Here is a 56693-nt window from a genome sequence, read left to right as displayed (position 1 = left end):
TTCGGGAACTCAACGATCGAATCGCTTCGACACCCCAGGTCACTCCTGGCACGGCTCGCCACATGGGCCTGTTCGTCGTCAGCGAGCTGGCCAAGCGTCACGACATCACCGTCACCCTTCGCCCGACGCTGGACCGGCCGCGCAATACGGGAATCACCGCATCGGTCCACGTTCCCGGAGACGTATTGACTTCTGCTGTCGAGCCTCGAGTCCAGCCCATTCCCACCCCGCCCCAGGCTGCTGGTCGGTGTGACGATCATTCGTCCCACGGTTACGCCGCAGTGGTTTCCGAAGCAGGAGCCGCCACGGCCGTGGAACACCCTCCCAGCCGGACACCAACATTTCCCGCAGACCGTGGTGCGCGACGACCGGAGGCACCCGCACCCGGCGCTCTACCCCGCCGTCGACCCGGTGCGACCGGAATCGTCACCTCCCCACGACCTCACGCCGAACCCTCACCGCCGGGAAGCCCGGCGGTGAGAGACGAACGTGCGCCTCGACATCGCTTGGATACGGTGCGGACGGCATCGTTCTTCCAGCCACGACTGCTTGCGCAAACGCCATCGGAAGACCCGACGACACAGACCCCAATCTTCGCCAGTATCGCTCCCCTGTGGCTGACTGACCCCGCCAAGACCGCCACCGACGTTTCGCAGCGGTGGGTTACGCGAGCGGATACCGGCTGGTCGGCCGCACGGCGCGCAGCGCTGGGTTCCCAGGCACCGGTCACAGACAGCGGCCTTCCGCAGCGCGTGCCCGGGCAACGCCTGGTTCCCGGCGGTGTCGACGTCGACGACCAGGCACCGGTTCGTGTCCGTACACCCGAAATGATCCGCGCACACCTCACCCGTCACCAAAGCGGTGTTCGCGCAGGTAGGACGGGCACACGTTCAGTCCTTGGATCACTGGACCCATGGCAACAGGAGGAATCTTCGTGACGAGACGTCGCACGTTGGATTGGTTGGTGTCGAATTTCGCCCGCGACGTTCCTCGCGTGACGCATGCCGTGCTTGTTTCGGCCGATGGTCTGTTGATGGCCGCGAGCACGCATTTGCCACTCGATCGGGCCGAACAGCTCGCCGCGGTGACATCAGGCCTGGCCAGCCTCTCGGCCGGGGTCTCGACGTTGTTCGAGGGCGGTGGTGTCTTGCTGTCGGTCGTCGAGATGCAGCACGGTTATTTGTTGTTGATGAGTGTCGGGGACGGCTCGCAGCTGGCCGCCCTGACTACAGCCGAGTGTGATATCGGGCAGGTTGGTTACGAGATGGCAATTTTGGTCGAACGGGTCGGATCCGAAATCGAGGCCATGCCTCGTTCGGCAGTTCGGTCATGATTCCGTCAGGATTACGTTCGCCCAGCCCTGAAGGGTCGAACTTCTCGGCCGGCCGGGTCACTTCGGCCAAGATCGTGATCGCGGGCGGGTTCGGTGTCGGGAAGACCACCCTGGTCGGGGCGGTGTCCGAAATCGTTCCGCTGCGGACCGAAGCGATGGTCACCGACGCCAGCACCGATGTGGACAGCGTCATGGCAACCCCACGGAAGGTGACCACCACCGTCGCAATGGATTTCGGGCGCCTCACCCTGGCAGACGATTTGGTCCTCTACCTCTTCGGAACACCGGGCCAGCACCGGTTCTGGTTCATGTGGGACGACCTTGTGCGCGGAGCGATCGGCGCGATAGTACTGATCGACACCCGCCGACTCGACGACAGTTTCGCCGCTGTCGACTATTTCGAATCCCGCCGGCTTCCCTTTCTGGTTGCTGTCAATGACTTCGATGACGCTCCGCGATACCCGTTGGATGACATCCGGGCCGCGTTGGCAGTCGCGGCCGATGTGCCGATCATCTGCGTCGACGCGCGCAACCGTGCCTCGGTCAAGGCTTCACTTCTCGAGATCACGACATACGCCCTCCAGGAGTTGAACAATCGAGTGTCTCATTCGCACTGACGTGATCAGGTCGGTTGCTTCTCCAGCTCGGCAAGATACTCGTCCAACACAGAGGACACCGGAGCGCCGATGCCATCCGTCCGGAGACCTCGTGCCAACCGGCTCACCGCAGGTCCGGCGTCGAGTACCGGTCGGACCAGCCCGAGTCGCGCGCACTGCTCGGCGAGTGGCCGCAGCTCCGTCAACGCGGCCTCCTCTCGTCCTGAGGCAGCCAACACTTCTACCTTCAGCAAGGCGGCATTGAGGAATGCGCGGGGGCGGGCCTGCAAATCGATCGACGCGACGAGGGCAAGCACTCGGGCGTACACCGCTTCCAGGTCCTGCACGTTGGACTGGGCAGTCAGGGCCTCGCGGATCATCGAGTCCTCGTCCAATTCCGAGGTGAGGACGACGATTCCGTTGTCCCAGTCGCTGCGAGGTCGGATCCCGCGGTCGATGGCGTGCGCCCTGGATGCCGCCCCGCCGAGCCCGGCTCGGACTCGTTCGTTGGCGATCCGCGCTTTCAGTCGGGGCAACCGCAGTCGTTGCGCCAGCCGGGCACCCTCGTCGAGACGTGACTTCGCCGCGTCCCTCTGCCCGAGCAGGCGCTTTAGTCGTGCACCCGTCCCGTAGGTGGCGAGCATGAAGTCGACGGTGCCGCCCTCCGCCCCCAGAGTGTGGCTGCGGTCGAGGAGACGGTCCGCTTCCGCGAGATGCCCCTGTTCGTACAGCAGGTCGCCGAGCAGGGCGGCGGTGAGCCGGGTGCCGTAACCAAGACCTTCTTCGGCGTCGGTGGCCAGGGCCATGGCGTGCCGGAAGCTGTCCTCCGCGGCCGGCAGATCGAGTTGTTCCCGTGCCGCTATCCCGGCCATGCAGTATCCGTAGATGACGCTGAAGGGGCCGTTGGAGCGCTGATGGTAGGGAAGCGCCCATTTCTGCCATCGGCGAGCGTCGTCGAAGTCGAAACGATAGATGGCGCGGAAGGAAGCAACGTCGGCAGCTCCGCACAGAACCCAGGGTCGCAGTGTGCTCGCCCGTGCCATGCATCCCTCGACGGCCTCGTCGAGACCGTCGATCTCGTCGTCGAAGACGGTGACGGTGGCCCGGATGAAGGCTGCCTCGACGCGCATATCCACCGTCGCGGGATCCTCACCTGCGGTGAAGAGAGCTGTTCCCGCGATGGAGAGAAATTGTTCCGCGTCGCGTGGGTGATGCAGCAGGGCGTGCGCCCACGCGAGCGCGATCTGGAGGCGGGGCCGGTCTCCGGTTGGTTTGGTCGGCAGTTTCGCGGCGAGGCCGAGGAGCGTTCCCATTTGCGACTGCTCGAGCAGGTCCATTGCGGCCTCTTCGACGAGCGTGACGGCGTCGTCCTCGTCGCCTGCGAGGAGGTAGTGGTCGACGGCCTGGCTGAGAAGGTGCCGGTCGGCGAACCACCCGCCTGCTTTCCGATGGAGCTCGACTACCCGGTCGGGATCCTCACGCTCGAGGCGGTGTTGGAGGAATTCCGCGAACAGGTGGTGATAACGGAACCAGTCGCCCTCGTCGTCGAGGCGTCGCAGGAACAGATCCCGTGACTCGATGTCCTCGAGTGCCGCTTGGCCTTCCTGGTCGCTGGTGAGTACGCGTGCCAAGCTGCTGCAGGTCTTCTCGGTGATCGAGGTTGAGAGGAGGAAGTCGAGGGTTCGTCGATCCAGGCTACCGAGGACGTTGTCGGCCAGGTATTCGCCGATGGCACGGTTTCCTCCGGTCAGGTGCTCGATCAACTCGCGGGGGTGCGGGTGATCGCGCAGTGCCAGCGACACCAATTGCAGTGCAGCCGCCCACCCGTCTGTCGACTGTTCGAGTTCGACGATGTCGGGTTCGTCCAGGGCGAGTCCCGAGCGGTCGACGAGCAATTGGGTCGACTCGTGAACGTCGAAACGCAACGCTGTGGAGTCTATTTCGATGAGCTCGTTGTGCACACCCATTCTGCTGAGTGGGAGACCGAGCCGGGTGCGGCTGGTGACGATCAGGTGCAGGTGGTGGCAGCCGTGTTCGAGCAGGAACGCCAGTGCCGATCGCGTGTCCTCGTTGGTCACGCGGTGCCAGTCGTCGATGACGAGGGCGACGTGGTGGTCGCCGGAATGGAGCCTGTCGATCAACGAGGTGAGGACATACCGTTCGCGGCTGGCGCCGTGGATCTCGATCTCCCGGACCAGTTCCCGACCGAAAGCTGGTTGCGCGACCGCAATGGCCTCGATCAGGTGGGTGAGGAACCAGATGAGCGTGTTGTCGTCGTTGTCGATCGTCAGCCACGCAGTGGCCACCCCCTCCCCTCGAAGTGCCTCGATGCGCTGGGCGGCGAGTGTGCTCTTGCCGAATCCCGCGGGTGCATGAATGAGCACGAGACGGGGGCGGCCGCTGCGGCGCAGGCGTTCGAGTAAGTGGGTTCGGGCCACCGCCGCCCCCGGTGTGACAGGTGGGCGGTACTTGGTGGATGCACTCGGCGGTGGCTCGAGCCGGGCGCCGCCGGCGGGTCGGTACCGCAGGTATTCCGAAACCCCGGCCCCGATTTCGTTCGAGGGCCGGAAGGGGCGGTCGTCGTCACCGGCAAGGGGAAGCGGCAGGTCGGCCAACGCGAGGCCGATCTGGTCCCCCGCCCCGCGGAGCACGGCGCCCAGCTCGGCGGCGGTGGCAGGGCGATCTGCGGGGTCGCGGGCCATCGCCGTCTCGATCACGGCGCAGACGGCGTCGGGGATGCCCTTGTCCCGGAGATCGGGCAGCGGCTCAGTGCCGATGCGCAGGAGCTGGGCGAAGACCTGTTCACCCCGACGACGGGCATAGGCGGGGTGGCCGGCGAGTGCGGTGAACAGTGTTGCACCGAGTCCGTAGACATCGGTGACGGTCGAGGCATCGGCGCCGCTGAGCAGTTCCGGCGCGGTATAGGCCGGAGACCCGGCCACCAGTCCGTCCCGGGTGGTCTCCTCGCCTCCGGTGATGCGGGCTATACCGAAGTCGGTCAGCTGTGGTTCGCCGTACTCGGTCAGCAGGATGTTGGCCGGTTTGATGTCGCGATGCAGCACTCCCCCGCGGTGCGCGGTTTCGAGAGCACCGGCGAGTTTGACCCCGACGGCGAGTACCTCGGCCGCAGTCAGGGGCCCGTGCGCGGCGATCCAGGATTCGAGGGAGTCGCGGCGATGGAACGGCATCACGATGTAGGGGCGTCCGGTGTAGGTAATTCCGGCTTGCAGGACGTGAACGATGTTCGGGTGCCCGGACAACCTCCCCATTGCCTGCTGCTCACGCAGGAAGCGCGCGCGATCCATGTGGTCCGGATCGGGACTCAAGACTTTGACGGCCACCAAGCGGTCGAGCGATGGTTGCCGGCATCGGTAGACAATGCCGAAGCCGCCGCGCCCGGCGATGCACGCGTCGTCAAAGCCTTCGGCTGCCAGCTCCGCGACGATGTCCGCGTCGACCTGGCGTTGGGTGTTTTCCGTGTCGTCCGGCATGGTTTGCCCTCAGCGCGTCGCGGCCGGTTCGTCGATGCGCCGCGTCCGGGCTGACCAGCGCTTACCCATTGGGGTCTCCTCGCGATGCGACTACCCCATTCTAGGTATCGACGGCCCCACCGGCGCCGGAAAAGAACCGGCGATATCGAGACGTGGCGATCCTGCAGTAGAGGCAACCGAGCACCACTGCTGCGGTTCCCACGACCCCGTAGGCCGTGCCCGGCATGAGAAGGACGTCGTGCGACCAGCGCGGAGACGTCACCGACCTGCTCACCAGACTGAGCTGGAGCTCCCCGGTGCCACTGAACACCAGGTAGGGCCCCATCAATCGACTCGAGTGCATCACCGCGAAGGCAAGCAGGCCGAAAAGGATCAGACCGAGGCTGATCGGGCGACCGGTCGTGACCGTCACGAGCAGTCCTGTGGTCGTGGATGCAGCCGCGAATGCTGCGCAGACCGTCTGCGCGGGTGACCAGTTCGGCGAAACCAGTCGATCCGGTATGTCGTGTACTTCCACCAGATGCCCCCGGGCGTGGTTGACGGCATGACTTCTCGTCACGTTATGAGGACGGATCGCTGGCCGGCACGCGAAGTTGTCATCGCCGGCGTTGCGACCCGGATCCGTACCTCGTTGTCCGGGATAGCCGAACCCGATCGTGGGCGCGTGGTGCGATGGCACAGAGTGTGTGGCATGCAACACTCCTCGGTGATTCGGATGAGCAACAGTGGTGGGCCGCGGCCCTCCCTCGCGGGCTCGGACCGGCGTCGTGTCGCGGTGATCGGTGGGCACGGTGGCCGAGAATTTGTCGAAAGCCTCGCCGACCGGTGCGGGGGCATCCTGTCGGCGGACATCTTGGTCTCGGGCCGCGTCGCCGACGAGTGGTTCGGTGTCGAGCGCGTGTGCTCGCAGCTCCGCACCATCGTGGTTCCGGAGCTGGAGTCTGTCAGCCGGGGCGATCTGATCGCCCGCTACGACGCCGTGGTGTACGCGTTCACCTCGTTCCGGGACAGGCCGCTGTCGGTGCCTGGGGCTGGACTCGAGGGCAGTGTGTGGGCCGATGACATCACCGATGTTCCGGAGCGGTTGCCGGATTGGTCGCGCGCGATTGTTGTGGGCTCGGGTGAGCGAGCGAGCGCCGCCGTCCGGGCGGTGGCCCGCACCGCGGGCCGACGTGGCGGACAGGAGATTGTCCTACTCGGAGGTTGCCTCCCCGGGCAGCGGGCTGTGGTCGACGGTCTACCCACGCGGCTCCAGGGTGTCGCAATCGACGTTCGTGGGCAGGGCCGGCTCCTCCAGATACGGGGTCGTGGCCGCGTCGAGGCGGTGGTGTCCGGTGAGCGCGATGGGTCCTCGCAGGTGCGGTCGGTGCAGCTGGTGGTCAATGCGACGGGTGAGCTTCCCGCGGTGATGGCGGGCCTGCCCACGCACTCGTCCGGGCTCATTGCGCACGAAGGGGGATGTATCTCGGGGACGGCACACGAGTTCGTGCTCGGCCCGTTGGAGAGCCGGGGCGCCACCTCGGAAGAGGACGCCCTAGCGGGTGGGATCCTCGCCGGCCGGGTTGCCCGGCGGCTGGATGATTGCCGGGGGGCGTGGTCGCATGTCGATCCGTTCGAGTGGCTCGAATTCCGGCACGGTGCCGTTCTTGCCGCCGGACGGTCACGCCCGTCCGTGATGGTGAGCTGAAGGCGTCCCATCGATCGGGATAGCCGCATGCCCACTCGTTCGTGCCGGTCACCGGCACGAACGAGTGGACCCGTGTGTGAGCTGCCGCACATACTCGGGATGCGACGGCACACCATGCGGTCGTGACAGTGAAAGGAAATGTTGTGGCGCCTCTCCAAACGGTTCAGAAGATCGGTCCCGTGCTGGATTTGTTCACCGTGTCCCGTCCCGAATGGGGCGCGTCCGAAGTCGCCGAGGCCATCAACGTGCCACGCTCGAGCGCACACGCACTGCTGTCCTCCCTGGTCGAGACCGGTCTGTTGCAGTCCCGTAACCGCGGCCGCTACCGCATCGGCTGGCGGGTGGTGGAGCTGAGTCAGACCCTCAAAGGCACCGTCGACGTCCGCTCCTGCGCCTCCCCGATTCTGCAGGATCTGGCGCACAAGTACGGCGAGACCACCCACCTGGCTGTCATGGAGCGGTATCGGGTGCTCTACGTCGACAAAGTGCTCGGCAACCATGTCATCAACGTCGCGGGCGCCCGGGTCGGCGCCCACCTCGAACCGCACTGCAGCGCAGTCGGCAAAGTTCTTCTCGCTCAGTGCGACCCCGGTGAAGTCGAACGCAACATCACCAACAAGCCACTGCGGCGACTGACCCCGTCGACGATCATCAACCCGGCTTCCCTGGCACAGGAGTTGCGGTCGGTGCTGCGGTCCGGGTGCGCCTTCGACGCCGGCGAGGCGGTCCAGGAAGTTCACTGTGTCGCGGCCCCCGTCCGGGACGAGATGGGTCTGGTGGTCGCGGCGGTGAGCATGAGCGTGCCGGCCAGCCGGTTCGTGCCGGCTCAGGCCGAGTTCAAAAGTGCGGTTATCGCTGCCGGCGCCGAGATCTCCCGGGCGATCGCGAACTCCACGGACCCTGTGGTGCGCACCGAGCGCGACGATCCGACGGTCGCGGCGGCGAGCTGACCTACCTCAGCCCGACCGCATCGACAGGTACCGCGACAAACTCAGGGCCGCGGTCCGGACGGCGGCCGCCGAATGGTCCAGGTTGATGCGAGTGTGCCATCCGGACACCGAGATTCCGGCGACGACCTGACCGCCCAATCCGAAGACGGGGCTGGCCACGCAGGCCACACCGGCCCGCGACTCCTCTAAGTCGTAGGCAACTCCGCGTTCGCGGATCCGCGCCAGTTCGGCGGCGAACCGGCCCGGCTCCACGATGGTCCGCTCGCTCAGGCGTGGGAGGCCGGTGGCGAGGATGTGCTCGAGAACGGTCTGGTCGGAGAAGGCGAGGATGGCCTTGCCGATGCCGGTGCCGTGTGCGGGCCACCGGCCACCCATCCGGGTCGGCAGCGGCGGGGAGTTCGGGCTGTGCAGCACCTCGAGGTACACCACGCAGTCATCGTCGAGGACCGCGAAGTGGACGGAGTGGCCCGTCGCCTCCTGCAGGTCGGCCATGAACGGGCGGGCCGCCTCGCGGAGGTCGCGTTGGCGGGGCACGTGCTGACCGAGTTCGAACAGTTTGAGCCCGAGCCGGTAACGGGTGCCGTCCCGCTCGAGTAGTTTCACCGCATGCAGCGCCTTGAGCATTCGCTGCACGCTGGACTTGGGCAGGCCGCAGCGGCGGGCGATCTCCGAGACCCCGAGGGCGGTGTCGGCGGCGCCGAGGGTGTCGAGCACGGCAACCGCACGGGCGATGGAGCCGGCGTCGCCGGCGGCGGTCGTTCCGGAAGTTCTGTGCCGTTTATCGGCACAATCGTCTTGCATAACGGCCCATGGTGCCCGAGGGTGGGAGTTCAGTGCAACAGGTCACATCCCCGGCGGAGCTGCGACAGCGACGCGGGGCGCTTCCGAGGAAAGCCCGAGGTCTTCATGTCTTCCGACCAGGTACAAGGCGCCGCGCAGCGGCTGCTGGAGGCGTACCGCAGCGGTACGCCGATCGATCCGTTGACTCCCGAGTTCGCGCCGGCGGACTTGTCGACCGCCTATCGCATCGCGCAGGCTCAGGTCGAGCAGTGGGAGAAGGACGGTGACACCGTCAAGGGGCACAAGGTCGGGCTCGCGTCCGCCGCGATCCAACGGCAGATGGGGGTGGACCAGCCCGACTTCGGCCACCTGACGGCGAGCATGTTCCACCTCGAGCACCAGCCGATTCCGGCCGCGACCTACATCCAGCCGCGGATCGAGCCGGAGACCGCGTTCGTCCTCGGCCGCCCACTGACCGGGCCGGGAGTCACCATCGCGGATGCCGTCCGTGCCGTGGAGTTCGTCCTTCCCGCCCTCGAGATCGTGGACTCCCGGATCCGGGACTGGAAGATCGGCATCTTCGACACCATCGCCGACAACGCCTCCTCCGGTGGAGTCGTCCTCGGGAGTCGTCCGGTGCTGCTGCGGGACGTCGATCTGCGCCTGACCGGCTGCACACTGCACATCAACGGTGAGCTGGTGGCGACCGGCGCCGGCGGCGCGGTGCTCGGCTCCCCGCTGAATTCGCTGGTGTGGCTGGCCAACACCGTCGGCCCGCTCGGGGTGACCCTCGAACCCGGCCACGTGGTGCTGCCGGGGTCGATGACCAAGGCCTTCCCCATCTCGCCGGGCGATTCCATCGTGGCCAACATGAGCGGACTCGGCAGTGTGTCCGCCATCCTCGGAGAGCGAGCAGAACAGTGACCAGCAACCAGCAGACCAGCGAACAGCGCTGGAGCGCCGGCCGCATCGCCGACATCCTCCTCGACGCCGAGGCCACCACCACCTCACGGACCTCGCTGTCCGCCGAGTGGCCCGGCCTCACATTGCCCGTGGCCTACGAGGCGCAGGACATCGCCCTCGCCGCTCGCAAGGCCCGCGGCGAGATCGTCACCGGCATCAAGCTGGGGCTGACCTCCCGGGCGAAACAGCGGCAGATGGGGGTCGACGCCCCCTCCGTGGCCTGGCTGACCGATGTCATGGCGTTGCCCGCCGGTGACCCGGTCCCCCGCAACCGTCTCATCCACCCGCGTGCGGAGCCGGAAATCGCGTTCGTGATGGGCCGTCGGCTGGCCGGGCCCGGAGTCACCGCAGCCCAGGCGTTGGCGGCGGTCGATCATGTATTCGGGGCGATCGAAATCATCGACAGCCGCTACGCCGGGTTCAAGTTCACCCTCGAAGACGCTGTTGCAGACAACAACTCGTCCGGTGTGTACGTCACCGGACCGGTGCTGCGGCGACCTGAGGATCTCGACCTCGCCCTCGAGGCGTGCTTGCTGGAGATCGAAGGACAGATCGTCGACACCGCGACCGGCGCCGCGGTGCAGGGTCACCCGGCCGAAGCACTCGCGTTCGCGGCCAACACGCTGGCCGAGCGGGGGCACGCCATCGAAGCCGGATGGGTCGTGCTGACCGGCGGAATGACGGACGCCGTCGCGGTCGAACCGGGTGCTCGCGTCGCCGCCCACTTCACCTCGCTCGGCTCCATCACCATTTCGGGAGGATAACCGCATGCCGTTCATCGACGTGACCATCGGACTGGGCCGTTCCCCGGAGCAGATCCGGTCACTGATCCACGAATTGACCGAGGCCGCGCACCGGGCGATCGAAGCGCCGAAGGAGAACATTCGGGTCGTGGTCCGCGAAGTCCCGGAGACGCACTGGGCCGCCGGTGATGTGACCATCGCCGAACGGCGCGCGGCACGCTGATCGGAGTGGCTGGACAATGCTGATCGACGGACGGGCGTCGATCAGCATTGCCGACACTGCGTTGTCCGCGGCGGCCGGGAACCGTAGACCAGTAGAGACACCACCGACTTTCCTCTGGGAGCCCCCGTGACCACAATTCATGCCGTCGACGCTGACACCGACCTCGACACCTACGATCCTCCGCGCATCGCCGACCGGATTTACCACGACCTGCTCTCCCCACCCGAAGTCCAGCAGGTTCGGCGGCGGGTACGACGGATCGCCGCGGACACCATCGCCCCGATCGCCAGCCGCATCGCCCGCGGCGACGAACGGATCGACGGCTTCCCCCGCGACGCCTTCGACTCGCTCGCCTCGGCCGGCGTGTTCCGGATCCCCTTCGACGGCGACGTCGGTGGCGACGACCTCACCCACCGCGCCACCGCGACCGCCGTCGCGGTCGAGGAACTCGCGTACTACTCCAACAGCGTCGCCGCGATCTTCGACGTGCACTGCATCCTCGCCGGCAACGCCGTCAATCAGGGCACCGGCGCGCAGCGGCAACGCTGGCTCGCCCCAGTGGTCGCCGGGGAGATCGTAGGATCGTTCGCCACCAGTGAGCCCGGTGCCTCGAGCGACCTGTCCCCGGCCGCCGTCACCACCGAGGCCACCCCGACGGCCACCGGCTGGGTGCTGCACGGCCGCAAGCGGTGGATCACCAACTCCGCCGTCGCCTCGTTCGTGGTGGTACTCGCCCGCACCGGCAATCGGCTCAGCACCTTCATCGTGCCCACCGATACTCCGGGCGTCACCATCGGCACCCCGGACCGCAAGCTCGGCAACAAGGGACAAATCACCGCGGACGTCATCCTCGACCAGGTGCACCTCGACGCCGACTCGCTGCTCGGCGAAGAGGGCGGCGGACTCAAGATCGCGTTGCAGACCCTCACCTACGGCCGGATCGGCATCGCCGCGGCCGGGGTCGGAATGGCCCAGGCGGCATTCGACCACACCGCTCAGCACCTCGCTCGGCGACACGCATTCGGCGGACCACTGGCGAGCAAACAGCACTGGCAGTTCCTGATGGCGGACCGGGCGACGGCGATCGAATCCGCTCGCGACCTGTACCTCAAGGCGGCGCTGCGGCTCGACTCCGGGATTGCCTTTCCCGAACCGGAGGCCGCGATGGCCAAACTGCGCGGGACCGAGATCTCCGTGGACATGGCCCGCGACGCCGTGCAGGCCTTCGGGGGGCTCGGATTCACCCAGTCCCTCGGCGCGGACGACATCGACGGGCCGGTGGAGGCGTTCTACCGGGACAGCAAGATCGGTGAGATCTACGAGGGCGCGAACGAGGTCCAGAAGTGGGTGCTTGCCCGACAGATCTTCGGACGCGAGATCACCGGCTGACCGGCAGCCGACGTGGTCGCGCGCCTCCCCGGGCGCACGGCCATGTCGCCGCGGCATCGGCCATGTTCGGGGTATCCGAACAACCGGCCGGGCGTTCCCCCCTGAGTAAGGACATCGTGAACACTGGATCGTGAAGGTCCAGAGGAAGAGATTCACTGATGGTCATGAAGGCGTACTCGGCGGAGTTCAAGGCCGATGCAGTCGCGTTGTATCTGTCCGATCCGAGCCACACGTTCGAGGGCATCGGCAACGACCTGGGGGTCAGCCGCGAGACCCTGCGCAACTGGGTGCGGGCCGAACGCAAACGCACCGGTACCTCCACGGCCGAGCTCCGGTCCGGTGGGGCGGCGCGGTCGGCGTCCCGGGCGGGCGAGGTATCGTCCGAGTCCGTGTTGGAGGAAGAGAACAGGCAGCTCAAGGCCCAGATCCGGAAGCTCGAAACCGAGCGGGAGATCCTGCGGAGGGCAGCAAAGTATTTCGCGGGCGAGACGTCTTGGTGAGCAGCCACTTCCAATTCGTTGATGACCACTGCGACACCTTTCCGGTGAAGTGGCTGTGCCAGATTCTCGAAGTCTCTCGCTCGGGTTTCTACCGGTGGCGGGCCTCCGCGCCGGCCCGGGCGGCCCGCGCCCACTCTGATCAGGAGCTGGTGGCGCGGATCCGCGCCATCCATGCCGATTCCGACGGCACCTACGGTGCCCCGCGGGTGACTGCTGAACTGCGCGATGCCGGGATCGAGGTCAATCACAAGCGGGTCGAGCGGGTGATGCGTGAGCACGGGATCGTCGGGGTGCATCTGCGTAAACCGGTCCGCACCACTGTCCCCGCCCCGGATGCGGCGGCGGTTCCGGACCTGATCCGGCGGGATTTCACCGCGAGCGCCCCGAACACCAAGTACGTCGGCGACGTCACCTACCTCCCGGTGGGTGACGGTGAATTTCTGTATCTGGCGACGGTGATGGACCTGGGCTCGCGCCGGTTGGCGGGGTGGTCGATCGCTGATCACATGCGTACCGAGTTGGTCACCGATGCGTTGCGGGCGGCGGCGGCCTGTCGCGGCGCCGCAGGGCTCGATGGGGCAATTTTTCACTCCGACAACGGGTCCCAGTATGCGTCGGTCGAGTTCGCCGACCTGTGTCGCGAGTTGGGGGTGACGACCTCGCGGGGCGCGGTCGGGACGTCGGCGGATAACGCGGCTGCCGAGTCGCTGAATGCGACGCTGAAACGGGAGACGCTGCAGGGCCGGAAGCGTTGGAACGGTGCGGGTGAGGCACGCGCCGCGGTCTTCCGGTGGATCACGCGCTACAACACCAGAAGGAGGCATTCGAGCCTGGGCCAGATCTGCCCGGTCGAGTTCGAACGGCGATCGGCTACGCTGGCCACCGCCGCATAAAATTGGTGTCCACATCTCGGGGGGAACGCCCGCCCGCCCGGGTACCTGTTATGCCGGATAATCCTTTCAGTGCCAACCGGTAGCCTTGAGCGTGTAACACTGCGTTCACCTGAGGAGGTGATCCGCGATGTCAACGCGTGACGATCAGGACGACAATGCCCCCGATGGGGAGACCCCGCCGCCTCCGGCGCGGCAGGAGATGTCCGGCGGCCGCGAGTGGTGGACGGACGCCCTCGCGGAGACCTACTGCGAGATGGACCCGCAGTGGGAGTCGCGTAGCGGCCGCTTCGAGGCGAGACTGAGCACTCGGCAGTTCGGCGACCTGTCCCTGAGTACCGTACGCGCCCACGCACATTCGGTTCTGCGGACACCGGCGATGATCGGCGACACCGATTCCGAGGATTACTTTCTGTGCGCGGTGACCGGGGGTCCCGGGCGAATCGAGCAGCACGACCGCTCGATCTGGCTCGACAAGGGCTCGTTCGCGGTCATCGACGCCGGCCAGCCGTTCAGGTTCGACTTTCCGCAAAGGTTCGAGCAGATCGTCGTGCGTGTTCCCCGGCCGCTGCTGCTGGGTCGGATGTCCGAACGGGACGTCGACCGCGTGATGGCACAGCCGGTGTCGGCCGCTTCCGGTGCCGGCGTCGTCGTCAGCAGGTTCCTGCAGCAACTCGCCGCCCTCGATGCCGCGGTGCCCGATGCGCCGGCCGCGGCGCTGTCTGCCTCCGCGTTGGACATGATCGTGACCGCCTTGGCCGATACCGGTGGGACGGTCAGCCCGACGCAGCAAGCCCACACCGCGGACCTGCACCGGGCGCAGAACCTGCTCAAGACCCGGCTCCACGACGAGAACCTGTCCATCACCGAAGCCGCCGCGGAGCTGGGAATCTCGCTTCGGTACCTGCAGAAGATCTTCCAGAGCACCGGAAGTACACCGAGTGAATGGCTTCTTCACGCTCGGCTCGAGCGTGCGCGCATGATCTTGCTGAGCACTGACATCACCATCGGCGACCTGGCGAGCCGGGTGGGCTTCAAGGACATCTCGCACTTCAGCCGGTCGTTCCGCACTCTCTACGGGATCAGCCCCGGGCAGTACCGCCGGCGCTGACTCGACAAAAAGGCCGCAGTCCCACCCCTCGAGTGCGGGACGGGACTGCGGCGTGGTGGACACTGTGGTCAGGGTTTCGTTCCCGCTCCGGCGATGGTGCGCCGGTACTTCAGGAAGGCCTTGTTGTCGTTGGCGGTGACACCTGCGACGAGCCCGGACTCGCCCAGCCCGTCCCAGTTCCATTTGCCCTCGACACCGGTGTCCACCGGGACGAAGTTGTCGACCATCGTGACGAACCCGGCCGCCTTGAAACTGACATCGTACTGATCGGTCCAGAACGTCGGTATGGGCGAGTAGGGGGCCTTCCCGCCGACCGCGGCGAACAAATTCTCCGCCGCGGCCGCACCCATGTCGGCAGCGTTCGACCAGTGCTCGATCCGGACCCGCTTCCCGACACCGCGGTGGGTCCAGGATGCGACGTCCCCGACTGCCACGATGTCCGGGTGCCCGGATGCGTGACAGAACTCGTCGCACACCACGCTCCCCTGGTCCAGTTCCAGACCCGACCCCGTCAGCCAGTCGGTGTTGGGAACCGATCCGAGTGAGAGCAGGACCAGATCGGCGTCGAGCATCTGGCCGTTGTCGAGTTCGACCCGTTCGACTCGGCTCCCCCCGTGGAACTGGGTCACCGAGGTGTTGCAGTGGATGTTCACCCCGTGCTCGCGGTGCAGACGCTCGGCGAACCGGCCGATGTCCGGTCCGAGAAGGGGCATCAACGTGGCGGCCCGCTCGACGATCGTGACCGATTCGACCCCGTTGACGCGCAGACTCGACGCGACCTCGCATCCGATGAAGCCGCCACCGATGATGACCACGTTGCTGGCGTGCTGGGCCGCGGTGTGCAGGGCGATCGCGTCGTCGAGGCCGCGCAGCACGTGAAATCCGTCCAGCTCCGGCAGCCCGGGCAGGGTGCGCGCACCCCTACCGGTCGCGATGATCAGTTTGTCGTAACCGATCTCGCCGTCGGTGAGACTGAGCCGCCGGCTCTCCACGTCCAGTCCGGCCGCGGCGTTGCCGAGGATCCATTCGAAGTCGTCAGCCGCGGTGTCGAATTCGCATTCCACCGGGGACATCGTTCCCGCAAGCAACTGCTTGGACAGGGGCGGACGATTGTACGGGCGATGCTTCTCGTCGCCGACGATGGTGATCAGCTCGGACGTGCCGGTCTCGCGGAGCCGCTGCGCTGCACGGAGACCGGCCAGGCCGCCACCGACGATCACTGTGTTGGTCACGGCTCAACCCTCGATGCGGATGGCAGCGACGGGACAAAGCTTGATTGCGGCGTTGACCTTGTCGCGGAGTTCCTCGGCGGGAGTCTCGTCCAGTAGGATCACCTCGTCGCCGTCGTCGTTGAGGTCGAAGACCTCGGGGGCGGCGATGACGCACTCCCCGTGACCATCACACATTCCGTACTCGATCTGGATCTTCATCTTCTCTTTCCCTTCCCTATGCGATAGGGACGACGTCGGAACGCCGGCTAGCTAGTTCTTGTCGGCCCAGGTGATGGAGAGTTCGAGCTCCCCGAGGCTGCGGATGATGTTGTTGGGCTGGAAGCGATGCTTACCGGCATGGAAGCGTTCGACATTGTCGGCGAGCACGTTGAACAACGTGATCATCTCCAACCGAGCCAACGGCTTTCCCAGGCACGCGTGCTTCCCTCGCCCCCACCCCAGGTGACCGGCCGGGTCACGAGTGATGTCGAACGAATCCGGGTTCTCGAACTTGCGCTCGTCCCTGTTCGCGGAGCCGTACATCACCACCACACGCGAGCCCTCCGGAATAGCCACTCCGGCGATCTCTGTGTCCTTCGTCGCGACCCGGGTGAAGAACTGCAACGGCGAGGCCAGGCGTACGATCTCGGGGATCGCGCTGGTCAGCAGGGAACGGTCCGCGCGCAGGCGATCCCACTGGTCCGGGTGCTGAGCGAACAGCAGCAGGCCGATCCCGATCGCACTGATGGTGCTGTCCACGCTCGGGTAGATGTAGTCGTTCATCACCCCGCGGGCGAAATCCTCGGGCCATCCCACGGCCGCACCGTTCTTGAACAGCTGATCCGCCCAACCACCCTCACGCACATTGCTCGGGAAGTTCTCGTCGGCGAACTCCATGTACCCCATCATCGTTTCCAGGGCCGGCTGCGTACGCGGGGCGTGCAGGGGACCGATGCTGTCGAATCCGGCGACACCCCACTTGAACATCTGCTCCTGGGTGACGCCCTCGACACCGACCAGATCGGTGACGATCTCGATGGGCATGGCCATCGCCACGTCCGCGACGCCGTCGAGGTTGTCCTTGCCCTTCAGGGATTCGACCAGGTTCTCGGCGAAGTCCTGCAGCCGCGGCTTGAGCTCTTCGAGCGGCCCCTTCTTGATGGGGCATCCCTCGACCTGACGGATCTCGTCGTGGTGCTCGCCCTCGGTCTGCAGGCTGGTCTCGGTGATGCCGTTGAAGAACTGGTTGAACCCCACGCCCTCACGGGATGTGAAGGTCTCCCAGTCCGAGAGCACCGCGGACACCTCGTCGTAGCGAGCGCAGGCGTAGTACCCATACTTTTCGAGCCACACCACCGGCCCGGCATCGCGCAGCTTCGCGTAGGTGGGGAAGGGATCTACGAGCACTTCGTCGACGTGGAGATCATCGTCGAAACTCGGAATACCGGCCGGCGGTTGCTGCTGCTCGACCGCTGCATCCTGCGTCATTGTTCTTCTCCTTGAATGTCGTCGAAAAGTAGGTTCTGGGTGTTCAGCCGCGGAGGTGCGCGGAGAGGAAGGCTGCCGTGATGCCCAGGTGATCGGGCTGATCGAACTCGGGGCCTTCGTGACCCGCACCGCCAAGCACGAGGAGGGTGGACCGGGCGCCGGTGCTGACCAGCGCGTCGTGCAGTGCGTGACTCTGCGCGGACAACGTGATCCGGTCACGATCACCGTGCGCGATCAGAAACGGTGGGGCCAGAGAGGTAACGCGACTGAGCGGGCTGGCGTTCCAAGAGATGTCCGACGGCGCCGAAACTTCATCTTCGCCGAGCAGCGCGTTCTCGAACGGCGGTGGGAGAAGATGACTTTCGATCCAGCTGCGGCCGGCGTTGGCGGCCAGGTCGGACGGTCCGAACCAGTGGACGACGGCGTCGACGCGGCTGGACTGATCGAGATCGTCGCCGACGACCCCTTCGAGTTCCTCGTCGCCGGGGGTCAGTCCGACCATGGTGGCCAGGTACGCCCCTGCCGATGCGCCCCACACCCCGATCCGGTCGGTCGAGACCCCCAGCTCGGCTCCGTGTGCGCGCAGCCACCGCACAACGGCCTTGACGTCGTGAATCGGGTTCGGATACAAACCCTGCGGCGCGAGCCGGTAATTCGCAGACACCACGGCGACGCCGTACGAGGCCAGTCGCGCGAGGCGGTCGTCGGCGCCGTCCTTCTTGTCGCCGAGCTGCCATCCGCCCCCGTGGAGGTAGATCACCGCCGGCGGGTTGTCGATATCCGGGCGGTACAGATCGACGGCGATCTCGAAGCCGTCCACCTCGGCGACGCGCAGATTGGACTGCACTTGAACGTCATTCATGAAGATGCCTTTCCAGGTCATTGGTGAATCGGTAAGGATTCGTCGTGCTCGGTCCTGACGGACCCGGAGCGTGTTGCAAAGGTCATTCGCCGTTGTTCCTGTGATTCACAACACTACGAGTCGTGATGTGGGTGTGCCATGGCGTCAGACGCACATCATTTGGCATTCAGGCGCACGGCTGCGGCTGCGGCGACCCGTGCTCGCGAAAATCGGTGCAAGGCTGCGATTACACACGACGAAACGCGACGGATCGGGAGGTCCGTCGCGTTTCCGGTGGATTCACGTGGGTGTGACCGGATTTCCGGTCACACCCACGTGCGTATCAGGACGCCGGAGCGCCGGCGACGGCGCGGGAGTGGTCGATCTCGTCCGGGACCGCCTGCTCGGCAGCCGCTGCGTCGGGGCCGGGACCGCCGGGGCCGAAGTGCGCGTACTTCTCGATGTGCTGGTCGAGTGAGAGCGGGCTCGGGGTGCCGTAGGTGAAGTAGGTCTCCCACGGAAGCTTCGCGCCGCCGATCGCCAGCCCGGTGTCGATGTCGGACATCTGCCAGGTCTTGGTCTCACCATCCGGGTCGAGATGCAGGTACCCGACCTCACCGAACAGTTCGATGCGGTTGCCACCGGGTTCGAAGACGTAGAGGAACTGGGCCTGGGTGATGCCGTGCTTGTCGGGGCCGGCTTCGATGCGAATGTCGTAGTCGCGGAACATCTCCACCGCGTCGATGTTGTGCTGGCCGGTGCCGTAGTAGAACGCGAGGTGGTGCATCTTGCCGCGTTCGCCCTGCGCGTCCCGCAGACACGCGACCTCGTGGCCGAGGATGTTCGAACTCATCCACGCGCCGATCTCGGTGTCACCGTCGACGACGCGTTCGGTGGTCCGGAACCCGAGGTGGCGCTCGAAGGAGTTCTTCACCGCGCTGACGTCGCTGGCGAGCAGGTTCAGGTGGTCGATGCGCTTGACGGGGATGCCCTGCAGCGGCTTCTTCGACGGGCGGGTGAGGATCTTGGACTGCAGCTCCGGCGGGGCCTGGTACTTCTCGACCTCCCACAGCAGTTCCAGGTTGTGCCCGTCCGGGGACTGGTAGGTGAAGGTCTTGCCGTACCCGAAGTCGCTCTCACGCCACGCTCCGTCGACGTTGGCGTCCTTGAGCGAGGCTGCCCGCCGTTCGAGCGCTTCCGGGGAGCTGGTGCGCAGCGCGGCGTGGCCGAGTCCGGCCTGGGTGGATTCGGTGACCTTCAGGCTCCACTGGTAGGGGTCTTCGTAGGCGCGCAGGTAGACCGACTGCCCCTCGGTGTGGGTGATGTACATCCCGAGGAACTTGGTGAAGAAGTCCACCGTTTCCTGCGGCTTGGGGCTCAGCAGTTCGGCACGGGCGAGATGGGAAATCTCGAACCGAGAGTCACTCATGTCGTTCTCCTTTATCGCGCCGCCATGACCGCGGAGGGCCGTGTTCGCCGGCGACGTTTGTGGTGGATACGGGACTCGGGCGGGGATACGTCCGAACCCTTGGAACCGGCGGTGACCGCTGTCGCGGTTGTGACTGCCTGTGGCCTAGAACACTACGAGCCATGCTGGCGTCGAGCCATGGCTCCAGGCGCACATCGTTTTGCCTCCAGGCGCACCGCGTCCGCCCCGGGCTGTCGGTCGCCCACCATCGCCACCACGGCCGTGACCAGCAAATTTCGGCCCGATCTCCGATTAAACCGGATCGGGGCGGTCCCACACCGGGGTGCTGTTCGGCTATTCCGACCATCGGACCCACCGCAACGCATCGGTGGTTGTCTCGAAGGGGACTTCGGTGGAGTGCGAGCGCGATTTACGCGCAGCCCGCATGCGGGTACTCCACCACATTTTGACGCACCAGGTTCTGTCGGCACAGGCAGATATGAGCGAGAGGCACACAATGAGTCGCAAGAGCGCCGCGATTATCGGCTCCGGCAACATCGGTACGGATCTGATGTACAAGCTGCTGCGGTCCGAGCACGTCGAACCCCGCTTCATGGTGGGCATCGACCCCGGCAGCGAGGGCTTGGCCCGCGCCCGGCAGGAGGGCCTCGAGGCCTCCGCCGGAGGGCTGGACTGGCTCCTGGCCCAGCCCGAGCTACCCGACATCGTCTTCGAGGCGACGTCGGCGAAGATCCACGCCGCCGCGGCACCGCGCTACGCCGCGGCCGGCATCACCGCCATCGACCTCACCCCGGCCTCCGTCGGCCCGTACGTGGTCCCCGCGGTCAACCTCGACGCACACCTGGGCGCCCCGAACGTGAACATGGTCAGCTGCGCCGGGCAGGCCACCATCCCGATCCTCTACGCCATCAACGAGGTCGCCGACGCCTCGTACGGCGAGATCGTCGCCGCCATCGCCTCCCACAGCGCCGGCCCCGGCACCCGGCAGAATCTCAGCGAATTCAGCGAGAAGACCGGCAAGGCGCTGGCCCAGGTGGCCGGCGCCGACCGCGCCAAGGCCATCTCGGTGATCAACCCGGCCGAACCGCCGATGAACATGCGCGACACCGTCTACGCCAAGGTCCGCAACCCCGACCCCGCCGCCATCGAGAAGGCCGTGATCGACATGGTCGCCAAGGTGCAGCAGTACGTCCCGGGTTACTCGCTGCGCCTGGTCGACGTCGACGGCGACCTGGTCACCGTCATGCTCGAGGTCGTCGGCGCCGGCGACTTCCTGCCCACCTACGCCGGCAACCTCGACATCATCACCGCCGCCGCCGTCCAGGTCGCCGACGTCATGGCCCAGCAGAACCTCGTCCAGGGAGCAGCACAGTGAATACCCCCGCCCAGAAGAAGATCACGATCGTCGACACCACCCTCCGCGACGGCATGTCCTCGGTGTCGCACCAGTTCACCCCGCAGAACGTCGCCGACATCGCCCGCGGACTGGACAAGGCCGGTGTCGGCACCATCGAGGTCGCCCACGGAATCGGCCTCGGCGCCTCCTCGATCCAGTACGGGTTCGCCGCCGCCACCGACCCCGACTACGTCCGCGCCGCCGTCGACGCCGTCGAGAACGCCGACATCGCCGCCCTCTACGTGCCCGGCATCGCGACCCTGGCCGAGCTGCAGAAGGCCATCGACGCCGGCATCAAGACCGTCCGCGTCGCGGTGCACTGCACCGAGGCCGACTGCGGGCAGCAGCCGGTCGAGTGGGCCAAGGAACAGGGCCTGACCGTGATGACGTTCCTGATGATGAGCCACAAACTCGACCCCGAACCCCTCGCGGAGCAGGCCGCCAAACTCGACTCCTACGGCGCCGACGTCGTCTACGTCGTCGACTCCGCCGGTGCCATGGTTCCCCAGCACGCCGGGGACCGGGTCGCCGCCCTGCGGCAGGTGATCACCGCGGACATCGGATTCCACGCCCACAACAACCTCGGCGTCGGGATCGCGAACGCGCTCACCGCCGCCGAAAACGGGGCGACCTTCATCGACGGTTCCCTGCGCGGGCTCGGTGCCAGCGCCGGTAACGCGCAGACCGAGGTCCTCGCCGCCGCCTTCGAGCGGGCGGGCTGGGACACCGGCGTCGACCTGTTCCCACTCATCGACACCGCCGAACACATCGTCGCGCCGCTGATGAAGGAACCGCAGATCGTCGACGAGACCGCCCTGATCCTCGGGTACGCCGGTGTGTACTCCACGTTCTTCCACCCCACCAAGCGGGCCGCGAAGAAGTTCGGCGTCCCCGCCCGCGACATCCTCATGGAACTCGGGCGCCGCGGTGTCATCGGCGGCCAGGAGGACATGATCATCGACGTCGCCTCCGAACTCGCCGGCCGCACCTACGAGACCCCGGCGCTGGCGGGATCCTGATCGCGTGAAGGGGTGCTCCGAACGAGGTCTGCGAGCGCCCCCTTCCTCAGACTTTCCGTGCCGTTGCCGTGCGCCTGGAGACCACACGATGTGCGCGTGAGGCCATGGTATGCACGGAACGTAACTCGTAGTGTCGTAAGTCACAGGCATTGTGTATGACATGCCGCGCATCGCCGCGGCCACATCAGGATCTGAAGGCTATTGGGTCCCAGCCTGATTCAACAGGAGAGCACATGACCGCAGTACCGGAAATTTCCGACGTCAAACACCTCATCGGTGGTGACTGGCGTCCCGCATCGGACGGCGCGACGTTCGAAACTCGCGACCCGCACGACGGCTCCCTGCTCGGCACCGTCCCCCAGGGAACGGCCGCCGACGGAACAGACGCCGTCTCCGCAGCGCGGAAGGCGTTCGACGACGGACCGTGGCCGCGGATGTCGCCGAAGGAGCGTGCGAAGATCCTGCACGCCGTCGCCGACAAGGTCGACGAACACCGCGAGGAATTGGCCCAGATCGAAACCCGCGACGGCGGCAAGAGCATCAACCAGTCCCTGCACGCCGAGATCCCGCGGGTCGCGCACAACCTACGATTCTTCGCCGACTACGTGTCGATGGCCGCCAACGAGGCCTACCCGGACGGCGACCTGCTCTCCTACGTCCTGTACCCACCCGCCGGGGTGGTGTCCGCGATCAGCCCCTGGAACGCACCGCTGATGCTCGCAACGTGGAAGATCGCCCCCGCCTTGGCGTTCGGAAACACCACCGTCCTCAAGCCCGCACCGCAGACGCCGCTCACCGCGCACCGGTTCGCCGCACTCGCCCTCGAGGCCGGCCTGCCCGAGGGCGTCCTCAACGTGGTCCACGGCTTCGGCGGCGAGGCCGTCGCCGGTCCGCTCACCGCGGACCCGCGGGTCGACCGGATCACATTCACCGGTTCGAGCGCCACCGGCGTAAAGATCCTGCAGGCGGCCGCGGTGAACCACACCCCCGTGTCCGCGGAGATGGGCGGCAAGTCCGCGAACATCGTCTTCGACGACGCCGACCTCGACATTGCCGTCCCCATGTCGATCCGCGCCATCTTCGGCGGCAACGGGCAGGTATGCCTGTCCGGTTCGCGCCTGCTGGTGCAGAACTCGATCATGGACGAATTCCTCGACCGGTTCGCCGACCAGGCCCGCAACCTCACCGTCGGCGACCCGAAGGACCCCACGAACTTCGTCGGCCCGCTGATCGAGGAGAAGCACCTCGAGAAGGTGCACGGCTACGTCGAACTGGCGCAGGAGGAGGGCGGCAAGATCGTCACCGGTGGGTCCCGGCTCACCGACGATGCCCGGGCCAACGGGTTCTACTACCCGCCGACCGTGATCACCGGGCTCACCAACGACTCCCGCACCGCACGCGAGGAGATCTTCGGGCCCGTCGAGACCGTCCTCGGATTCGACACCGAGGACGAGGCGCTGCGCATCGCCAACGACTCCCCGTACGGCCTCGCCGGGATGCTGTTCACCGACAACCTCAACCGTGCGCACCGGATGGCCGCCCGTTGGAAGGCCGGCACCGTCTGGATCAACACCTTCTTCGAACGCGACCTCCGACTGCCGTTCGGCGGCGAAGGCAGCAGCGGCCTCGGCCGCGAGGGCGGCCAGTACTCCCGCGAATTCTTCACCGAACCACGAGCCGTCACCATCCGGCTGCACAGCTGATCCCCCTGTCGTCCACGAGCGGCCGGAGCGGTACCCACCGCCCCGGCCGCTCGCTCTTCCTTCCGAGGAGAACACTGCCGTGACGACACCCGACCTCTGCGTCGTCGACGGTGCGACCGGTGCGATGGGCACCGAGATCACGCTGCGACTGGCCCGCCGCGGGCTGCGAGTCCTCGCCGTCGCCCGCAGCACCGAGGACCTCGAGAAGCTCGCTGCGGCGGAGGACTTGATCAGCCCGTGCGTGGCCGACATCGCCGACGACAGTGCGATCGAAACGATCTCTGCTCGGCTGGATTCGCCTGTCCGGATGGCACTGTTCGCCGCCGGCCTGCCGGTGCGGGGCTCCGCCGACACCATCCCACCCGGCGACCTGGCCGTGGCTGTGAACATCAAGGTGGGCGGACTCGTGCGGCTGTTGCACGCCGTCCGGGACCAGTTCGTCGACGGCTCCCGCTTCGTGACCATCGCCGGTTCCCTCGGCCTCGAGCCCGGCCCGCTCGACGCCGCTCCCGGCACGGCGAACGCCGCCGTCTTCAACCTCATGCGTCAGCTGAGTGCGTTGTACGGGCCCAGGGGCGTCACCAAACATACGATCGCGCCCGGACCGGTGGACACGCCACGGCTCCGTGCCTTCATCGAAACCGAGGCCACGGAAACCGGACGGGATCCGGAACAGATCTGGGAGCGGTACCGCGCGAAGACCACCCTCGGCCGCCTGCCCACCCTGGAAGAGATCGGCTGGATCGTCGAGACGCTGCTCGCCCCCGAGGCCGCGGTGCTGCACGGGTCGGTGATCAATGTCGATGCCGGAACCCGGCGCGGAATCTCCTGATCAACTCTGCCCGGAAGGTACTGCGGCTCATGCCCGTTGCCCACTGCCACCTCGTCGAGGGCGCGTACACGCCTGAGCAGCACCGAGAACTGCTCACCGCCGCGAGTTGCTGCTATGCCGAGGTCCTGGACTCCCCGATCGAACGGGTCCGGGCTTTTGTCGTCCGTTACCACCCCGACGACGTCGCCGTCGCGGGGACCCTCGTCGGAGCGGGTGCACCGCCGGCGCCGGACTTCACGGCGATCGTGCTCGCCGGCCGCCCCGCGACGCAACGGCAGGAACTCGCGGCACGGTTCACCGATCTGATCGTCGACCTCCTCGGTGCGCAGCGCTCGCTCGTGCGGGGACAGATCGTCGAGGTCGACCCGGCGAACTGGGTGATCGCGGGGACCGCCGCCGCGACGACCCGTGCCAGTGAGATCGCCGGTCGCGGCGGCGCGGCGCAGACCCCGAGCTAGGGCATCGGCGGCGCCTTCAGCCGCCGATGCCCTCGCGCCGTTTGTCGCGGGCGTTTTCTACTTGGGGACTTTCGGTAGGAGAAGAGAGATACGCAGCTTCGAGTCGATCGTCTGCCCGAGAGCGAGGGATTGGTCGAGCAGCGGACCGAGTGCCTCCACCTTGGCGTCGGCTTCGCTGAGCGTGGTGACGATCGACGCGGCCGGCGCCGCGGCAGCGTTGGCCTGATCCGTCGCCGCCTGTCCGGCACCGATGATGCCCACGAGCGGTGCGTCCGCCGCTTGCAGCGCGGTCCCGAGGGCGGCCAGCTGCTCCCCGAGCGAGCCGAGAGTCTGGTCGGCGCGGGTCAGTGAGTCCAGTACCCCGACCACATGGGGCATGCTGTTGTTGATCGCCGCATTGGCGGGCGGTAGTTGCTGTGCTCCATCCAGTGCTTGGTCGGTGGTGCTGTCGACGATCTTCGCCTGCGCCACTCCGTCCTTGAAGATGTCGTTCGAGATGTTCAGATCGCGGGTGACGATGAGGATGCCGGCAAGTACGGCGATGGTGAATGCGAGGGCAACTGCCCAGGAGAGCCGAAGCATCGAGGATTCCGCCTTTCGAAAGGATCCGTGGTGCGCCGTCATGCAGGGGGCGCAGACGCCGGTGTGGGTGCAACGCCCAGCGGGGGCAGATTCAGGTCGTTGACCGGCGGGCCGATGACCGCGAGAAGGGGGCCGAACTCCTGAACGTGGGCGGCCTCCTCCCGGATGACCGACAAGGTGGCGGCGATCGCCGAGGCCTTCGGGCCGAGTTCGCCCAGTGAGCCGCCCACCGTCGTCAATCCTTGATGAATACCTTCCAATTGGGTGGTCACCGACCCGACCGCGGTGGACAGTCCGGCCACGGTCGGACTCGCCTGGTCGGCGCGAGTGGTCACCGAGGCCACCAGGTCGGGCAGCGGTTGTGCGGTGGTTCCGACAGAGGAGGTGGAGCCATTGACCGTCTTCGCCAACCCGGAAAGTTCGCCGGCCTTGGTGGTGAGTCCTTCCAGATCGTTGGCGAGCGGAGTGAGCGTCTGGATATCGGTTGCCAGTTGGGCGTGCTTGGGAAGAAGAAGAGCGGACAGAGAATCGAACTGGCCCGCGGAATCGATGAGTTCGAGGCTCAAAGCCGAGGGGCGGCCCAGCGGATCGCTGATATCGCGTAACGCCGGGAAGAAGCCGTTCAGCGTGCACAGGACCACGGCCGGAACGACGCCCAGGACCAGCACAACGAGAGACCATGCCTTTTTCGAGATCATCGATTTCCTTCCGGTGCGGGGATGAACGCGTCGGAAGCGGGCACGAGTGCGAGTTTGTTCGCCGTGCGGGTCAGTTCCGAATTGAGCTGAGTTGTCAGGTCGAGTGCTCGGGTGAGTTCGTCGTTGACGGTCGATACCGTGATATTCGCGTCCGCGGAGACCTGGTGCAGCGAGGCGGCCGACCCTTGCAGGGTCGTCGCGACTGATTCGAGCTGGCCCGCGATCTGAGTGTCGCCCTGGCCTGCTGCGACGAGTGCCTGAGCGTTGGGCAGTAGCGCGGCGAGGTGGTCGACGTCCGTAGCTGCTGCGGAATTCAGTTGTGCCAGGACTCCGTTGAGTTCGTCGAGTTGCCTGCGCGCGGTGGCGGGCGCAGTGAGATCTGCGCGCTGGGCGAAGAACTCGTTCGTCACCCGGAAGTTATCGACCACGGTGCGTGCACTGTCTTGCACGAGGAGGCCCTTGTGGATGGTCAGCAAAACCATCCCGAAGAGGACGACGGCGGTGACGGCCGCGGCGCGGCCACACCACTCGGTGACGACGGCGTACCGCGTCTGTGTCGGCCCAGATGTACCTGGCGGATTGGTCGGCGGGCTCTTTCGCTCAGGCAGCGCCGAGGTCGGTATGTCGAAGCGCTGATAGCCGGCCAGGCCTCGGCGCGAGAGAGATGCTGGAGACAAAGTGTTGCCCTGTTGCATATCACGTCCAGTCGGAGAAGGGGGTGGGCGGTTCGGTCGGTGGCGGTCTATCCGGGCAGGGGCAGCATCTGGTTGATCGTCTGTGCCGCCGCCACCGACCCCTCCAGGTCGCTCACCAGACCCTGCACGATCGCGAGGAGATCGCGGCCCTGTGCACCGAACGCTTCGGCGGATGACACCAAGGGCAGCACCGTGTTCTGGACCTCACCGAGAATGGACTGGATATTCTGCAACTGTTCGTTGGTCATCTGCGCCCCTGACGTTCCCTGGGCGAGCATCGCCGCGGCGGGGGTGATGGCCTCGTCGAGTTTGGTCAGAAGCGGACCGAGCGCCTCTGTGGAATCCAGTGCAGTTTGGGCGGTGTGCGTGAGTTCGGTCAACTGCTGTAGTTGTCCGGTCAGTTTGTCGTTGACGTCGACGATGTCCTGAGAGACACCGATGCTGGTCACATTGACCTGCTGCTGATTGTCGAGTCGGTGATTGAGGTTGTACACGACGAAGGTCAGCAGTCCCAGGACACCGACTGCGACGATCGCGAGGACCATGCGTGCCGGGCCACCGCGGCGTCCGAAGAAGATCACAAGGGGTTCCTTACTTTCCTGACAGGTCGTTTGCGGACTCTTCCGCCGAGACGCGGGCGTTGTGCACTTTCTCGGCGGTCGACCGTGCATCGTCGAGAATCGAGGCGAGCGTGGCGCGGTTGCCGGTCAACGCCGCAGTCGCACCGTCGACTGGGGGCTGGAGGGTGTTGATCTGTGCGGTCAGAGTGTCGAGGGAGGCCACGAGATCGTCGACATTCGTACCGGCCTGGTCGAGAGTGTTCTGAATATCTCCGCTGATTTGACCGATCAGCGTATTCAGTTCCGCTGCGACGGTGGCATCGGTTTCTTGGACGCTGGCCAGTGCCGCCTTCATCTTGTCGAGTGCGGCGAACGCGGAGAGGGTGACCTTTTCGTGTTCGACGAGTTCGGCGAGCGCGGGGTTGTAGTTGTTGGCGGACACCACCGCCTGGTCGAGCCGATACGGTGTCGCGGTCAGGTCGTGGATGCGGGGGTAGAGGTAGAAGGCGGTGATCGGGATCAGGGCGAGCAGGACGATGCCCCGCAGAACTTTCGTCCGCGTGGAGGCGCGACGCGGTTCGGTGTCTGATCGACGAACCTGCACTGGAGAGGATGCAAGCGGGACAGTCAGTCGCTCGTCGAATTCCCTGCCGGCACCGCGGTGAGGGCCGGTGAACGCGGTCATGTCGGGCTCGCAGACAGGAGGGCGATCGTGTGGAGCACGGTCGCGGTATGGGCGAAGAGTCCCTTGACTACCAGCCGGCGGGTCAGGATCGCCGCGAGCAGTCTCATGCCGCGACCGGTCACGAGGCCGAGTGCACCGAGTGGCCCCACCTTCCCTGGTAGCTGGGCGATGAGGTCGAGGTGTTTGTCGGTGACGATCAGGACCACGTCCGGCTGTCCGACGAGACCGTTGTAGACCACAGCCTCGTCGTCCCCGAACACGATCGTGCACGCGCTGTCAGTATCCGCGCTGACGATCGCCACGGGTCGGGCGAGTTTGTGCGCCAGGTCGATACGTGAGGGGGCTGCCTCGAGGTTCTCCCCGAGGTGAGTACCGACCAGGCCTGCGATGCTGTTGGCATCGGGTCCGTCGTACAGGGATACCGCGTACTTGGTGTGTTCGATTGTCGTCAATGTCAGCCTTTCGATGTTGGGTAATCGTTCGGCGTTGCGGCCTGTGACGCTGAGGAGCTGTCGATGGCCAAGCGGGTTCGGTCCGGGCACGAGGATGGGGCCGGTGAAGATACCGGCCCCATCGTCGATCGGGCGTCGCCGGGATGCTCCCGCTGTCAGCGGTTCAGGCGATGAGATCCTCGCGTCCAGCGTCCTTGAGGTCCTGGATGTAGATCGGGAAAAGGAATTTGGTGCTGGGGACCAGCTTGAGCACCTTCATGATCTGCCCCTCGGCCTTGACGGTGCCCTTCGTGAGAGCCATCGTCATATTGAGCTTGCCCTGCCAGAACTTGTTCGCGTCTTCCGAACTCATCCTCAGCGTGGCGTTCGGGGTGACTCCACCCTCCGCGACACTGGAATAGACCTTGTTGTTGGGCATGTCGAGCACGACCTCACAGACGGGGTCATGGCACGAGACGAGCAGAACCGCGCCGGTGGCGGTGAGTTTGGGACCGAGCTTTTCGTCCAGGTACGCCTTTTCGAAAATGCCTCCGACGAACTTGCGCAGGTCGGTGGGGTCGGTGAATGCGAGCATTGTTCTCTGCTTTCTCTCTGATGGGTGTTACTTGCAAGGGTTGTTCTGCCCGGGTAAGGCCCGGTGTCCGGTGCGAAAGGTCGGGTTCAGTGGTCGATCCGCAGAGCCGCGACCGGGCACAACTTGACCGCCGCTTCCGCCTTCGGGCGAAGAGCCTCGGCGGGAGAGTCGTCCAGGACGATCACCTCGTCGCCGTCATCGTTGAGGTCGAAGATTTCGGGGGCTGCGATGACGCATTCGCCGTGTCCTTCGCATCGGTCGTAGTCGACGTGGATGTCCATGCCCGCATCTGCCTTTCGTCTGCACAGGTGGCTCGGGGAGACCCGGTGGGTGTGGGCATGTTCAGCTCACCGAGCAACCGTTGGTGTACGGAGTGTGTGGATGGGTTCAGATCGGCGCCCGGCGCCTGCGGCTATCGGACCGTCAGGTTCTCCCGCTGCGCCGGAGACTGAATGATTGCGCGTGGGCGCCGCCGCAGGATGCCTATGAGCAGTACCAGCACACCGAGGACCAACAGGACGATCGGTGCGACCACACTGATCAGGTTCAGCTGCATTGCCTGCGACTTGGCCGAGGCCGCTGCGTCGCTGATCGACTGGTCGTTGAGAGCGGTGTCGATGGACAAGACGGGCATCACGGGAACCAACTGGCCGCCGATCTCCACATTCGCGATGATCTGCTGGTTCAATTGCGCATCGATCGGCGAGCCCAAGGTCTGGTCGGCGGCGAGGTTGATGCGGGTGACCGCGGTGTACGTGAACGGCACCGGGTCGGCGAGCTGACCGAGGGCCCCACCGAGACTCTGCTGCACATCCGCCGGCAGCAGGGGCGCGAGGGACCCGACCAGCGATTTGGGCAGCGCCGGCGGCAGCGTCCCTGCGATGGCGGGATCGCGCAAGGCGCCTTTCGCTTCCACTGTGTAGTTGAGTACGTCCCGGCCGGAGACGTTGCCCGAGTCGACGTAGGTCATCGGGACCGTGGTTCTGGTCGCGGAGTCGTAGTACTGGTAGCTCGCCGCCGGGTCCGGGTGCAGCGGAAGAGCGATGGTCATGCCGCTGTGCGGTTCGACCCCCTCAGCGGAGTCATCTGCCGCCGCGTCCATCGTCTTGCGGTCGATGGCGTAGGTGTGGTTGGACGGCACGGAGAGGCCGGGCGCCGCGAGGGTGATGTCGTCATGAGCGAGCGCGGTGTCACCGTCGGTGCTCGACACGTAGATGTGGCGATCAATGGTCACGGGAACATCGGACGCGATCACATTGGCGATGTCGCCGGACTGCAGGGCTTGGGCGTTGAGCAGCGTGCCGGTCCCCTCGTAGACGGGATTGACATCGAGGTCACCGGGCAACTTTGACAGCGTGGGCACCAGCACGAACCGCAGGAGCGCGGCGAGAGCGATGAACAGCACTCCCACGACCACAAAGATTTTCGAAGATCGTCTGACAAGCATCGACCGGTCCTTCATGTATTCGAGCGGTAGGTGAGGATGTGCCCCGTCGTTGCCACCGGATTTGGACCGCCTGCTCGGCTGTGTCGATCGTGCAGACCGGTGTGTGAATGGCAGTCCGTCGGTTCGTTGGGTAACCCTCATCTGTGGTCACGACGGAACACTGCCGAGACATCACCGCTTCGGTCCAGGGCTGTTCGCATATCCCGATCAATCGCGCGGAACCCGCGGGTCCATTGCCGTGATGCCGGACACAGCAACCGAAACTTTGTGACTGAGTGCACAAATGCAATTCGATTGGCGCCAAGACTCCGCGATCACACCGATCCGGCGGTCCGGGACAATTGCCACATTACCGCCGCATTCGTCCCGACATCTTGGCGCCGACACCATTTCGTCACGCACCGACACACACTGAGTTCGGCGCCGATCCCAGCGCCGAACTGCAAAGGACAGGCCCGTGTGATGAACAGCTTTGATTCAGCGATCGTCGAGTTCGCCTGCCGATGGCTTCCCTACGGCACTCCCCCGCCAGAAGAATTACTCACCCAATTCGGCATGACGAGTAGGAGATACGAGCAGCAGCTCAGCCGGATCCTGGACGACTATCCCTCGCACATTCCCCTCCATACGCGACGCAAGCTTTGGCTACACCTCGCTGACCGCCAAGCAGCACTGACACACGTGACGGCTTCCCCCGTGTGACATCGGCCTCCTCAGCCGGGGGCTACGGCACCAGCGACACACCCAACACGAACGATGAAGAAGGTCTCCCCATGAATTCTCCTGAACCGATCGTGGTAGTCGACGGCGCGAGGACCCCGATCGGCAGCTTCGGTGGCGCGTTCAAGGACGTGCCCGCCCACGAACTGGGTGCCACCGCCGCGAAGGCCGCACTGGACCGTGCCGGGGTGCCCGGCGGCGACATCGACGAGGTGGTGATGGGCTGCATCGGTCAGGTCGGACCGGACGCCTACAACGCCCGCCGCGTGGCCCTGGCCGCGGGACTGCCCGAGAAGACGCCGGCGTACACCGTCAACCGGCTGTGCGGGTCCGGGCTGCAGGCGGTCTGGTCGGCGGCGCAGCAGATGCGCTGGGGTGGGGTGAACTTCGCCCTCGCCGGCGGCGACGAGAGCATGTCCCGGATGCCGTTCTACGACTTCTCCGCCCGCTCCGGCTACAAGCTCGGTGACCGCACACTCGTCGACGGCACCGTCGCGATCCTGACCGACCCGTTCGGTGGCGTGCACATGGGCCGCACCGCCGAGGCCGTCGCCCGCAAATACGACGTGAGCCGGCAGCAGCAGGACGAGTTCGCCGTCGAATCCCAGCGCCGCGCCGCCTCCGAGGCCGCCAAGGCCGCGTTCGCCGAGGAGATCACCCCGGTGCAGATCGGGGGCCGCCGCCCGAAGACGATCGAGGTCGACGAGCACCCCAAGCCCGACACCACCCTCGAGACCCTCGCGAAGCTGCGGCCGGCGTTCGAGGAGGGCGGCACGGTGACCGCGGGCAACGCGTCCGGTATCAACGACGGCGCCGCGGCGCTGGTGCTGGCCACGGCGTCCGCGGCACAGGAGAAGGGCCTGACCGGGCTGGTCACCCTCGAGGCCGTCGCGACCGCGGCGATGGACCCGGCCCTGATGGGGTACGCCCCCGTGCTGGCGCTGGCGAACCTGTTCGAGCAGACCGGCACCACCCCCGGCGACATCGACGTGATCGAGCTGAACGAGGCGTTCGCGTCGCAGGCGGTCGCGGTGATCCGGGACGCGAAGCTGAACCCGCAGAAGACCAACCCGTACGGCGGTGCCATCGCGCTCGGGCATCCGGTCGGGGCGACCGGCGCGATCCTGAGCTTGCGGGTCGCCAAGGACCTCGTCCGCCGGGACCTCGAACTGGGCATCGTCACCATGTGCATCGGCGGCGGACAGGCCCTCGCCGCACTCTTCAAGCGCATCTGACCGACGGGGCGGTGACCGCGCGACGTCGGTCAGGTACGGCCACCGTCAAGGCCTCGGTCACGCGGGCGGCGTGGGTGTAGATATTCATGGTGGTGCCACGGAGGAACCCGATGAGGGTCAGCCCGGTGTCGTGGGCGAGGTCGATCGCCAGCGATGACGGCGCGAACAGGGCAGCGAGGATGGGGATCCCCGCCATCACCGCCTTCTGCGCCCACTCGAACGACGCCCGGCCGGACACCAGAAAAGCACCATGCCTCGCAACGGAACCCGGCCCTGTTCGGCGGCCCAACCGATCAGCTTGTCGACGGCATCGTGCCGGTTGCCAGGTCGACATCGAGGACGTTGTAGGTGTTGACACCGTAGTCGTCGACGCTATTGCAGTAGCGAATCGACGCGATGTCCGCGCGGTTGGCGATGATTCCCTCGGTCACGAGAAACCCCTGCGCCATTTCGATATCCGGGCCAGGAGCGTGCATCGTCATCGTCAGCGGCACAGGCTAACCCGGATCTCGAGGGGCTCCTCGACGACCACAGTGCCGACGCGGGTGCGCCGCTGCTCACCGTCGATGTGGCTGACCGGACGTCGCGTCGTTACTCGGCCCACTCGACCATCTCGCCGGCGCCGGTCGACTACAGACCGTGGCATTGGCATCCCCGCGTGTGCCGGGACGGTGATTCGAAGTGGGGAGGTCGGCGTCCGACGTTGCGGACGAACAGATAGATGAACGCTGCGAACGCGTGCAGGAGCAGAGACAGCACGAATTGCCCTCCTTCGAAGACCCCATCGTTTCCGGAGGTCCCACATTTTTGAGCTCAGACCCGCTTCTCGAGACGGATCGTGATCGCCTTCGACACTGGGGTGTTCGACTTGCGGGCCACGTGATCGAGCGGGATCAGTGGATTCGTCTCCGGGTAGTAGGCGGCGACGTTCCCCCGCGGCGTAGGGTACGGCACCAACCGGAAGTCGTTGGCGCGGCGCTCCTGCACTGTCCCGTCTGGGGCCTCCCACTCGGAGATCAGGTCCACCCGGTCCCCGTCGGTGTACCCGAGGGCGGCGATGTCGTCGGGGGCGATGAACAGCACCCGCCGTCCGCCCTTGACACCGCGGTAGCGGTCGTCGAGACCGTAGATGGTGGTGTTGTACTGATCGTGCGAGCGCATCGTCTGCAGGATCAACCGGCCCTCGGGCACCGGCAGCCAGGACAGCTCGTTGACCGTGAAATTGGCCTTTCCCGTGTCCGTCACGAACCGGCGCTGGTCCCGGGGTGGGTGCGGCAACCCGAACCCGTCCGGCCCGCGGACCTTGGCATTGAAATCCTCGAACCCGGGGATCACCCGGGCGATGGAATCGCGGATGCGGTCGTAGTCGGCGGTGAACTCCCGCCACGGCACCGAATGGTCGGGACCGAACAACGCCTGCGCGATCCCGCACACGATCGCGACCTCACTACGCAACTGGTCGCCGGCCGGCTTCAGGCTGCCGCGGGACAGGTGCACCATCGACATCGAGTCCTCGACCGTGACCTGTTGTTTGCGGCCGGCCTGGACGTCCTTGTCGGTGCGCCCCAACGAGGGCAGGATCAGCGCGGTCCGCCCGGTCACCAGGTGGGAGCGGTTCAGTTTCGTCGACACCTGCACCGTCAGCGCACACCCCCGCAGCGCAGTCTCGGTGGTCTCGGTGTCCGGGGTCGCGGATACGAAGTTGCCGCCCATCCCGACGAACACCGACGCCTTCCCGTCCCGCATCGCCCGGATCGAATCGACCGCGTCCAGGCCGTGCTCCCGCGGTGACCGGATGCCGAATTCGGCGTCCAACGCGGCGAGGAACGATTCGGGCATCTTCTCCCAGATGCCCATCGTCCGGTCACCCTGGACGTTGGAGTGTCCGCGCACCGGGCACACCCCGGCCCCGGGTTTGCCGATCATCCCCTGCAACAGCAGCAGGTTCATCGCGTCCTGGATGGTCGCGACCCCGTGCGTCTGCTGGGTCAACCCCATCGCCCAACAGATGATGGTCTTCTTCGAGGCGATCAACGCGTCCGCGGTGGCCCGGATCTGTTCGAGCGTCAGCCCGGTCGCCGCCGCCACCGTGCCCAGATCGACCTGCCGCAGATGCGCCGCGCACTCCTCGAAGCCCGCGGTGTGCCGGTCGATGAACTCGCGGTCCAGCACCGTCCCGGGATTGCGGTCCTCCGCCTCGAGCAGCAACCGGCCCAGCCCCTGGAACAGGGCCTGGTCGCCGCCGATCCGGATCTGCAGGAACTCGTCCGCGATCTGCACACCGTCGCCGACCACCCCGTGCACCTTCTGCGGGTCCTTGAACCGCATCAGCCCGGCCTCGGGCAGCGGGTTGATCGCGATGACCTTCGCCCCGTTGCCTTTGGCCTTCTCCAGGGTCGAGAGCATCCGCGGGTGGTTGGTGCCCGGGTTCTGGCCGGCGATCAGGATCAGGTCGGCGTTCTCGATGTCGGGAACCGACACCGACCCCTTCCCGATGCCGATCGTCTCCGTCAACGCACTGCCGGAGGATTCGTGGCACATGTTCGAGCAGTCCGGCAGGTTGTTCGTCCCGAACGCCCGGATCATCAACTGGTACACGAACGCCGCCTCGTTCGACGTGCGCCCGGACGTGTAGAACACCGCCTCGTGCGGCGACGCCAACGCCCGCAACTCGCCGGCGATCATCGCGAACGCCGCGTCCCACCCGATCGGCTCGTAATGCGACGATCCCGGCACCAACACCATCGGATGCGTCAACCGGCCCTGCTGCCCCAACCAGAACTCGGTACGACCCAGCAGATCCGACACCGAATGCGCGGCGAAGAACTCCGGGCCGACCGTGCGGGTGGTCGCCTCGTCCGCCACCGCCTTCGCCCCGTTCTCACAGAACTCCGCATGCTTGCGGTGCCCCGGAGTCTCCGGCCACGCACACCCCGGACAGTCGAACCCCTCCCGCTGGTTCAACTTCATCAACGTCCGGGCCGTGCGCACCGGACCCATCTGCTCGATCCCACGACGCAACGACACCAACACCGCAGGAACACCTGCCGCATAGGATTTCTCGTGCGTGACGACGACATCGGATTCGTCGATATCGGGCATATCGTGGGGCATGTCAGCGCTTTCGTCGAACAGCTATGAGGTTGAGAATCCGGAACCGCCTACTAGGGGACAGGAATGTTCGAACGCCTTCTTCGTTCCCGCCGCTCCAGCAGCTGCTTTTGGAGCATGATCCGGTCAACGTCGGAGAGATGACGCGAGGACATACTGCCAAGGATTTTGAGAAGTTGCTGATCGAATCGGAGTTCCGCCATACCGAAATCGACCAGGATTTCTTCGGGCGGCGGCCCGCCATACGGCAACCAGCGACACGCGAGCTCGAGGATCGCCGAATCCTGACTATCCACGCTCTCTCCTTTGCCGATCGCGAACTAACGCCGACTCGCCGTTCGATCCACCGATGTTGCCGCATGACGTCCTTGCCCTGGCATCGTTGCCGGAACTGTCGAACACACAGCCCTCGGAGACCACGTCGAAGTCGGTTAGTCGGGACAGACGGCAACACCGCTCATCTGACTCGACACGAAGAGGCTCCAGACTGAATGAGATCCTCGCGGTCGAGCCCGGCACGGGGTCTGTGTCAGTGACGGACGAGTTGCCGCACGCCAACTTCGGCCGTTAGACGCGGACTGACCTTCTACGTGAAGCCTCTCAGCTGGCAAACCCGCGGAGGTGTCGTTGACCCGGTCTCGGTCGGCGCTTCGGGGCCGTCTGCACGCGCGAAAGTCCAGAAAACGCAGACAAGCGTTGCGGACATCCGCTGGACGCAGAGTTTCGCAGTTACCGAGCGCTAGCGGGGTGATTTTCGTCGCTTATTCACTGATTCTGAATCGTGTAGCGCCCAGCCGGTGATTCGGATCACGCCCACTTCGACTGGCTGGATCACCAGTGGTGCGCACCCAGCCCCGTCCAAGTCGGCCAGTGGCGCTGCCATCGCAGCGCAGGCAACGAAGGAGAACGACATGAGTGACCCTCGGTTCGAGATTTCCCATCTCGCCCGTGCCGAACTGCTGAGCCCCAAGCCGCAGGAAACGGTGGACTTCTTCACCAAGTTCCTCGGGATGTACATCACCCACACCGAGGGGCAGTCGGTCTACCTGCGCGCCTACGAAGACCCGTACCAGTGGAGCCTGAAGGTCACCGAATCCACCCAGGCCGGACTCGGCCACGCGGCGCTGCGCACCAGCTCCCCGGAGGCGCTCGAACGGCGGGCAGCCTCGCTCAAGGACGCCAACGTCGACGGAGCGTGGCGTGAGAGCGACTTCGGGTACGGCAAGACCTTCACCTACCAGTCCCCGGACGGGCACAACCTGGAACTGCTCTGGGAGGTCGAGAAGTACCAGGCCCCGCCCGAGCTGCAGTCCAAGATCCTCACCCGCCCGTCCAAGAAGCCGCTGCAGGGCATCCCCGTCAAGCGCATCGACCACCTGAACCTACTCGCCAGCGACGTCAGCGCGGTGAAGAACTCCTTCGAGCGCCACCTCGGGTTCCGGACCACCGAACGCGTCGTCGACGGTGACACCGAGATCGGCGCGTGGATGAGTTCGAACATCCTCGGCCACGAGGTCGCGTGTCTGCGGGACGCGCAGGGCGAACGCGGCAAGATGCACCACCTCGCGTTCTACTACGGCACCGGCCAGCACAACATCGACGCGGTGGAGATGTTCCGCGACTACGACATTCGCATCGAAGCCGGCCCCGACAAGCACGGCATCACCCAGGCCCAGTTCCTCTACGTCTTCGAACCCGGTGGCAACCGCATCGAACTGTTCGGTGAGGTCGGGTACCTGCACCTCGACCCGGACGGTGAGACCAAGACCTGGCAGATGTCCGACATCGACACCGGGCTGGCGATCGGCGGCGCGAAGCTTCCGTGGGAGACCTACTTCACCTACGGCACCCCGAGCCCGCTCTCGCTCGACCAGCACATCGAGAAGTACGCGCACTTCGGCCCCGGCGGTCCCGGCCCCGACGCAGCGGCTGCCGAGCAGGCGGTCCCGGACGAGATCGACCACTCCCGCGCCGTCGCCGGCACACCTGCGTCCTGATACCACATTCCAACTGGGCCGGTGATCGGATCTGGTCGATCGAGCCACCGCACCTCACACCTGAACTCATCCACTTTCGCTCGGTTGTCGGTTCGCACGAGTGAACCAGCGCGAGTCCCCACTGCACGCGGGCCCGAAGCAGAAGGAGCACCATGACTTCCACCCAGAGTTTCATCGACGAGATCACGATCGAAGAGCTCGAGACTGACCCCTATCCGTTCTACGAGCGTCTGAGGAAGGAGGCCCCTGTAGCCTTCGTCCCTGCGCTGGGCATGTACATCGTGTCGACGAAGGAACTGTGCGCCGACATCGCCAAGGACGCCGAGAACTGGCCGGCCGTCATCTCTGCGGCCGGAGGCCGCACCTTCGGACCCGGCGCACTGCTCAACACGAACGGCGACGAACACCGCAAGCTGCGGGACATGGTCGAACCGCACCTGCAGCCCTCAGCGGTCGACAAGTACATCGATAATCTGGTGCGCCCCTTCGCACGTCAGCGACTCGCCGAGATCGAGAACGACGGAAACGCCGACATCGTGGCTGCGTACTGCGAGCCGGTCAGCGTTCGTGCTCTCGGCGATCTCCTCGGACTCGATGACGTCGGTACCGACAAGCTTCGCGAATGGTTCCACAAGCTGAGCGTGTCCTTCACCAACGCCGCGGTCGACGAGAACGGCGAATTCGCCAACCCGGACGGATTCATCCCCGGCGACGAGGCCAAGGCCGAGATCATCGCCCACGTCGATCCCAAGATCGACAAGTGGATCAAGGAACCCGATCACACCGCGATCTCCCACTGGCTGCACGACGGTATGCCCGAAGGTGAGACCCGCAGCCGCGATGTCATCTACCCCAACCTGTACGTCTTCCTCCTCGGAGCGATGCAGGAGCCGGGGCACGCGATGGCGACCACGCTGGCAGGACTGTTCACCAAGCCCGAACAGCTCGAACGGGTCGTCGACGACCCGGCGTTGATCCCCCGGGCGGTCTCGGAAGGCATGCGCTGGGTGGCGCCGATCTGGTCTGCCGTGGTCAAGCGCGCCGCGCACGAGGTCGAGGTCGGTGGCGTGACACTGCCGGAGGGGTCGATCGTGATGCTCTCCTATGGCTCGGCCAACCAGGACGAGAACGCCTACAACGCCCCGACTGAATTCGATATCGATCGGGCCCTGCTTCCGAACATGACATTCGGTGGTGGAAAGCACGCCTGCGCGGGTACCTATTTCGCCAACTCGGTTATCCGGATCGGCCTGGAGGAACTGCTCGAGGCCATTCCGAACCTGGAACGCGACGAGGCTCACGAGGTCGATTTCTGGGGCTGGGGTTTCCGTGGACCGAAGCAATTGTTCGTTAAATGGGAAGTGTAACGGAATCACATTTCCGGAGGTCCGAAGTGTCCGGTCCGGAGATTAATGGATCGCGCACTTCGGAAGCATTTTTATTGGATTGGAGCACTGTCGGAAATGGCTAATAACTACACGGTCCGTATCCAGGGTAAGAATTCGGACATCACCGTTGCCGAAGACCAATCCATCCTCGATGCGGCGCTGCGGGCGAACGAATGGCTTCCGCACTCGTGCACCCAGGGCACCTGCGGCACCTGCAAACTCAAGGTGCTGTGCGGGGAGGTACGCCACAACGAATCCCCCGAGTACACCCTGACCACGGACGAGCGCGCCGAAGGTTTGGCTCTCGGCTGTATGGCGACCCCCTGCTCCGATCTGACGGTCGAACCGATCGGCGGAGCCGGGGACGACGGACTTCCGCACTTCCCACTGCGTGATTACGAGGGCACGGTGACGGTACTCGAGGACATCGCTGCGAATACCCGCCGGCTCATGGTCGAGGTGGATACGCCGATGCTGTTCAATGCCGGTCAGTACGTCGAGTTGATCGTCCCCGGGCACAACGTCGGCCGGCAGTACTCGCTGGCCAATCCGCCGACGGAGACGCGGAACCTGGAATTCCACGTCAAACTCACCACCGGGGGTCTGGCCACTGACGGGTGGATTTTCGGGCCGATGCAGGTCGGTGAACGCATCTCTCTGCGTGGGCCGTTGGGCCAGTTCAACTTGGTCAAGCAGCAGGACGAGGCCGCGATCTTGATCGGCGGTGGTACCGGATTGGCGCCGTTGAAGTCGATCGTCCAGCATGCGTTGGCCGAGCGCCTGGTTCCGGAGTTGTATCTCTACCACGGTGGACGCCGCCAGGAGGATCTATACGACGTCGACTTCTTCCGTGACCTCGCACAGCAGCATGAGCACTTTCACTACCGCCCCGCGCTGAGCGAGGAACAGTGGGACGGGGCCATGGGCATGGTGACCGAGGTCGTGCTCGACGACTTCTCGTCCTGCAAGGGCATGAGCGCCTACCTGTGCGGACCGCCGGCAATGGTCGAGGCGGCGGTCAAGGCCCTCAAGCGACGGCGGATGGCGCCCCGGCTGATCTTCCGTGAAGAGTTCACGATCGCCGCACCGAACCTGGCCGCCGTGGTGCAGTAGCCACTACGCCCCCTCCCCCTCCGGATCAAGACGTTGGCGCTGACGGATCCGGACGGCACCGATCCCGCGGAAGTGAATGGACACGATCACTTCCGCGGGATCGTCATCTGCTACGGAACGGCACCGTGCGCAGGTCCTCCGACGGACTCACTCCGAAGGTCTCCTTGTACTCCCCGGCGAACCGGCCGACGTGCAGGAACCCCCACCGCTGTGCGATCTCGGTGACACCCTCGTTCGCCGGGTCCGCCTTGAGCAGGTCTTTGCGCGCCTTCTGCATGCGAATGATCTTCAGCTGCCGCATCGGCGTCGTACCCAACGAGTTCTGGAACCCTACCTGCAGAGACCGCACACTCACCCCGACGTTCTTGGCGACCTGCGCCACCGTCAGGGGCTGCTGCGCGTGCGCCTCGAGGTAATCGACGGCGAGCCGGACAATTCCCGGCAGGGCCGGCTCGGGTTCGTACAGCCTTGCCCTGTAGTCGTGCTCCGCGGCGACGAGAAGCCCGCTCATCAAGCACTCGGCCATCGGCGTCGAGACGATGGGATGCAGCGCCAACGCCTCGGGACTGTCGAGTTGATGAGACAGACCTTCGACCAGTGAAAGCCATTGACGGCCGACGACGGTGTCCAGATCGAGGTCCATGCCGAAGACGATCGGGTCGACGATCTCGGTTCCCAACCGTGCCGCGAGTTGATCCTCGAGTGCCCGGCGATCGATCTTCAGGGCCAGCACCGGGGTCGGATAGGGCGAGGCCCACCCACGCAGCAGGGTCCGTTGGTCGCACCGGTAGACCGCGGCGCGGTGGGGGGTCGCCACGGTCCGGGCGCGACCAGACCCGGTGACCAGCTCCCCCCGCATCGGGATGTTCACCTGATAGGAGTCGCGCAGCTCGTTGGTGAAGATTTCCACCTCGGTCGAATAATCCAGCCGGCCGAGCGTGACGGGACCGAACGAGGCGGCAGTCATTCGCATCTGAAAAATGTGCTCGTCTCCGAGGACGCGAACCTCATGGGGGTAGTAGAGATCGCTGCCGATGGCCCGCGCCTCGTCGATATCGTCGGAAAGAAACGTCTTCGTGCCGTTTCCGCGATCCGGGTCTTCGGTCATCTACTTTGTCGGTCTCTCTGGTCTCACTAAATCGAGAACGATTCAGTTATTGCGCCAATTGGCTATATTGCTGCGCTCACAGGATAGCGCGTCATGTGACCTGAATCATACGCTCATCAGGAATCACTCAACAGCTCCTATATCCAAATTTGGAGGAGACGAATGACCGTCGATCACGCGCCGGAAGGCGTGAAAAGCCCGACCGGATGCCCCGTCTCAGGTATGGCGGCAGGCTTCGATCCGTTCCAGGGCGCCTACCAGGTCGATCCATCCTCGTCGCTGCGGGGAGCCCGCAAAGAAGAGCCGGTGTTCTACAGTCCACTGCTCGACTACTGGGTGGTCACCCGCTACGAGGACATCAAGCAGATCTTCAAGACACCGTCGGTGTTCTCCCCGTCGATCACTCTCGACCAGATCACCCCGATCAGTGACGAGGCGCTGCAGATCCTCGGCAGCTATCAGTTCGCTCCCGGCCCGACCATCGTGAACGAGGACGAGCCGATCCACACCGAACGTCGCCGACTGCTGCTGCAGCCGTTCGAAGCCGAAAACGTCGCCACCCTCGAACCGAAGATCCGCGAGGTCGTCAACACCTACCTGGACCGGGTCATCAAGGATGGTCGGGCCGACCTGATCGGCGATCTGCTCTACGAAGTCCCCTGCATCGTCGCGCTCATTTTCCTCGGCGTGCCCGACGAGGACATCGAGACCTGCCGCCACTTCGGGATGCAGCAGACCCTGTTCACCTGGGGACACCCCACCGGAGACGAACAGACTCGAGTCGCTACCGGGATGGGGAAGTTCTGGGAATTCGCCGGTGGCCTGGTCGACAAACTCAAGGCCGACCCGAACGCGAAGGGGTGGATCCCCCACGCGATCGAGATGCAGCGGCAGCACCCCGACCTCTTCGACGACAACTACCTGCAGAACATCATGATGAGTGGTGTGGTGGCCGCGCACGAAACCACCACCAACGCCACCGGTAACGCGTTCCGCACCCTGCTCGAGAACCGCAGCTCCTGGGAAGAGATCTGCGCCGACCCCACGCTGATCCCCAAGGCCATCGAGGAATGCCTCCGCTACAGCGGATCCGTCGTCGCCTGGCGCCGCAAGGCCGTGGTTGACACCACTGTCGGCGGAGTCGACATCCCGGCCGGCGGTCGACTGCTGATCGTCATGGCGTCGGCGAACCGCGACGACTCGATGTTCCCCGAGCCCGACGACTTCGACATACACCGCGGAAACGCCCGGCGCCACTTGACATTCGGAATCGGCAGCCACACGTGCCTGGGCGCGACGCTGGCGCGGTTGGAGATGAAGGTCTTCCTCGAAGAGGTCTCGCGACGCCTGCCGCACATGTCACTCGTCGCTGGACAGGAATTCTCCTACCTTCCCAACACCTCGTTCCGGGGACCCGAGCACGTGTTGGTCGAGTGGGATCCCCAGCAGAATCCTGTGCCCGCCGACCGCCCCTGACCGACCCAACGAAACGAGGACACCATGTACCGCGTCACCATCGTCTACAACCAGCCCGCCGACCCGGCCGCCTTCGACGAGCACTACAGCTCCAAGCATTTGCCTCTGGTGCAGCAGATCCCGAGCGTCAAGCGGTTCGCCGCAGGCAAGTGTGAATCTCTCGACGGCAATCCCCCCTCGGCGTATGCGCTCGCGCAGCTGTACTTCGAGAGCAAGGAAGAGGCCGGGCAAGCATTCGCCTCCACTGAGGGTCAGAATGCCGCCGCCGACGTCGCGAACTTCGCCTCCGGCGGAGTGACGATGCTGTTCAGCGACGAAGAGACCGTTCTGCCGTGAGTCGGCGGTGGGGTGCCGGCGCGACTGCCGGCACCCCACCTGAGTTCGTCATTACTGCACTATCCGTGAAAGAGAGATAGACGTGCCTACCGTCACCTACGTTCACCCTGATGGAACCAAGCATGAGGTCGAGGTTCCTACCGGCAAAAGGGTCATGCAGGCCGCCATCGGCGCCGGAATCGACGGCATCGTCGCCGAATGCGGCGGCCAGGCCATGTGCGCGACGTGTCACGTCTACGTGGAAAGCCCCTGGGCGGACAAGTTTCCCTCGATCTCCGAGGAAGAAGACGAAATGCTCGACGACACCGTCAGCCCCCGCACCGAGGCAAGTCGTCTGTCCTGCCAGCTCGTGGTCTCCGACGACGTCGACGGCTTGATCGTCCGGCTTCCGGAGGAGCAGGTATGAGTGTCGACCGCATCGTCATCATCGGTTCCGGACAGGCCGGATTCGAGGCCGCCGTCAGTCTGCGCAGTCACGGATTTGCGGGATCGATCACCCTGGTCGGTGACGAGCCGGGTGTGCCCTACCAGCGGCCACCGTTGTCGAAGGCATACCTGCACTGTGATCCGGACCGGGAATCCCTTGCGCTGCGTCCGGCCCAATACTTCGACGACCACCGGATCACGCTCGCGTGCGGCAAGCCCGTCGTCCGCATCGATCGGGATGCACAACTGGTGGAGCTGATCGATGCCACCGTCATCGAGTACGACCATTTGATCCTGGCGACCGGTGCCCGCAACCGGCTCCTGCCGGTCCCCGGTGCCGCCCTTCCCGGTGTGCACTACCTGCGTACCGCCGGCGAAGCAGAATCCCTCACCTCGAGCATGGCCTCGTGCTCGTCCCTGGTCGTGATCGGGGCCGGCTTCATCGGTCTCGAGGTCGCCGCAGCGGCCCGCAAGAAGGGGCTCGAGGTCACCGTCGTCGAGGCGATGGATCGGCCGATGGCCCGCGCACTGTCCTCGGCGATGTCCGACTACTTCACGAGCGCCCACACCGCCAACGGTGTGCACATGCGGCTGTCGACCGGCGTGAAGACGGTCATCGAAACCGACGGCCGAGCAGCGGGGGTCACCACCGCGTCCGGCGACGTCATACGCGCCGACGCCGTCGTCGTGGGTATCGGTGTCGTACCCAACATCGAACTCGCCGCCCTGGCGGGCCTGCCCGTCGACAACGGCATCGTCGTCGACGAGTACCTTCGCACACCCGACGAGAACATCTCGGCGATCGGTGATTGCGCCGCCTACCCGATCCCGGGAACAGCCAGTTTGGTGCGACTCGAATCCGTGCAGAATGCGGTCGATCAGGCCCGCTGCCTCGCCGCTCAACTCACCGGCACCAGCACCAACTACCTGAGTGTGCCGTGGTTCTGGTCCGAACAGTACGAATCGAAACTGCAGATGGCTGGGCTGACCGCGGGCGCGGACACCCACGTGGTTCGTGGTTCCGTCGACAGCGGGGCGTTCTCCATTTTCTGCTTCGTCGGCACCCGGTTGCTCGGAGTCGAGTCGGTCAACAAGCCCCGCGACCATATGGCTGCACGAAAGATCCTTGCCAGCGGTATGCCGCTCACCCCGGAACAGGCGGCCGACACGGAATTCGATCTCAAACCGGCGATCGCCCGGCACAAGGACGAGGTTGCTTCGGCCGAAGTCGGCGAGCGTCAGGTGGTGGCGTCATGAGCGGAAGGTTTCGGATCGAGCGGGTCGTCACCGAGGGAACCTTCGCCCTCGACGGCGGCGAATGGAACGTCGACAACAACATCTGGCTGATCGGTGACGACACCGACGTCGTGATCGTCGACGCCGCCCACGCCGCGCAGCCGATCATCGACGCGGTCGGAGACCGCCACGTCAACGCGGTGATCTGCACGCACGGCCACAACGACCACGTCACCGTCGCCCCCGAACTCGCCGAACGGTTGCACGCGCCGGTGCTGCTGCACCCCGGCGACGACGTGCTGTGGAAGATGAGTCACCCGGACGACAAGTACTGGAACCTCGAGGACGGGCAGCGGATCGCGATCGCCGGCACCGAGATCCAGGTGATCTCCACCCCGGGTCACTCGCCGGGCTCGGTGTGCCTCTACCTCCCCGAGGCCGGGGCACTGTTCTCCGGAGATACCCTCTTCTCGGGTGGCCCCGGCGCCACCGGCCGCTCGTACTCGGATTTCCCGACCATCATCGGGTCGATCCGCGACCGGCTGTTCGCCCTTCCCGAGGAAACGCTCGTCCACACCGGTCACGGTGACGGAACCACGATCGGCACCGAGGCCCCGCACCTCGCCGAATGGATCGCGCGAGGGCAGTGAGCAACCCGGATTTCCGTGCGTGCACCCGGCCTGCACGGGAACCTTTCCGTCAGCGGGTGCCGCCAGGTGCGACACACCATCCACCCTCTCGAGCAGGAGAAAAGGTTATGAACGCAGAAGAGCGAGCCATGCTCGAACTCGCCCGAATCTGGGCACCCTACGGAGGTGCGCGGCCGGGTGACATCCTCGTCGAGTTCGGCATAAGCCCAGCAATGTTCTACGCGAGGATAACCCGACTCCTGCGCACCATCGCGATACGGAACATGCCGCTCGCCGAGCGACATCTGATCCAGGAGAACGCGGCACGCTACTCGGTTAGTCCTGTCTCCATGTAGGAGTGGGGAGATGGGGACAGGTCACCACTCGTCGCGGTTGAACCGCCGCAACAACCCTGGGTTCGCACGCGACGGGCTCGAAGGGCGTTCAGTGGACGCGGAAGAGACACAACCGGTCAAGCATCAGTCAAATTCGGAACCCGGCAGCGGTGACGGACAGGACCTCGGTCCGAATCTCCTGTACGCGATCAAACAGTTGGAGCTGGCGATACGGTCACGGATGGACACGATCCTGCGCCCCGCAGGCATCACAGCGCTCCAGCACACCGCCCTGACGGTCTTGCGTCGCTGCGATGGCCTCTCGTCCGCCGAGCTGGCGCGCACTTCCTTTGTCACAGCTCAAACTATGGGAGAGATGATCATCGCGCTCGAGAGCCGCGGTCTGGTCAGTCGGCGGGTCGACCCGCACAACCGCCGGCAGATGCCGACGAGTGTCACCGCGACCGGAGTGGAACTGCTCGATTGCTATAACGCGGAAGTCTCCGCACTCGAGGAACAGATGGTCAGTCAGCTCACCCTCCGCAAGCGTGGAACCCTTCGTGAATACCTCCACTCTTGCCGTGCCGGACTGACCGGTACTGAAGCGCATTGATCGATGCACTGGGCATCCGCGGACAGCGGACTTCGATGACAACAACCCCGACCCGACCAACACCCGCTCCCTCGTCACCCTGTCTGGCCTCCGGTCGTCGTCTTGACTGATTGTCATCTTCGGTCCTTTCTGCGGCCTGTCATTTCTCGAGTTCGGGAACTTCGAGAATGGCGAAGGTCGGCAAGGAGTTTGTCTGCCTCGTTCTCGATCCTCTCGGGGATGTCTGCGACGCCTTCGAGGTCTGTGTGGGCGTCCCGGCGCGCCTGAATGCTGCGGTCGTTGTAGCCCTGGTCCAGCTCGATATCGAAGGTTTTCAGCCCCGCCGCACTGCGGGTCTGCGCGGCTTCGGGACGTCATCGTGCCGAGGCCGCGGATGAGCGGGAGCCTGCCCGGTCAGGTGGGCATGGGCGATGATCGCAAGGGACTGCGCGGACAACGCGGTCGGTAAAGGGGCGTGTGCCCCACCGGTCGATGGGGGTCAGCAGTGGCCGAGTGTCGTGGTGGGCCGAGTCGACAGCGCGCACCCTCATCACCGAACTGAGATCACTCCTCGGAACGAAACTCGTTGCATACCTTGCCGAAGCACCCGACACTTCCACCGTCCACGGATGGGTGGACGGCACCAGCACACTGCCAGACCACACCATCCTCAACCGACTCCAGGTCGCCCTCGACGCCGCACGACGAATCGGCATACGCGACAATGCCTTCGGAGCCAAGCTGCACAATTCCTCGCTGAACGTCCTTGCGCGTCGCTATGTGTCGTTGTGGTCCGGAACGAGGCCGGCCTATAGACTCGTTCAGTCGGCCGGAGAGGTGAACTTCAGCGGTAGTGTCCGCCGGGCCGCCGACAGGTGATGTCGCATCGCCGCCGCGGCCGCCTCCGGGTTGTGAGTGACGATCGCGGCGAGGATGGCCTCGTGCTCTTTGACGGAGTCGGTCCGCGGCTGCTCGCGGTCCGCCTCCTGGTATTGCTGCATGACGAGCGGGTACAGCAGGCTGTCGACGAACCTGGTGAGCGTCGTTTGCCGCGCCGCCCGCTTGACCTGTTCATGGAACTTGCGGTTGAGATTCGCGTACTCCTCGCGCCCACCCGGTACCTCCTGCCAGTCCCACATGCGCTTACAGGTTTCGGTCATCGCGGCGATGTCCGTATCGGTGGCGCGTTCGGCGGCCTTCGCCGCCAGCGCTGCCTCCAGCACCGCGCGGGTCTCCAGTATCTCGACCGCCTCGTCCACCGAGAACGAGGGGGTGCGAGCGCTGCGGTTCGCCTCGGCGGTGACGTATCCCTCCTGCGCGAGGCGCGCGAGCACCGAACGGATCGTCCCGCGCGAGATCTGGAGCTGCGTGGTGAGCTCCGATTCAGTGAGGCGTGAGTCCGGTTCGTAGTGACCGGAGAGGATCAAAGCGCGCAGATCGTGGTAAGCCTGCGATGTCCGGTTGGCACCCGAATCCGGGCTGTCGTTGCCCCGGCTCGTAGCTAGCACCATGGTGTGTCACCTCGAGGAGTCGTGGATCTGAGGGGCGACGCGTTACGCGTAGCCGGTCTCGTCTGGCTGCAGCGGGCCGGGAGTGTCGGACACGACGAAGTTGTCTGGCCACTGCTTCGCGCAGTTGAGAGCATCGTCGTGGTCGTACGCAGCGACCGGTGCTTCACCACATCGGGGAGCCGCTTGTTTGTAGCGCATACGCCGCGAGCTCGGTCCAGCTTGTCGATCAACTCCGGCGTGATTGAGCGTTGCGCGAGTGTGCCCGTCACGACGGCAGCATCAGCGTCCAGTTCGACCAACAGCGGGATAATCGTTAACCGGTCCGCGATTGTCGCGAAACCGGCGGCTGCACTCAAGCTCTCGTGCACACGGATTGCTCCGAGACTGACCGCTACCATCAGCGGAACAGCCACCACCGTCGCCATTTTCCACCGCAGTGGCCACCCTCGGACCTAACAACGGATATTCAGACAGCGAAGCTCGACCTGGTACGGACGGCGGCCTCGACGTTTCGGAACGACTGATTCCGCCGGTGTCGTCGAGGGTTCTACCTGCCATTCGTGATGACCCGCAATGATCGACGGTGGGTGTGTTCGCCGTCGATAAGACGGCACACCGCTGCGACGGGTCTCGATCAATTGCGTAGGATCAGGGCGAGTGCCTCCGATCGCGACGCGGCACTGGACTGCAGCGTTCCCCGCACTGCCGACGTGGTCGTACTCGCCCCCGGTTTGCGGATACCGCGCATCGCCATGCACAGGTGCTCGGCCTCGATCACGACAATGGCGCCTCGCGGGTTGAGTTTGCGCATGACGGCGTCGGCGACCTGGCTGGTGAGTCGTTCTTGCACCTGAGGGCGCTTCGCGTAGAGGTCGACAACGCGGGCGATTTTCGACAGTCCGGTGACCTTTCCGGTAGAGCCCGGGATGTAGCCGACGTGCGCGACTCCGTGGAACGACACCAGATGGTGCTCACACGTGGAGTACAACGGGATATCCCGCACGAGGACGAGTTCGCGATGGCCCTCGTCGAAGGTCGTGCCCAGGACTTCGGCCGGGTCGGTGTAAAGGCCGGCAAACACCTCGCGGTATGAGCGTGCGACTCGGGCCGGCGTGTCGATCAGTCCGGGGCGGTCGGGGTCCTCTCCGATGGCGAGCAACAGTTCGCGGACCGCTGCCTCGGCGCGGGGCTGGTCGAACATGTGGCCCGTCGCCAACGCAACGGGTTCAGGATTGGGATCACTCACTGCAATTCATCCGGGATCGGCGGGCCCAGCCGATCCACCGGTCCAACTCGATGATCGCGTCCTCGTGCCGCATCTCCGAACACCAACCGCAAAGATTCTTTGAGCAGGTATGCGCGGTGCAGGACGGGGTCCTCGAGTTCGATCAGCCGAAGCGTCACCGCCTGCTTGCCGGTCAAGTTCTGCGGGTTCTTCAGCAGCGCCCACCTGCTGTTCTTGACGACGGTGGCCCGCTCGCGGTACGGATCGGGAGCGGGCCGGCCCCGTCCCGTGGCCGACCACGTGTGCCGAACGTTTTGCGTGGCACAACTTTCGCACGAGCACGGTTCCAGGAACCTCTGCGGACCCTGTCGACCGCGGCGGTGGCCCAGGCCACCACATGAAACGGATCCGCGCACCGGATCGCGCCTGGGCAGCGTTCGGTGACGACCTTCGCGATCCAGGGCGCCGCATCGGCGGTGACATGGGTGATCTGCGCGCAGCGTTCGGGACCCAGCAGGTCGAAGAATCCACGCAGGGTATCGGCGCTGCGGCCCTCCGCCGCCCACACCAGCCGGCCCGAATCGTGATCGACGACCACCGTCAAGTACTTGTGGCCCTTCTTGTACGAGATCTCATCGATCCCGATCCGCCGCAGGCCCGCGAACCTCGATTAACTTCATCATCGCAGTCACGATCATTGGTGCAGCGATTGCATATCACAACCTCTCGACTCGGTACATGTACTCCTCATCTCGATCAGGCATCTTGTTCCCAGCACTGAGCCGAACGCATCCGCGCTACAAGACTCCGCACGTCGCGGTCATGGCCCAAGTGCTCATCACCCTTGCGTTTCTGCTGCCATTCGTCCTGACCGGGGCGAGCCCGATGACTGACCTGCTTCCGGCGATTGCCGGCCACAACGCATTGAACATGATCACCAAAATGGACTCCACCTCGGCAAGTACTATTGTCGCTACCTCTCAAGGCAAGCTCACCGGGTCGAAATACTCGACCATCTATGCGCCGCTTCTCGCTATCATCGGTTTCATCGCCACCGGCGTCCTGATTGTTTTGCACTACAAGGACATCACCGGAACTGACGCACTGTGGGTCAATGCAATGCCTCTGATGATCGTTACCTGTGCGCTCTATGGCGCGCTCAAGCAATGGCAGATCGATCGGGATGTCTTCGTCCAGCGCCCCTGCATCGTGCGCCTTGACTGCAACATCGAGACGCTCTGCGCCCACCAAAACGATCAGCATCGATCACCACCGTTCGCCAATTCTGCGGAACTGCCCTCAGCAAGCGGAATCAGATGTGATTGGAAGCCCCTCTCAGGTGTGATCACCGGTCAGTCAGTTCGTGGAGTTACCGAGGCCCGGATGTGCGCTCGCAATAGGTGAACACCTCTCCGTCCATCTCTTCACCAACGTTACTGCAGGTTGAGACGTTCGCCCGTAATAGGAAGCGGCCTACTTGCCTCCGACGACGCCACGAATATGCCGCGAGTCCTCGGGCGGCCGTCCGCCAACACGAGCGCGTGTTCCGGCTGCCCGCGGCGCGTCGTCCGGCTACCCACATGCGTCGTAAGCCTGCATCGTGGACCCTTCACACGATCGTCCGCATCACTCCCCTCGCTCGGTCGCGTCGGCTGCCTGTCTCCGCAGCATTTCGCGGTGGCCGTAGGTTGCCTGGAGAATCTCGCCGCGATCGGAGACGGTCGACCCTACTGCTCCTGCTACGGTCCCGAGCGAAGCTGCAAGCCACGCGAGCGACAGATAGTCGCCGACCGAGGATGGGCGACCGAGCTGGACTGCGAGGAAGTCCGGTGAGATGACGACCGCGGCCGAAACGAGGACGACAGCGAACAGCACGGCGTACATACACAGCACTCCGGTCACGACCGTGCCGAGAGTGGCAGCGTTGTACATCCACCGGTCGGTGGTTGAGGAGCGGAAGGATCGGTGTTCCCACAGACCGTGCGGGAAGATCAACCACACAGTGATTGCGGCAACTGCGGCGACACCGACCAACACCAGGCGTAGCGGAGTCATCGAGGCTGCCATCTGCCAGATACTGGCGTAAAAGACACCGAAGGCCGAGGCCGCGCTCGCGGCAGCCAACGCGCCCGACAGGGTAGGGACCAATCGCCACGGCCGGTTGCACCGGATCATGCCCGCCACCAGGCGCAGCCGGCCGAATATTCCGGGCGTCAACAACACTCGTTCCCGACGGTCGTGGGGGTCAGGGCCCGGCGCCCATCTCGACAGCGATCGCCGCAAACGTGGGCGTGAGGCCGTATCAGTGTCGAGCAAGTAGTGGACGACGGCAACCGCGGCCGCGACCGCGCGACGCCGAACCGCGATCGTTCCGAACGACGGAACATACAGTGCGCCGGTCGATCCGGCGTGAAGTTCGGCGACCACAGGCGTGGATCCGCGGCGTCGCGGCACCTCCGAAATGCAGAGCACGATGTCGTAGGTATTGGTCGATTGCACCGAGTCGAGCCACTGACCGAGCGGGGCTGACCCGGTAGCGGTAGGCGGCAATGTCACTGCGGCACGGTCTGTCTCGAGGCCTACCCGCTGTCCGCCGATGACAATGACCGGCGGCAGCGCTGCTTCTATCGCCGATGCGATCGTCGAAGCAAAACCGGAGTCCGCCACAACCCCGACGGTCACCTTGCGGTCACCGTCCGCGGATGCGCGGTCGTCGTCACGATTGCCGAATTCATTTCGAAACAACATGCATCTCTGTTTACCCAGGCCCGCCGTACACAACACCGAGCCGCTGGCAACTACCGTCTGCCCCGCTACGAGGACGTACCGGCCCGGGTGATGGAGATCATTGCCGAGGTCGTCCAGGCACGACCCGGTCCGGCCCCGCGCCGACCCGCCGGATGTTCCTACCGGCGAGTAGCACAGCACCCGCGAAACTGCTGGCAGACAGGCCGATTGGCGGAAACCTTCCCGATGAGGTACAACTTCTCCACCAGCGATGTGAAGCAGCTCACATCTTCTGTGACGGGGAAACACAGGCATCATCGTGTGCCCGCCCCTCGTCGTCCAGAACCTTCGACGAAAGCAGGACCAGTGAGAACAGCCTCGACCCTCCGGACTTCCCCAATGCCCCCACGCAGGGCAGCAGCCGTGGGTCGATGAGCACCGCGGAGATCAAGTCGAGGATCGAGGCCATGTTCGCCGATGATCGGCGCCCGGTCGTCCCGTCCGCCACCCGCTGACCACGCAGGGAGAACCATGAATGTGCTTGCGCTGTTGATGTTGTTGCTGACCGCTTTTGCCGCGGTTCTCGCGATGCATACTGACGAGCAATTCAATTCTCGCCGCTGACCTGCGGGCTGCGGGCTGCGGCCCGAGAGCTGCCCGTCACTCGCGCACCCCTCGGTGCCCGACCCCTCCACTCCGGTTTTCGATCACCTTGTCGGTGAACCCGCCGCACCGCTGTTCCCGCGGCCGGTGATCGCATCGCGCATCCGGTCCAGCAGGCCGGTGACGCGGCCGAGGATCTTGTCTCCCGGTGGGGAACCGGGGGCCGAGGGATACGGGCGGGTCGGGGCGAGCTTCTACCTTGCTCCCCAAGTCGACGAGTTCCTGAGGGCTGAAGTTGCGGCGCATGTCCGCAAACAGGTGCCCTTCCTGCTCGGCGACATGCGTGCGGATCTGCAGCATCAAGGCGGCAAGTTCGGTGTCGAACCCTGGTTCCCCCGGCACCAGCCGTTCGAGGCGTTTCATCGTTTCCTCCGCCTCGGCGTGTTCATCCCTCGCCTGTTGCGCCTCGGCCTCGCTGATCTTGCGCTGGACGGCCGGGTACACCTCGGATTCTTCGGCAACCGAGTGCTTGACCCACTCAATCGTGATCTGTTCCAACAAGTCCTGGCGGCGGGCCCGGTCATCGGAACCGGTCAGGCCTTCGAACTCGCTGAACATCCGTTCCACCTCGCGATGGTCTTGGGTCAGGACATCGATGACATCACGCTGCTGATCAGGCATAACATCCTCATCTTCTTCCTCTGCCTAGAACAGGGCTCCGAACCCGCACCGGTGGTGCCCAGTCAGTGGAGTACCCGCGATCGATTCCTCGTACCCTCCTCCCCGGTCGTATGAGGTGACAGGCCGCGGCTGGAGCGCGCCGTAATGCATCAGCCGACTCCTCCGTGCGGCCGTGCCGCGCCGAGGACCGAGCGCGCATCGCGTCCCGTACTCCTCCCCGGCGCGGCGCCTACACGATCTTCAGTCGAGCCGAACTGGTACAGAGCGATGGGTTCCGGGTACGCGGTGAGCAGGCAAACCCATCGAGGAGGCGTCGACATGCCACGGTCATCGATCAAGGACGAGAAGGTGTACGAGGAAGTCCGCAAAACCATCTCGACTTCGTCCACTTCATCGACGAAGTCACCGCAGTAGCCGACCGCGCGACCAACCTGGTTCCCGTCGACGACCATCCCTTCAGTGCGCGTGCCGTCGCGCGCGAGCACCGGCAACTGCTGACCTGGACCGGTGACCCACATCAAGGAGTCAGGGACTCCGTTTGCCCACGGTTGCGCTCGGCACAGTCGCTCCCCGCGGAATCAGTTGAAACGCCAAGCTCTCAGGATCGGCGGGACACCGGAAACACAGGCGATGTTCGTCGAACCAGGCGAACCACTCCGTCCATGAGATGTGCTCGAAATAGTGGCCCGACCGGGCACCGACGAAATCGACGAGCAGAATCTCCTCAGTCCTCGTCGATGTCATGTCCGGTGTCCGGGCGGGTGCACCGTGGTGGAGCTGGATCCACCCGCGGATCTCGTCGTGGTCGATGGTGTCGCGCACCTGCATAGCCATCTGCGTGCCTCCGCCTTTCGGTCCCCGGCCCGGCTCGACGGTGAAGGCCTCTGCGTATATGCCCCCGCCGACAGTGGTCGAGTGCCCTCCGCGGGGCGGATGCCGTGGTGCATCTCGCCTGGCTGTTCCAACCCACACACAGACCGGATATCACCTGGAATAACAACGTGATGGGCGCAATCCACCTTTTCGAGACGGTGGCGGACGAACGGGTTCCCGCGTTGGTGTACGCGTCTTCCGTTGCCGCCTACTCGCCGGAACCGACCAATCTCGAGGTGACAGAGGACTGGCCCACACACGGCTGGCCTGGCGCGGCCTATCCGCTGGAGAAGGCGTACCTCGAGCGATTACTGGATGGGTACGAGCAGCGCCATCCCGACGTTCGGGTGGTGCGCATGCGGCCGGGCTTCATTCTCAAACGTGAGTCGGCGACGGCCCAGCGTCGCCTGTTCATCGGGCCCCTGCTTCCCGGTCGACTCGCTCGCGGCACAGTGATTCCGGCCGTACCCGTCGTTGAAGGGCTCCGGGCACAGATCCTTCACTCCAGCGACGCGGCAGAGGCCTACGTCCAAGCGGTCCTGAGGCCGGTGCGGGGCGCATTCAACCACGCGGCAGCACCCCCCGTCGACGGGCATTTTCTTGCCGAACTTCTCGGCGCCCGGCACATCCCCGTTCCACGCGCAATGCTTCGCGGCGCTCTGGGCAGCGTGGCACGCGCATGAGGTACCGGCCTCTCCGGGCCTGCTCGACACGGTTCTGCGTCTGCCGCTGATGGACAGCAGGCGGGCCCGGACCGAGCTCGGATGGGAACCGCGATATCCACCCCGGGACACGCTCGCGGAATTTTTCCACGGACTGCGCGACGGCACGGGAATGCCGACGGCTCCACTGGCTGAAGACTCCGTCGGCGGGCGGTTACGGGAACTCGCCACCGGTCTCGGACAACGTCCGTGAGCAGGCGGTGTTCGGGGTCGGAGTCGGAGGCGACACGGTTCGGCGAGTAGACCACATCGGACAGATCACACTACGGCACGCAAAGGCGATTCGACTCTGGACGAGAGGAGCGGCGACGGGGTGTAACTGCGGACGGCGGTGATGGGTTCCGCGGGCGTGACGCGGTCAACCATTGCCGCTGGCAACCGGGTTGGTGCGGAGCGTGCGCTGCTCGTCCGGTTGCCGGACCTGAATTCTCCCGTCGCGCACCCGGACTTCATACACTTGTTGTGGCCGGGTCGCGGGCCCTCGCACCACCCGGCCGTCCGCGACACCGAAACGACTGTTGTGCCAGGGACATTCGATGCACCCTTCGCGGAGGGCACCGTCGCCGAGTGGGGCGCCGCGATGCGTGCATCGGTTGCTCAGCGCGACGACGGCGTCTGCGCCGTTCACGAGCAGCACCGACACGGTACCGACCAGCACGGCGACCATATCCCTGCCGGCCAACGCCGTTTCCGGGGCGGCGTCCGTCCATTCCGACGGCAGGGTGGAGAACGCAGTGGTGTCGACTCCGACCCCTGCTGCGTAGGTCAGGTGGCCGCCGAGCCAGCCGCTGACTCCGAGCAGTCCCGCCCCTGCAGCCGAGAAGCCGAGGCCGAGGCGGTGCCGGCCGCGACGCCGAGCCGCCCACGACGCGAGATACGAGGCGATGGCCGCGTAGTTCGAGGCCGCGTGGACTGCGCCGATCCTGCGCTCGGCACCGAGTGTGTCGGCCCAGTCCGACGCGCCCGTCAGCGTTGCCGGCACGGCGGCGAGAGCGCCCAGTCCGACGAGTGTCGTCGCTGCGGGCCGTGCGCTCCTACCTCCGAGCACGTCGAGGAATCCGGCGCTGACCCACGCACCGATGGGAACCGTCACCAGGAGTGGATGCAGAGGGTGCCCCAGATCGGTGCCGGACAACACATCCTTGACCCGGCCCGCCGGAAGCCATCGGTTGATGACGTCCACGACTGCGCCGGCGGGTCGATCCACGGCGCGCGCGTTTTCGAGCCGACGCACACTCCCCTCGAGCACATTCACGTCCACACCTCCTGATACCCCTCGAGCCGAAACAGACTCTCGCGCAACGAATAGCGACGGTACTTCGTGCCGTCACCCCGGCAGGGTTTCCCCACCCAGAGGTGCGAGCACCTCCCCGGAGTAGTAGGACGACAACAGACCGGACGCGAAGAAGACATAGGACGGCGCGATCTCGTCGGGCTGCGCCGCCCGCCCGTAGGGGGCCTGCTTCCCGAACTCCGCTACCTTCTCCTCGTCCATGGTCGCCGGGATCAATGGTGTCCAGACCGGTCCGGGTGCAACACAATTGACCCGAATCCCACGGTCGAGCAGCGCCTGCGCCAGCGAGTACGTCAACGCCGTCACCGCGCCCTTGGTCGCGGCATAGTCGATCAGCGACTTGTTTCCTCGCAACCCGTTGACCGAGCCCGTGTTGATGATTGCCGAGCCCCGTCCGAGATGCGGTACGGCCGCCTTCGTCACGTGGAAGTAGCTGTCGATGTTCACCGAGAACGTTCGTCGCCACTGTTCGTCGGACAGTTCGAGAAAATCGTCGACCGGTTCCTGACAGGCCACGTTGTTGACGACGATGTCGAGGCCGCCCAACTCCGAAACCGTGCGAGCAACCACGTCACGGCAGTGCCCGGGATCGGCGAGATCGCCGGCGAAGGCGGGGCAGTGTCGCCGCT

57 protein-coding genes and 2 pseudogenes (2 of these 59 only partly in view) are annotated in these 56693 nt (G+C 65.4%); 29 read left to right on the top strand and 30 right to left on the bottom strand.

Annotated features, from left to right (window positions below):
- The 3 genes in view from ROP_RS26915 to ROP_RS26905 are tightly spaced (each overlapping or abutting the next) and all read left to right on the top strand, a layout consistent with a single transcriptional unit that may run on beyond the window.
- Positions 1-938: the 3' portion of a sensor histidine kinase gene (locus ROP_RS26915; RefSeq protein ID WP_231868990.1), read on the top strand. Its footprint begins 1426 nt before the window's first position; the window shows 938 of its 2364 coding nt (coding positions 1427-2364); the start codon falls outside the window, past its left edge; it ends in the stop codon at positions 936-938.
- Positions 935-1333, top strand: a complete 399-nt coding sequence (locus tag ROP_RS26910; RefSeq protein ID WP_015889173.1) for a roadblock/LC7 domain-containing protein — start codon at positions 935-937, stop codon at positions 1331-1333. The genes ROP_RS26915 and ROP_RS26910 overlap by 4 nt, the downstream gene beginning before the upstream one ends.
- Positions 1330-1950, top strand: coding sequence for a GTP-binding protein (locus ROP_RS26905; protein WP_015889172.1), 621 nt, complete (start codon positions 1330-1332; stop codon positions 1948-1950). The genes ROP_RS26910 and ROP_RS26905 overlap by 4 nt, the downstream gene beginning before the upstream one ends.
- Before the next feature lie 5 nt (positions 1951-1955).
- Here the strand turns inward: ROP_RS26905 and ROP_RS26900 are convergent, their stop codons facing one another.
- Together ROP_RS26900 and ROP_RS26895 are read right to left on the bottom strand one after the other, a co-directional pair.
- Complete coding sequence (locus ROP_RS26900; protein WP_015889171.1) at positions 1956-5420, bottom strand: serine/threonine-protein kinase; 3465 nt, start codon at positions 5418-5420, stop codon at positions 1956-1958.
- A 100-nt stretch (positions 5421-5520) separates the two neighbouring features.
- Positions 5521-5832, bottom strand: a complete 312-nt coding sequence (locus tag ROP_RS26895) for a hypothetical protein (RefSeq protein ID WP_043825377.1) — start codon at positions 5830-5832, stop codon at positions 5521-5523.
- A gap of 303 nt (positions 5833-6135) precedes the next feature.
- Between ROP_RS26895 and ROP_RS26890 the strand changes: the two genes are divergently transcribed.
- Together ROP_RS26890 and ROP_RS26885 are read left to right on the top strand one after the other, a co-directional pair.
- On the top strand, positions 6136-7107 hold the full coding sequence (locus ROP_RS26890) for a hypothetical protein (RefSeq protein WP_015889169.1): 972 nt from the start codon (positions 6136-6138) through the stop codon (positions 7105-7107).
- 143 nt (positions 7108-7250) lie between these two features.
- Entirely contained in the window at positions 7251-8057 is an 807-nt protein-coding gene (locus tag ROP_RS26885) for an IclR family transcriptional regulator (RefSeq protein WP_015889168.1), read from the top strand.
- A gap of 6 nt (positions 8058-8063) precedes the next feature.
- Here ROP_RS26885 and ROP_RS26880 read toward each other — a convergent pair whose 3' ends face one another.
- The gene (locus tag ROP_RS26880) at positions 8064-8858 is read right to left on the bottom strand and encodes an IclR family transcriptional regulator (RefSeq protein WP_015889167.1); all 795 of its coding nucleotides are present in this window, start codon (positions 8856-8858) and stop codon (positions 8064-8066) included.
- Between the two features lie 105 nt (positions 8859-8963).
- Between ROP_RS26880 and ROP_RS26875 the strand changes: the two genes are divergently transcribed.
- The 6 genes from ROP_RS26875 (at position 8964) to ROP_RS26845 (ending at position 14656) form a co-directional block, all read left to right on the top strand.
- Complete coding sequence (locus tag ROP_RS26875; RefSeq protein ID WP_015889166.1) at positions 8964-9761, top strand: 2-keto-4-pentenoate hydratase; 798 nt, start codon at positions 8964-8966, stop codon at positions 9759-9761.
- Positions 9758-10564, top strand: coding sequence for a 2-keto-4-pentenoate hydratase (locus ROP_RS26870; protein ID WP_015889165.1), 807 nt, complete (start codon positions 9758-9760; stop codon positions 10562-10564). Before ROP_RS26875 ends, ROP_RS26870 begins: the two co-directional genes overlap by 4 nt.
- A 4-nt stretch (positions 10565-10568) precedes the next feature.
- A complete protein-coding gene (locus ROP_RS26865; protein WP_015889164.1) occupies positions 10569-10766 on the top strand; it encodes a tautomerase family protein in 198 nt (65 codons plus the stop codon).
- Between the two features lie 126 nt (positions 10767-10892).
- Positions 10893-12155 carry an acyl-CoA dehydrogenase family protein gene (locus ROP_RS26860; protein WP_015889163.1) on the top strand — a complete coding sequence of 421 codons (1263 nt, stop codon included), beginning with the start codon at positions 10893-10895 and terminating at the stop codon, positions 12153-12155.
- A gap of 158 nt (positions 12156-12313) precedes the next feature.
- Positions 12314-13548 (top strand): IS3 family transposase gene (locus ROP_RS26850; protein WP_148222516.1). Its coding sequence is split into 2 segments (ribosomal slippage): positions 12314-12635 and positions 12635-13548, totalling 1236 coding nucleotides; the frame shifts between segments, so codons are not numbered across the junction.
- Between the two features lie 127 nt (positions 13549-13675).
- Positions 13676-14656 (top strand): helix-turn-helix domain-containing protein, encoded by a 981-nt coding sequence (locus ROP_RS26845; RefSeq protein WP_015889160.1) that lies wholly within the window; start codon positions 13676-13678, stop codon positions 14654-14656.
- A 68-nt stretch (positions 14657-14724) separates the two neighbouring features.
- On the opposite strand, the gene ROP_RS26840 is transcribed toward ROP_RS26845, so the two are convergent.
- From ROP_RS26840 to ROP_RS26820, 5 genes are all read right to left on the bottom strand, one after another.
- Positions 14725-15888, bottom strand: a complete 1164-nt coding sequence (locus ROP_RS26840) for an NAD(P)/FAD-dependent oxidoreductase (protein WP_015889159.1) — start codon at positions 15886-15888, stop codon at positions 14725-14727.
- A 3-nt stretch (positions 15889-15891) separates the two neighbouring features.
- Complete coding sequence (locus ROP_RS26835; protein WP_015889158.1) at positions 15892-16086, bottom strand: ferredoxin; 195 nt, start codon at positions 16084-16086, stop codon at positions 15892-15894.
- Between the two features lie 51 nt (positions 16087-16137).
- Positions 16138-17355: a cytochrome P450 gene (locus ROP_RS26830; protein WP_015889157.1), complete on the bottom strand. Its 1218-nt coding sequence runs from the start codon at positions 17353-17355 to the stop codon at positions 16138-16140.
- A gap of 43 nt (positions 17356-17398) precedes the next feature.
- Positions 17399-18217: an alpha/beta hydrolase gene (locus ROP_RS26825; RefSeq protein ID WP_043826826.1), complete on the bottom strand. Its 819-nt coding sequence runs from the start codon at positions 18215-18217 to the stop codon at positions 17399-17401.
- A 322-nt stretch (positions 18218-18539) separates the two neighbouring features.
- Entirely contained in the window at positions 18540-19625 is a 1086-nt protein-coding gene (locus ROP_RS26820) for a VOC family protein (RefSeq protein ID WP_015889155.1), read from the bottom strand.
- A 496-nt stretch (positions 19626-20121) separates the two neighbouring features.
- Here ROP_RS26820 and ROP_RS26815 point away from each other — a divergent pair, with 496 nt between their 5' ends.
- The 5 genes from ROP_RS26815 to ROP_RS26795 all read left to right on the top strand — a co-directional run bounded on the left by ROP_RS26815 (position 20122) and on the right by ROP_RS26795 (position 25033).
- Positions 20122-21000: an acetaldehyde dehydrogenase (acetylating) gene (locus tag ROP_RS26815; RefSeq protein WP_015889154.1), complete on the top strand. Its 879-nt coding sequence runs from the start codon at positions 20122-20124 to the stop codon at positions 20998-21000.
- A complete protein-coding gene (gene dmpG / locus ROP_RS26810) occupies positions 20997-22040 on the top strand; it encodes a 4-hydroxy-2-oxovalerate aldolase (protein ID WP_015889153.1) in 1044 nt (347 codons plus the stop codon). The genes ROP_RS26815 and dmpG overlap by 4 nt, the downstream gene beginning before the upstream one ends.
- A gap of 233 nt (positions 22041-22273) precedes the next feature.
- Positions 22274-23743: an aldehyde dehydrogenase gene (locus tag ROP_RS26805; protein ID WP_015889152.1), complete on the top strand. Its 1470-nt coding sequence runs from the start codon at positions 22274-22276 to the stop codon at positions 23741-23743.
- A gap of 79 nt (positions 23744-23822) precedes the next feature.
- Entirely contained in the window at positions 23823-24575 is a 753-nt protein-coding gene (locus tag ROP_RS26800; protein ID WP_015889151.1) for an SDR family NAD(P)-dependent oxidoreductase, read from the top strand.
- A 29-nt stretch (positions 24576-24604) separates the two neighbouring features.
- Positions 24605-25033, top strand: coding sequence for a tautomerase family protein (locus ROP_RS26795; RefSeq protein WP_015889150.1), 429 nt, complete (start codon positions 24605-24607; stop codon positions 25031-25033).
- A 57-nt stretch (positions 25034-25090) separates the two neighbouring features.
- Here the strand turns inward: ROP_RS26795 and ROP_RS26790 are convergent, their stop codons facing one another.
- From ROP_RS26790 to ROP_RS26750, 9 genes are all read right to left on the bottom strand, one after another.
- Positions 25091-25615, bottom strand: a complete 525-nt coding sequence (locus ROP_RS26790; protein WP_043825372.1) for a hypothetical protein — start codon at positions 25613-25615, stop codon at positions 25091-25093.
- 38 nt (positions 25616-25653) lie between these two features.
- Positions 25654-26313, bottom strand: a complete 660-nt coding sequence (locus tag ROP_RS26785; protein WP_015889148.1) for a hypothetical protein — start codon at positions 26311-26313, stop codon at positions 25654-25656.
- Positions 26310-27008: a hypothetical protein gene (locus ROP_RS26780; RefSeq protein ID WP_015889147.1), complete on the bottom strand. Its 699-nt coding sequence runs from the start codon at positions 27006-27008 to the stop codon at positions 26310-26312. The genes ROP_RS26785 and ROP_RS26780 overlap by 4 nt, the downstream gene beginning before the upstream one ends.
- 47 nt (positions 27009-27055) lie before the next feature.
- Positions 27056-27589 carry a hypothetical protein gene (locus ROP_RS26775; protein WP_015889146.1) on the bottom strand — a complete coding sequence of 178 codons (534 nt, stop codon included), beginning with the start codon at positions 27587-27589 and terminating at the stop codon, positions 27056-27058.
- Between the two features lie 10 nt (positions 27590-27599).
- Positions 27600-28253, bottom strand: a complete 654-nt coding sequence (locus ROP_RS26770) for a hypothetical protein (protein WP_015889145.1) — start codon at positions 28251-28253, stop codon at positions 27600-27602.
- Positions 28250-28705, bottom strand: coding sequence for a hypothetical protein (locus ROP_RS26765; protein ID WP_015889144.1), 456 nt, complete (start codon positions 28703-28705; stop codon positions 28250-28252). Before ROP_RS26765 ends, ROP_RS26770 begins: the two co-directional genes overlap by 4 nt.
- 163 nt (positions 28706-28868) lie before the next feature.
- Positions 28869-29279 (bottom strand): SCP2 sterol-binding domain-containing protein, encoded by a 411-nt coding sequence (locus ROP_RS26760; protein WP_015889143.1) that lies wholly within the window; start codon positions 29277-29279, stop codon positions 28869-28871.
- Positions 29280-29365: 86 nt separating this feature from the next.
- Complete coding sequence (locus ROP_RS26755; protein WP_015889142.1) at positions 29366-29560, bottom strand: ferredoxin; 195 nt, start codon at positions 29558-29560, stop codon at positions 29366-29368.
- 131 nt (positions 29561-29691) lie between these two features.
- Complete coding sequence (locus ROP_RS26750) at positions 29692-30726, bottom strand: porin PorA family protein (RefSeq protein ID WP_269454459.1); 1035 nt, start codon at positions 30724-30726, stop codon at positions 29692-29694.
- 773 nt (positions 30727-31499) lie between these two features.
- Here ROP_RS26750 and ROP_RS26745 point away from each other — a divergent pair.
- Positions 31500-32681 carry a thiolase family protein gene (locus ROP_RS26745; protein WP_015889140.1) on the top strand — a complete coding sequence of 394 codons (1182 nt, stop codon included), beginning with the start codon at positions 31500-31502 and terminating at the stop codon, positions 32679-32681.
- Here the strand turns inward: ROP_RS26745 and ROP_RS41490 are convergent.
- The 3 genes and pseudogenes from ROP_RS41490 to ROP_RS26730 form a co-directional block, all read right to left on the bottom strand.
- Positions 32668-33327, bottom strand: a pseudogene (locus ROP_RS41490) (formate dehydrogenase accessory sulfurtransferase FdhD). The gene ROP_RS26745 and the pseudogene ROP_RS41490 sit on opposite strands and share 14 nt — an antisense overlap.
- Before the next feature lie 167 nt (positions 33328-33494).
- Complete coding sequence (locus ROP_RS26735) at positions 33495-35783, bottom strand: FdhF/YdeP family oxidoreductase (RefSeq protein WP_231868989.1); 2289 nt, start codon at positions 35781-35783, stop codon at positions 33495-33497.
- Between the two features lie 62 nt (positions 35784-35845).
- Positions 35846-36088, bottom strand: a complete 243-nt coding sequence (locus ROP_RS26730) for a hypothetical protein (RefSeq protein ID WP_015889136.1) — start codon at positions 36086-36088, stop codon at positions 35846-35848.
- Positions 36089-36703: 615 nt separating this feature from the next.
- Here ROP_RS26730 and ROP_RS26725 point away from each other — a divergent pair.
- The 3 genes from ROP_RS26725 to ROP_RS26715 all read left to right on the top strand — a co-directional run bounded on the left by ROP_RS26725 (position 36704) and on the right by ROP_RS26715 (position 40290).
- On the top strand, positions 36704-37789 hold the full coding sequence (locus ROP_RS26725) for a VOC family protein (protein ID WP_015889135.1): 1086 nt from the start codon (positions 36704-36706) through the stop codon (positions 37787-37789).
- 152 nt (positions 37790-37941) lie between these two features.
- Positions 37942-39156, top strand: a complete 1215-nt coding sequence (locus ROP_RS26720; protein ID WP_015889134.1) for a cytochrome P450 — start codon at positions 37942-37944, stop codon at positions 39154-39156.
- 96 nt (positions 39157-39252) lie between these two features.
- Entirely contained in the window at positions 39253-40290 is a 1038-nt protein-coding gene (locus ROP_RS26715; protein WP_015889133.1) for an NADH:ubiquinone reductase (Na(+)-transporting) subunit F, read from the top strand.
- Between the two features lie 103 nt (positions 40291-40393).
- Here ROP_RS26715 and ROP_RS26710 read toward each other — a convergent pair whose 3' ends face one another.
- On the bottom strand, positions 40394-41398 hold the full coding sequence (locus ROP_RS26710) for an AraC family transcriptional regulator (protein ID WP_015889132.1): 1005 nt from the start codon (positions 41396-41398) through the stop codon (positions 40394-40396).
- A gap of 162 nt (positions 41399-41560) precedes the next feature.
- Here ROP_RS26710 and ROP_RS26705 point away from each other — a divergent pair, with 162 nt between their 5' ends.
- The 7 genes from ROP_RS26705 to ROP_RS26675 all read left to right on the top strand — a co-directional run bounded on the left by ROP_RS26705 (position 41561) and on the right by ROP_RS26675 (position 46449).
- Entirely contained in the window at positions 41561-42874 is a 1314-nt protein-coding gene (locus ROP_RS26705) for a cytochrome P450 (RefSeq protein ID WP_015889131.1), read from the top strand.
- Positions 42875-42898: 24 nt separating this feature from the next.
- Positions 42899-43210 carry an EthD family reductase gene (locus ROP_RS26700; protein ID WP_015889130.1) on the top strand — a complete coding sequence of 104 codons (312 nt, stop codon included), beginning with the start codon at positions 42899-42901 and terminating at the stop codon, positions 43208-43210.
- Between the two features lie 82 nt (positions 43211-43292).
- Positions 43293-43616 carry a 2Fe-2S iron-sulfur cluster-binding protein gene (locus ROP_RS26695; protein WP_015889129.1) on the top strand — a complete coding sequence of 108 codons (324 nt, stop codon included), beginning with the start codon at positions 43293-43295 and terminating at the stop codon, positions 43614-43616.
- The gene (locus tag ROP_RS26690; RefSeq protein WP_015889128.1) at positions 43613-44893 is read left to right on the top strand and encodes an NAD(P)/FAD-dependent oxidoreductase; all 1281 of its coding nucleotides are present in this window, start codon (positions 43613-43615) and stop codon (positions 44891-44893) included. Before ROP_RS26695 ends, ROP_RS26690 begins: the two co-directional genes overlap by 4 nt.
- Positions 44890-45522: an MBL fold metallo-hydrolase gene (locus ROP_RS26685; RefSeq protein ID WP_015889127.1), complete on the top strand. Its 633-nt coding sequence runs from the start codon at positions 44890-44892 to the stop codon at positions 45520-45522. The genes ROP_RS26690 and ROP_RS26685 overlap by 4 nt, the downstream gene beginning before the upstream one ends.
- 107 nt (positions 45523-45629) lie before the next feature.
- Positions 45630-45857 (top strand): DUF3263 domain-containing protein, encoded by a 228-nt coding sequence (locus ROP_RS42750; RefSeq protein ID WP_015889126.1) that lies wholly within the window; start codon positions 45630-45632, stop codon positions 45855-45857.
- Between the two features lie 10 nt (positions 45858-45867).
- Positions 45868-46449 (top strand): MarR family winged helix-turn-helix transcriptional regulator, encoded by a 582-nt coding sequence (locus ROP_RS26675; protein ID WP_080512525.1) that lies wholly within the window; start codon positions 45868-45870, stop codon positions 46447-46449.
- Positions 46450-47249: 800 nt separating this feature from the next.
- On the opposite strand, the gene ROP_RS26665 is transcribed toward ROP_RS26675, so the two are convergent.
- The 3 genes and pseudogenes from ROP_RS26665 to ROP_RS44330 form a co-directional block, all read right to left on the bottom strand.
- Complete coding sequence (locus tag ROP_RS26665; RefSeq protein WP_015889123.1) at positions 47250-47939, bottom strand: GntR family transcriptional regulator; 690 nt, start codon at positions 47937-47939, stop codon at positions 47250-47252.
- Between the two features lie 634 nt (positions 47940-48573).
- The gene (gene folE / locus ROP_RS26660; protein ID WP_080512524.1) at positions 48574-49140 is read right to left on the bottom strand and encodes a GTP cyclohydrolase I FolE; all 567 of its coding nucleotides are present in this window, start codon (positions 49138-49140) and stop codon (positions 48574-48576) included.
- Between the two features lie 52 nt (positions 49141-49192).
- Positions 49193-49831 (bottom strand): annotated as a pseudogene (locus ROP_RS44330) (ISL3 family transposase); the annotation flags it as partial.
- A gap of 155 nt (positions 49832-49986) precedes the next feature.
- Here ROP_RS44330 and ROP_RS26650 point away from each other — a divergent pair.
- Positions 49987-50568: a hypothetical protein gene (locus ROP_RS26650; protein WP_043825362.1), complete on the top strand. Its 582-nt coding sequence runs from the start codon at positions 49987-49989 to the stop codon at positions 50566-50568.
- A gap of 222 nt (positions 50569-50790) precedes the next feature.
- Here the strand turns inward: ROP_RS26650 and ROP_RS26645 are convergent, their stop codons facing one another.
- The 4 genes from ROP_RS26645 to ROP_RS26625 all read right to left on the bottom strand — a co-directional run bounded on the left by ROP_RS26645 (position 50791) and on the right by ROP_RS26625 (position 54009).
- On the bottom strand, positions 50791-52209 hold the full coding sequence (locus tag ROP_RS26645) for a hypothetical protein (protein WP_231868988.1): 1419 nt from the start codon (positions 52207-52209) through the stop codon (positions 50791-50793).
- A gap of 342 nt (positions 52210-52551) precedes the next feature.
- Entirely contained in the window at positions 52552-53175 is a 624-nt protein-coding gene (locus ROP_RS41465; RefSeq protein WP_197535762.1) for a hemerythrin domain-containing protein, read from the bottom strand.
- A gap of 149 nt (positions 53176-53324) precedes the next feature.
- Positions 53325-53696, bottom strand: coding sequence for a hypothetical protein (locus ROP_RS26630; protein ID WP_148222513.1), 372 nt, complete (start codon positions 53694-53696; stop codon positions 53325-53327).
- 4 nt (positions 53697-53700) lie between these two features.
- The gene (locus tag ROP_RS26625; protein ID WP_015889114.1) at positions 53701-54009 is read right to left on the bottom strand and encodes a hypothetical protein; all 309 of its coding nucleotides are present in this window, start codon (positions 54007-54009) and stop codon (positions 53701-53703) included.
- A gap of 107 nt (positions 54010-54116) precedes the next feature.
- On the opposite strand from ROP_RS26625, the gene ROP_RS26620 reads away from it, so the two are divergent.
- A complete protein-coding gene (locus tag ROP_RS26620; RefSeq protein ID WP_231868987.1) occupies positions 54117-54731 on the top strand; it encodes an NAD-dependent epimerase/dehydratase family protein in 615 nt (204 codons plus the stop codon).
- A 397-nt stretch (positions 54732-55128) separates the two neighbouring features.
- On the opposite strand, the gene ROP_RS26615 is transcribed toward ROP_RS26620, so the two are convergent.
- Together ROP_RS26615 and ROP_RS26610 are read right to left on the bottom strand one after the other, a co-directional pair.
- Positions 55129-56025, bottom strand: a complete 897-nt coding sequence (locus tag ROP_RS26615; RefSeq protein ID WP_015889111.1) for a Rieske 2Fe-2S domain-containing protein — start codon at positions 56023-56025, stop codon at positions 55129-55131.
- 72 nt (positions 56026-56097) lie between these two features.
- Positions 56098-56693: the 3' portion of an SDR family oxidoreductase gene (locus ROP_RS26610; protein WP_015889110.1), read on the bottom strand. The gene runs 253 nt beyond the window's last position; the window shows 596 of its 849 coding nt (coding positions 254-849); its start codon lies beyond the right edge, outside the window; the stop codon is at positions 56098-56100.

This window comes from Rhodococcus opacus B4, assembly GCF_000010805.1.
In the GTDB taxonomy this organism is placed as follows: Bacteria; Actinomycetota; Actinomycetes; order Mycobacteriales; family Mycobacteriaceae; genus Rhodococcus_F; species Rhodococcus_F opacus_C.
The sequence above is the reverse complement of the archived record's forward strand: the minus strand, read 5'-3'. Positions and strand labels throughout refer to the sequence as shown.

What these genes read in the sequence shown, in the direction of transcription:
- ROP_RS26755 (WP_015889142.1), bottom strand. Translation starts at nt 29,560, where the DNA reads ATGGACATCCACGTCGACTACGACCGATGCGAAGGACACGGCGAATGC.
- ROP_RS26770 (WP_015889145.1), bottom strand. Translation starts at nt 28,253, where the DNA reads ATGACCGCGTTCACCGGCCCTCACCGCGGTGCCGGCAGGGAATTCGAC.
- ROP_RS26715 (WP_015889133.1), top strand. Translation starts at nt 39,253, where the DNA reads ATGGCTAATAACTACACGGTCCGTATCCAGGGTAAGAATTCGGACATC.
- ROP_RS26900 (WP_015889171.1), bottom strand. Translation starts at nt 5,420, where the DNA reads ATGCCGGACGACACGGAAAACACCCAACGCCAGGTCGACGCGGACATC.
- ROP_RS26725 (WP_015889135.1), top strand. Translation starts at nt 36,704, where the DNA reads ATGAGTGACCCTCGGTTCGAGATTTCCCATCTCGCCCGTGCCGAACTG.
- ROP_RS26880 (WP_015889167.1), bottom strand. Translation starts at nt 8,858, where the DNA reads ATGCAAGACGATTGTGCCGATAAACGGCACAGAACTTCCGGAACGACC.
- ROP_RS26845 (WP_015889160.1), top strand. Translation starts at nt 13,676, where the DNA reads ATGTCAACGCGTGACGATCAGGACGACAATGCCCCCGATGGGGAGACC.
- ROP_RS26830 (WP_015889157.1), bottom strand. Translation starts at nt 17,355, where the DNA reads ATGACGCAGGATGCAGCGGTCGAGCAGCAGCAACCGCCGGCCGGTATT.
- ROP_RS26785 (WP_015889148.1), bottom strand. Translation starts at nt 26,313, where the DNA reads ATGATCTCGAAAAAGGCATGGTCTCTCGTTGTGCTGGTCCTGGGCGTC.
- ROP_RS26760 (WP_015889143.1), bottom strand. Translation starts at nt 29,279, where the DNA reads ATGCTCGCATTCACCGACCCCACCGACCTGCGCAAGTTCGTCGGAGGC.
- ROP_RS26735 (WP_231868989.1), bottom strand. Translation starts at nt 35,783, where the DNA reads ATGCCCGATATCGACGAATCCGATGTCGTCGTCACGCACGAGAAATCC.
- ROP_RS26720 (WP_015889134.1), top strand. Translation starts at nt 37,942, where the DNA reads ATGACTTCCACCCAGAGTTTCATCGACGAGATCACGATCGAAGAGCTC.
- ROP_RS26690 (WP_015889128.1), top strand. Translation starts at nt 43,613, where the DNA reads ATGAGTGTCGACCGCATCGTCATCATCGGTTCCGGACAGGCCGGATTC.
- ROP_RS26790 (WP_043825372.1), bottom strand. Translation starts at nt 25,615, where the DNA reads ATGCTTCGGCTCTCCTGGGCAGTTGCCCTCGCATTCACCATCGCCGTA.
- folE (WP_080512524.1), bottom strand. Translation starts at nt 49,140, where the DNA reads ATGTTCGACCAGCCCCGCGCCGAGGCAGCGGTCCGCGAACTGTTGCTC.
- ROP_RS26890 (WP_015889169.1), top strand. Translation starts at nt 6,136, where the DNA reads ATGAGCAACAGTGGTGGGCCGCGGCCCTCCCTCGCGGGCTCGGACCGG.
- ROP_RS26875 (WP_015889166.1), top strand. Translation starts at nt 8,964, where the DNA reads ATGTCTTCCGACCAGGTACAAGGCGCCGCGCAGCGGCTGCTGGAGGCG.
- ROP_RS26665 (WP_015889123.1), bottom strand. Translation starts at nt 47,939, where the DNA reads ATGGTGCTAGCTACGAGCCGGGGCAACGACAGCCCGGATTCGGGTGCC.
- ROP_RS26700 (WP_015889130.1), top strand. Translation starts at nt 42,899, where the DNA reads ATGTACCGCGTCACCATCGTCTACAACCAGCCCGCCGACCCGGCCGCC.
- ROP_RS26825 (WP_043826826.1), bottom strand. Translation starts at nt 18,217, where the DNA reads ATGAATGACGTTCAAGTGCAGTCCAATCTGCGCGTCGCCGAGGTGGAC.
- ROP_RS26865 (WP_015889164.1), top strand. Translation starts at nt 10,569, where the DNA reads ATGCCGTTCATCGACGTGACCATCGGACTGGGCCGTTCCCCGGAGCAG.
- ROP_RS26650 (WP_043825362.1), top strand. Translation starts at nt 49,987, where the DNA reads ATGGCCCAAGTGCTCATCACCCTTGCGTTTCTGCTGCCATTCGTCCTG.
- ROP_RS26815 (WP_015889154.1), top strand. Translation starts at nt 20,122, where the DNA reads ATGAGTCGCAAGAGCGCCGCGATTATCGGCTCCGGCAACATCGGTACG.
- ROP_RS26835 (WP_015889158.1), bottom strand. Translation starts at nt 16,086, where the DNA reads ATGAAGATCCAGATCGAGTACGGAATGTGTGATGGTCACGGGGAGTGC.
- ROP_RS26745 (WP_015889140.1), top strand. Translation starts at nt 31,500, where the DNA reads ATGAATTCTCCTGAACCGATCGTGGTAGTCGACGGCGCGAGGACCCCG.
- ROP_RS26905 (WP_015889172.1), top strand. Translation starts at nt 1,330, where the DNA reads ATGATTCCGTCAGGATTACGTTCGCCCAGCCCTGAAGGGTCGAACTTC.
- ROP_RS26685 (WP_015889127.1), top strand. Translation starts at nt 44,890, where the DNA reads ATGAGCGGAAGGTTTCGGATCGAGCGGGTCGTCACCGAGGGAACCTTC.
- ROP_RS42750 (WP_015889126.1), top strand. Translation starts at nt 45,630, where the DNA reads ATGAACGCAGAAGAGCGAGCCATGCTCGAACTCGCCCGAATCTGGGCA.
- ROP_RS26705 (WP_015889131.1), top strand. Translation starts at nt 41,561, where the DNA reads ATGACCGTCGATCACGCGCCGGAAGGCGTGAAAAGCCCGACCGGATGC.
- ROP_RS26795 (WP_015889150.1), top strand. Translation starts at nt 24,605, where the DNA reads ATGCCCGTTGCCCACTGCCACCTCGTCGAGGGCGCGTACACGCCTGAG.
- ROP_RS26750 (WP_269454459.1), bottom strand. Translation starts at nt 30,726, where the DNA reads ATGCTTGTCAGACGATCTTCGAAAATCTTTGTGGTCGTGGGAGTGCTG.
- ROP_RS26710 (WP_015889132.1), bottom strand. Translation starts at nt 41,398, where the DNA reads ATGACCGAAGACCCGGATCGCGGAAACGGCACGAAGACGTTTCTTTCC.
- ROP_RS41465 (WP_197535762.1), bottom strand. Translation starts at nt 53,175, where the DNA reads ATGCCTGATCAGCAGCGTGATGTCATCGATGTCCTGACCCAAGACCAT.
- ROP_RS26675 (WP_080512525.1), top strand. Translation starts at nt 45,868, where the DNA reads ATGGGGACAGGTCACCACTCGTCGCGGTTGAACCGCCGCAACAACCCT.
- ROP_RS26780 (WP_015889147.1), bottom strand. Translation starts at nt 27,008, where the DNA reads ATGCAACAGGGCAACACTTTGTCTCCAGCATCTCTCTCGCGCCGAGGC.
- ROP_RS26645 (WP_231868988.1), bottom strand. Translation starts at nt 52,209, where the DNA reads ATGATGCCTGTGTTTCCCCGTCACAGAAGATGTGAGCTGCTTCACATC.
- ROP_RS26820 (WP_015889155.1), bottom strand. Translation starts at nt 19,625, where the DNA reads ATGAGTGACTCTCGGTTCGAGATTTCCCATCTCGCCCGTGCCGAACTG.
- ROP_RS26805 (WP_015889152.1), top strand. Translation starts at nt 22,274, where the DNA reads ATGACCGCAGTACCGGAAATTTCCGACGTCAAACACCTCATCGGTGGT.
- ROP_RS26625 (WP_015889114.1), bottom strand. Translation starts at nt 54,009, where the DNA reads ATGGCTATGCAGGTGCGCGACACCATCGACCACGACGAGATCCGCGGG.